Below are 57,671 nucleotides of genomic sequence, written 5' to 3' on the forward strand. Positions count from 1 at the left end.
CCTATGTTCCCGCCGCGCTCGCCGAGGCGGGCACGCCGCTGCGCCTCGTCCAGCGCGGCAAGATCCACGAGGCGACGGTCGCACCGATGCCGTTCGTTCCCCACCGCTATGTCCGCGCAGGAGGCAAGTGATGAGCCGTTATTTCACCGAAGACCATGAGTGGGTCGATGTCGATGGCGACACCGGCACCGTCGGCATCTCCGATTACGCGCAGGGCCAGCTCGGCGATATCGTGTTCGTCGACGTTCCCGAAGCGGGCAAGCAGCTCGGCAAGGGCGACGAGGCCGCGGTGGTGGAATCGGTCAAGGCCGCGTCGGACGTCTATACGCCGGTGTCGGGGACGGTGAGCGAGGGCAATGCCGCGCTCGCCGACGACCCCAGCCTGGTCAATTCGGATCCGGAAGCGGCGGGCTGGTTCTTCAAGATCACGCTCAGCGATCCGGCCGAGCTGGAGACGCTGATGGACGAAGCCGCCTACGCGGACTTCGTCGCCAAGCTTTGAGACTGCTCCCCTCCCTGAAGGGTCCCATCAAAGTATTACTTTGATGGCCGCCCGTGAGGGAGGGGCTGGGGGTGGGTGGCGTGCTCGCGTTACGGCTGCCGAGCCGACGAGCCTCACCGTACCACCAGGCCGCCACCCACCCCCGGCCCCTCCCTCAAAGGGAGGGGAGGAGTAGAGAATGCGCTACCTGCCGCTTACCCAGCCCGACCGTGATGCGATGCTCTCGGTCATCGGTGCGAGCTCGATCGACGATCTGTTCGTCGACGTGCCCGAGGCCGCTCGCCTGTCCGGCCCGATCCACGGCCTGCCCAATCACGCGTCGGAACTTGCCGTCGAGCGGCACATGACCGCGCTCGCCCGCAAGAACACGGTTGCCGGCGAGGTGCCGTTCTTCCTCGGTGCGGGCGCCTATCGCCATCACGTGCCGGCGAGCGTCGATCATCTGATCCAGCGTGGCGAGTTCCTCACCGCCTATACGCCGTACCAGCCCGAGATCGCGCAGGGCACGCTGCAGATGCTGTTCGAGTTCCAGACGCAGGTCGCGCGCCTGCTCGGCACCGACGTCGCCAATGCCTCGATGTACGACGGCTCGACCGCCTGCTGGGAAGCGATCGGCATGGCGCGGCGCATCACCCGCAAGGGCAAGGCGATCCTGTCGGGCGGGCTCCACCCGCATTATGTCAGCGTCGCCAAGACGATGGCGAAATATACCGGCGATCATCTCGAAACCTCCGCGCCGGCGCTGACCGCCGAGACCGATCTCGACGCGCTGATCGCGGCGATCGACGGCGATACGTCGTGCGTCGTCGTGCAATATCCCGATATCCTCGGCCGGATCGCCGACCTGACGCCGCTCGCCGACGCCTGCCACGCCAACAAGGCGCTGCTGATCGCGGTCGTCACCGAGCCGGTAGCGCTGGGCGCGATCACCTCGCCGGGGGAGATGGACGCCGATATCGTCGTCGGCGAGGGCCAGTCGCTCGGCGTCGGCCTGCAGTTCGGCGGTCCGTACGTCGGCCTGATGGGCTGCAAGGAGAAGTACATCCGCCAGATGCCCGGCCGCTTCTGCGGCGAGACGGTGGATGCGGAGGGGCGGCGCGGCTTCGTGCTGACGCTGTCGACGCGCGAACAGCATATCCGCCGCGAAAAGGCGACGAGCAACATCTGCACCAATTCGGGCCTGTGCGCGCTCGCCTTCTCGGTCCACATGACCCTGCTGGGCGAGGCGGGGCTGCGCCGGCTGGCGGGGATCAACCACGCCGCGGCCTGCCGCGCCGCGGATCGCCTGTCGCAGGTGCCGGGCGTCGAACTGGTCACCGAGACCTTCTTCAACGAATTCACGCTCAAGCTGCCGGTCGAGGCGCGTCCCGTGGTGCGCACGCTCGCCGATCGCGGCATCCTGGCGGGCGTGTCGCTCGGCCGGCTCTATCCGGACGAGGCGGGCCTCGCCAACGGGCTGATCGTCGCGGTCACCGAAACGACGACCGCGGAGGACGTCGAAACCCTTGCCGCCGCACTCGAGGAGGTTCTGGCATGAGCATCAATCAGAGCGGCTGGCGCCCCGAGATGACCGCCGGCGGCGGCAATGGCGCCGCACCCACCTTCACCGGCAACAAGGCGCTGATGCTGGAAGAGGCGCTGATCTTCGAGATCGGCGATACGCAGACCACCGGCGTCGATTTCGCCGAGGGCGACGTTGCCGGTTCGCGGCTGGGCAATCTCAGCCGCAAGGCACCGATCGGCCTGCCGGGTCTCGCCGAGCCCGAGGCGGTGCGCCATTACACCCGCCTGTCGCGTCAGAATTACGCGATCGATCTTGGCCTGTTCCCGCTCGGTTCGTGCACGATGAAGCACAATCCGCGGCTCAACGAGAAGATGGCGCGCCTTCCCGGGTTCGCCGACGTGCATCCGTTGCAGCCGGTCGATACCGTGCAGGGCGCGCTGGAGGTGATCCACCAGCTCGCGCACTGGCTGGTGACGCTGACCGGCATGACCAGCGTCGCGATGAGCCCCAAGGCGGGCGCGCATGGCGAATTGTGCGGCATGCTCGCGATCAAGGCGGCGCTCGAGGCGCGCGGCGAGGGGCATCGCAAGGTCGTGCTCGTCCCCGAATCGGCGCACGGCACCAACCCCGCCACCGCCGCCTTCGCAGGCTTCGCGGTCGAGGACATTCCCGCCACCGCCGACGGCCGCGTCGACACCGCCGCGCTGATCGCGCGGCTCGGGCCGGACGTCGCGGGCGTGATGATCACCAACCCCAACACCTGCGGCCTGTTCGAGCGCGATCTCCGCACGATCTCGGACGCGGTCCATGCCGCGGGCGGCTACGTCTATTGCGACGGTGCCAATTTCAACGCGATCGTCGGCCGGGTGCGGCCGGGCGACCTCGGCGTCGATGCGATGCACATCAACCTGCACAAGACCTTCTCGACCCCGCACGGCGGCGGCGGGCCGGGCTCGGGGCCGGTGGTGTTCTCCGAGGCGCTGACTCCGTTCGCGCCGCTGCCGTTCGTCGAGAAGACCGCCGACGGCTTCGCACTGGTCGAGGAAGAGACCGCGGGCGAACATCATGCCGGCAGCTTCGGCCGGATGGTCGCCTTCCACGGCCAGATGGGGATGTTCACCCGCGCGCTGACCTATATCCTCAGCCACGGTGCCGACGGCCTCAAGCAGGTCGCCGAGGATGCGGTGCTCAACGCCAATTACGTGCTGCGTTCGCTGGAAGGGGCGCTCGATGCGCCCTTCGCCAAGGCGGGGCCGTGCATGCACGAGGCGATCTTCTCCGACGCCAATCTCGCCGAGGGCTTCTCGACGCTCGACGTCGCCAAGGGGCTGATCGACGAGGGCTTCCACCCGATGACGGTCTATTTCCCGCTCGTGGTCCACGGCGCGATGCTGGTCGAACCGACCGAGACCGAATCGAAGGCGGCGCTCGACCAGTTCATCGGTGCGCTGCGCAGCGTGGCCGAGCGGGCCAAGGCCGGCGACGCCAGTCTCAAGACCGCGCCGCATTTCGCGCCGCGGGCGCGGCTCGACGAGACGCAGGCGGCGCGCAAGCCGGTGCTGGTGTGGAAGGAACAGCCGCTGGCGCAAGCGGCGGAGTAAGTCGCGGCTCCCCGTCGCCCCGGCCCAGAGCCGGGGTGACGGAAGCTGGAGTGCGTATGCCCCTTCCGTAATGACCCCGGCGTCTCTAGTTTCCCTGCCGTAACGGGTGGGGACACGGACGCATGCAGGGACAGCAACCGGGCGGGTGGATCAGCTATGTGGTGCCGCTCGTCGTCGTCGCGGTGGTGATGGCGATCCGCTGGAAGCGGATGGGGCGGGTGCGGCCGCTCACGCTCGAACATCTGTGGATATTGCCGGCGATCTACGCTGTGGTGATCGGCGTCACCTTCGCGCGCTTCCCGCCGCAGGGCTGGGGCTGGGCGTTCTGCCTCGTCGCGGTGGGGCTCGGCGCGGCGCTCGGCTGGCAGCGCGGCAAGATGATGCGGATCACATTGGATCCCGAGACGCACCGGCTCGGCCAGACGTCGTCGCCGGCGGCGTTGCTGTTCATCGTGCTGCTGATCGTCGTGCGCAGCAGCGCGCGCGGCGCATTGAGCTATGCGGGGCCGGTGGGGCTCGATCCGATGGCGATCACCGACGTGCTGATGGCGCTGGCGCTCGGCCTGTTCTCCGCGCAACGGCTTGAAATGTATCTGCGCGGCAAGCGGATGCTGGCAGGCTAATCTTTGGCGATGCCGGCGCGGCTAACAAAACCTCTATAAGACAGGAGGGAATGTCGGCGGGGGCTGCTTTGTGTTCATCCATTGGGGATCGCACGCGCTCAGCCGGCATCTCGGTCCCGACGGTGAGCGCTATTGCACGACGTGCGGCGTCGAGCGCGAGCATTATCTGCAAGTCGACTATCGCGTTCACTACATCATGATCCTGTGCCGCTGGGCGACGGAGATCCAATACGCAAGTTATTGCACTTATTGTGAACGGCGCATTCCAGTTTATCCGGATTATGTGGCGGCGGAATTGGGCGGCTCGCAGGTCCCTTGGCTGGACCGTTACGGCTGGCTGGCGTGCATCATCTTTAGTATCCTCATCAATATCTGGGACCATATTCTCGCACCGCTCGTCGCCGCGGGCGCGCCGCCATAAGACATGCGGGGCCACCGTGATCTGACGGTTTCGCAGGCCGATGGCATTGCGTTACGCATCCGCCGGTACGCTGAGCGACGCCCTCGCGCAGGGGGTGACGGACGGACGTGCTTTGGCTAGGCGTCCCTCATGAAGCACGCTCTTTTCGTCACCCGCGACGCCGACTTCGCCGCCTGGTATCAATCCGTCATCGCCGAGGCCGATCTCGCCGAGGAATCGGGCGTGCGCGGCTGTATGGTCATCCGGCCGTGGGGCTATGGCATCTGGGAGCGGATCCAGCGTTTGCTCGACGACCGGATCAAGGCGACCGGACACGAGAATTGCTATTTCCCGCTGTTCATCCCGCTCTCCTATTTCGAGAAGGAGGCGGAGCATGTCGAGGGCTTCGCCAAGGAGATGGCGGTGGTCACGCACCATCGGCTGATCCCCGACGGCAAGGGCGGGCTGATGCCCGATCCCGCCGCCAAGCTGGAGGAGCCGCTGGTCGTCCGCCCGACCTCGGAGACGGTGATCGGTACCGCGTTCGCGCGCTGGGTGCAGTCGTGGCGCGACCTGCCGGTGCTGATCAACCAATGGGCCAATGTCGTGCGCTGGGAGATGCGCACCCGCATGTTCCTGCGCACCAGCGAATTCCTGTGGCAGGAAGGCCATACCGCGCACGCCACCGCCGAAGAAGCGCGCGAGGAAACGCGCAAGATGCTCGAAGTCTATCGCAGCTTCGCCGAGGAGTGCCTCGCGCTGCCGGTCGTCGCCGGCGAGAAGCCCGAGAACGAGCGCTTCCCCGGCGCGGTCGCGACCTACAGCATCGAGGCGATGATGCAGGACGGCAAGGCGCTGCAGGCGGGCACCAGCCATTTCCTCGGCACCAATTTCGCGCATGCGCAGAACATCCGCTTCCAGAATGCCAGCGGCGAGCTGGAACTCGCCAATACGACGAGCTGGGGGGTCAGCACGCGGATGATCGGCGGCGTCATCATGGTGCATGGCGACGACGACGGCCTGCGCGTGCCGCCGCGGATCGCGCCGTGGCAGATCGTGATCGTGCCGATGCTGCGCGACCAGCCCGAGGACGAGGCGCTGATCGCTTACGCCAAGGACATCCAGTCGAACCTCGCCGGCCTGTCGGCACTCGGCGAGCCGGTGCGCGCGCTGCTCGACCTCAAGCCGGCCAAGGCGGCGACGAAGCGCTGGGGCTGGGTCAAGAAGGGCGCACCGATCGTCATCGAGATCGGCGGCCGCGACATGGCGGGCGGCAACGTCTCGGTGATCCGCCGCGACCGGCTATATCGCGAAGACGGCAAGCTCGACGCGCAGGTGATGGCGCGCGGCGATTTCGAGGCGGAGGCGCCGGCGCTGCTCGCCGCGATCCAGCAGGCGCTCCACGAGGAGGCGCGGGCGCGCATGCAGGCGGCGATCGTGCCGGCGGCGGACTTCGCCGCGGTCGAGGCGCATTTCGCCGAGGGCGTGAAGACCCCCGGCTGGGTCGAGGTGCAATGGGCGCGGCCGACCGGCGCGGCGCTCGACGCGGTGGTCGAGCGGCTGAAGGCGCTCAAGCTGACGATCCGCAACGCTCCCGGCGACGCGGCGGCGGCGGATGGCGCCTGCGTGTTCACCGGCGAACCGGCGGTCGAGCGGGTGCTGCTCGCGCGGAGTTACTGAGGGGTTTCGGTAGGCTGGTCTTCGCTCCCTCTCGGGGGGCGGGGCTATCGCCTATGACTGATCGGGGTGTGCATCGGCGCCTATATCCCCGTCATGCCGAACTTGATCCGGCATCCCGCTGCTTCGTACCGTCCGAAGAAGCGGGACCCCGGCGCAAGGCCGGGGTGACGGAGTGAGCTTGGCGAGCCGGGGGGCGACATGCGGTGGCGCGGGTGCGCGGGTCCTTGGCCCCTGACTTTTCAAGAAGGGGAGGCGTCCGCGTCGTAGCGCCGCCCGACATGCGCCTCGCCGCGGGCGTCGGCGAGCAAGGCCTGGCGATGCCGCTCGGCGTAGCGGGCGCGGTCTTCCGCGCTGCGGTCGGCCTGGCAGCGCGGGCAGCTCACGCCATCCTCGTACAGCGGCGAGGCGCGGTCGGCTGGCGATACCGGCATCCGGCAGGCGCGGCACAGGCCGTGCGTGCCCGGCGTCAGGCCGTGGCCGACCGCGACGCGCTCGTCGAAGACGAAACACTCGCCCTGCCAGCGGCTTTCCGCCGCCGGCGTGTCTTCGAGATATTTGAGGATGCCGCCCTTGAGGTGGAAGACGTCCCCCACGCCCTCGGCCTTGAGGAAGGCGGTCGCCTTTTCGCAGCGGATGCCGCCGGTGCAGAACATCGCGACCTGCCTGGTGCCGGCGAGCAACTCCTCGCGATGCGCGCGGAACCAGGCCGGAAATTCGCGGAAGGTGCGCGTCTGCGGATCGACCGCGCCGGCGAAGGTGCCGACCGCCACCTCGTAATCGTTGCGCGTGTCGATCACCAATGTCGCAGGATCGGCGATCAGCGCGTTCCATGCGGCCGGATCGACATAATGGCCGGCGTCGAGCGGATCGATCGCGGGTTTGCCCATCGTCACGATCTCGCGCTTGAGCCGCACCTTGGTGCGGTGGAACGGCATCGTCTCGGCGCGCGCCTCCTTGACGTCGAGCGTCGCGCAGCCGGGCAGCGCGCGGATATGCGCCAGCACCGCCTCCATCCCCGCATCCGCCCCGGCGATCGTGCCGTTGATCCCCTCGCGCGCGAGCAGCACCGTGCCGCGCACGCCGGCGGCTTCGCAGGCGGCGAGCAGCGGCGCCTGCAATGCGGCGGGGTCGGGGAAGGGGGTGAAGCGGTAGAGCGCACAAACGCGGATCGGCGGCATGGCGCGCCTGTAGACCCTCCGGCGCGTCCGCGCAAAGTTGGGGCATGACGGCGGCGGGTGCAGTCCCTATCTCTGGTCTGTGAAAAACAAGACCAGACCCGGCCTGCCGACGCAGGCGCAGATCCTCCAGTTCATCGAAACCTCCGACGTTCCCGCCGGCAAGCGCGAGATCGCCAAGGCGTTCGGCCTCACCGCGCAGGAGAAGATCCTGCTGAAGGCGATGCTCAAGGACATGGCCGACGAGGGGCTGATCGACGGCGCCCCCGGCCGCGCCTTCCACAAGATGGGCGGGCTGCCCAAGGTCACGGTGCTGCGCGTCGCCGACGTCGACGACGGCGGCAACGTCTGGGCGGTGCCCGATCGCTGGGAGGCGGAGACGCCGGCGCCGCGGCTGCGCGTCCGCGAGCGCAAGCGCGGCGCGCTGGGCATCGGCGAGCGCATCCTGGCGCGCACCGAAGAGGCGGGCAACGGCTGGATCGCGCACCCGATGAAGGTGCTCGCCAAGGCATCCGAACAGGTGCTCGGCGTGCTCCGCCGCGAGGGTGAGCGCTATTGGCTGACCGGGGTCGAGAAGAAGGACCGGCGCGAATTCCCTGTCTCCGACACCGGCGGCGCCGAGGCGGGCGATCTGGTGATGACGGAGATGACCGGGCGGCCGCCGCGGATCAGCGTGCGCGTCGTCCAGCGGCTGGGCGACCCGTTCGCGCCGCGCAGCTTCTCGCTGATCGCGATCCACAAGCTCGGCATCCCCGACGTGTTCACCGGCGATACGCTCGACGAGGCGGCACGCGTGTCGCAGCAGCCGCTCGGCGACGATCGCGAGGATCTGACGCATCTGCCGATCGTCGCGATCGATCCCGCCGATGCGCGCGATCACGACGATGCGGTGTGGGCGGCGCCCGACGACGATCCCGCCAATGCCGGCGGCTGGCAGGCGGTGGTGGCGATCGCCGACGTCAGTTTCTACGTGCGGCCGGGGTCCGAGATCGACCGCGAGGCGCGGCGGCGCGGCAATTCGGTCTATTTCCCAGACCGCGTCGTGCCGATGCTGCCCGAGATCCTGTCCGCCGAGGTCTGCTCGCTCAAGGAGGGTGAGGATCGCGCGGCGCTGGTCTGCCATTTGCAGGTCGGCAAGTCCGGCGCGCTGAAGAGCTGGCGCTTCACCCGCGCGCGGGTGCGGATCGCGGCGAACCTGGCGTATGAGGATGCGCAGGCGATCGCTGATACATTCCTCCGGGGACGATCCGACCCGATGCTGGGGACCGTTGGCGAAGCCAATGGTGGAGGGGGGCTTCCACAAACGATGTCGCCTGAGGACGCCCCCCTCCACCATCCTGCGGATGGTCCCCCTCCCCGTGCCGGGGAGGAAATGAGAGAGGCCCTTCGTCATCTCTGGGCCTGCTGGCGCGCGCTTGCCAAGGCGCGGGATGCGCGCGAGCCGCTCGACCTCGATTTGCCCGAGCGGCGGGTTGTGCTCGACGAGATGGGACGGATCATGTCGGTCGCACCGCGCGAGCGGCTCGACGCGCATCGGCTGATCGAGGATTATATGATCGCCGCCAACGTCGCCGCCGCCAAGGCGCTGGAGGCTAAGAAGGCGCCGGTGATGTATCGCGTCCACGAGCCGCCGAGCCGCGAGAAACTGGTCGCGCTCAAGGAGTATCTGGAAACGTTCGATGTGCCGCTGGCGCTGGGGCAGGTGATCCGTCCGGCGACGTTCAACCACGTGCTCGACCGCGTCGGCGACGCCGACTTCCGGCCGCAGGTGATGGAACAGGTGCTGCGTACGCAGACGCAGGCCTATTACGCCCCCGCCAACATGGGGCATTTCGGCCTGTCGCTCGGCTCCTATGCGCATTTCACCTCGCCGATCCGGCGCTATGCCGATCTGCTCGTCCATCGATCCCTCGTGTCCGCCTATCGGCTCGGCGAGGGTGGCCTCGGCCAGACCGATGCGGCGGCGATGGACGTGATCGGCGAGACGATCAGCGGGCTCGAACGCCGCGCGATGGAGGCGGAACGCGACACGATCGACCGCTATGTCGCGGCGTTCCTCGCCGAGAAGGTGGGGGAGACGCTGGCGGCGCGGATCACCGGCGTGCAGAATTATGGCTTCTTCGCCACCGCCGAGGGGATCGGCGGCGACGGGTTGATGCCGGTGCGCGACCTCGGCGGCGAATATTTCCGCTTCGACGAGGCGGCGCGCAAATTGGTCGGCGAGCAGACCGGCGAGGAATATACGCTGGGCCAGCGTGTCGAGCTGCGGCTGGCGGAGGCGAATCCGGTGTCGGGCGCGCTGCGCTTCGAACTGCCCGGCGGCAAGGGTGCGGCGCCCGGGCCGCGGCACGTCGGCGCGGGTCGCAAGGACCGCGTCATCAAGCATCGCGGCCGACCGGCGAACGTCCGCCATCAGGGCAAGCGGCGGTGAGCGGCCGGCTGACCCGCGTCGAGACGCGCGGCACGGTGCGCGACCGGTATCTGGTCCACGGCACGATTGCGCCGCGCTTCGTCGAGGCGCGCGCGGTGACCGCGTCGGATGCGATCCCCTTCACCCCCGCCGCGGGGCGCGAGACGAAGGCGTTCGCGGCGATGATCGCCGACGGGTCGATCCGCATGCCGGCGGCGGGGCGGTTCTATTTCGACATGGATGCCTATGAGGCCGCCGCGACTGCGCGCCGGGCGCGGCGGGTGCCGGTGCTGCTGATCGTATCGCTGCTGATCGTCGTAGTGGCGGTGGTGTTCTACCGGGGATAATCGTCCGTCCCGGCAAGTTTCGGTGCCGTTTATCGACGCGCGCTCAAGACGATCGCATAATCGATTTGTCACTTCGTCTTCGACTCCATAGTCTTCGTCGTTCGACACGGGCGGCGGGGAAGGTCGGGGGATGGCGGTCGGGAGGGGATATCGGCTCGCCGGGGCGGCGCTATTGACGGTTTCTCCGGCGGCACGAGCGCAGGAGGCGGCGCCGCGCGCAACCCGAACCGAGACGCCGCAGGATATCGTCATCACCGGCGGACGGCTCCGCGGCTCGGTGATCGGCGACGCCGCGCCGGTCGCGGTGCTCGATGCGCAGGCGCTCAAGGCGCTGGGCGCGACCCGGATCGACGACATCCTCAAATTGCTCAAGCCGCTCACCACCTCGAACAGCGGTGCCGATCCGGTGTTCCTGCTCAACGGCCGGCGGATTTCGGGCTACGGCGAGTTGCGGACGCTGCCGCCGGAGGCGATCGAGCGGACCGAGATCCTGCCCGAGCAGGAATCGGCGCGGTTCGGCTATCCGCCGACGGTGCGGGTGACCAACTTCATCACCAAGAAGCATTTCCGTTCGATCACCGTCGAGGAGGGCGCCGGCACCACCACCGACGGCGGCGCGAGCACCGCCGCGCTCGAGCTCGGCTCGACGCGGCTCGACGATGCGCGCCGCACCTCGGTGACGATCAATTACGACCGACAGGACCCATTGTCCGGGGCGCGGCGGGCGACGGTGCCGGATGCGAGCAATCTGTTCGACCTGACCGGCAACGTCGTCGGCCTCGGCGGCGGCGCGATCGATCCGGCGCTCGATGCGCTGGCCGGCCGGACGGTGGCGGCGGCGGCGGTACCGGGCGATCCCGCCGCACGCGGCACGCTCGCCGGTTATGTTGCGGGGAGCCCGCGGGTGACCGACCTGGCGCCCTATCAGTCAATCGCGAGCCGCGACCAGTTGCGCGTCGATGGCACGCGGTCGGTGCCGATCGGCAAGACGGTGACCGCATCGCTCAACCTGACGATGGAGGCACAGCGCGGGCTGGGGTTGGCGGGGCTGCCGACCGTGGTGCTGCGGGTGCCCGCCGGCAATCCGGCGTCGCCGTTTGCCGGGGACGTGCTGCTCTATCGCTATCTGCCGGAGGCGGGGCTGCTCCGTCAGCGGACGCAGGCGCTGTCGCTGCATGCGGGCAGCACGGTGCAGGGCAGCCTGAAGCGGTGGATCTGGACGGTGACCGGCAGCTACGATCGCGCGCGGACCACCGCCACCGTCGATCGCGGCATCGCCACCGATGCGATCCAGACGGCGATTGATGCCGGCGCCGATCCGTTCCAGCCGTTCGCCGCACAGGCCGTCGCCGACCGGCTGGTCAGCCGCAGCCGCACGGTGGTGCAGACGCTGGTGGGCAAGGCGACCATGGTCGGGCCGCTACTGGCGCTGCCCGCGGGCGACGCGCAGATGACGCTGACCGGCGACTTCGCGCGCTCGACCAGCGGCGGCGTGTCGACGGATGCGGCGGCGGCGCTGCTCGACCTGCGTCGGGTGACCAAGAGCGGCAGCGTCGCGCTCGACCTGCCGATCGCCTCGGCGAGCCGCGGGGTGCTCGATGCGATCGGGTCGCTCTCCGCCAATGCGTCACTCGGCGTGTCGGCGGTGTCCGATTACGGCAGCCTGGCGAGCCGCAACCTCGGCCTGATCTGGACGCCGGTGGCGCCGGTGCAGCTCACCGTCTCGACCAGCGTCAGCCAGACCGCACCCGATATCGCATTGCTGACCAATCCGGTCGTCGTCGTCCCCAATGCGCCCTTCTTCGACTTCGTCACCGGGACCAGCGGCCTCGTCTCGGTGACCGCGGGCGGCAATCCCGCGCTGGGGCCGGAGCGGCGGCAGGTCGATACCGCCGGGGTCGCGTGGAAGCCGATCAAGGGCAAGGAGCTGCGCTTCAACCTCGATTATATCGTCACGCGGATCGACGGCCAGATCGGCTATCTGCAGGCGGTGACGGTGGCGCTGCAATCGGCATTCCCGGACCGCTTCGTCCGCGACGCGGCCGGGCAATTGACCAGCGTCGACGTCCGCCCGGTCAATTTGACGCGGTCGCGCGAGCGCAAGATCCAGGGCAAGGTGTCGCTCTGGACGATGATCGGCCCCGAGCCGAAACCGCCCGCGACGCCGGCCGCCAAGGACGCGCCGCCCCCGCCACCCAAGCCGCGGCCATCGCTCTATTCCTTCGTCACCGTGACGGCGCGGATCGACGATCGGCTGTTGCCGCAACCCGGGCAGCCGACGCTGGATCTGCTCGACGGCGAATCGATCACCGGCAACGGCGGCCGGGCGCGTTACGAGGCGCAGGGCTCGCTCGGCGGTTCCTATGGCCCGGTCCAGGGCGGCATCTTCGGCATGTGGCAGGCATCGACGCGAATCCGCAGCATGATCGCGGCGTCGGACCTGCGTTTCTCGGCGCGGACCTTCCTCGCGCTCTACAGCACGATCGACGCGGAGAAGCTGACCAAGGAAAGATGGGCGAAGAGCCTCAGCTTCCAGCTCCAGGTGAACAATATCCTCAACGACCGCATCGCGGTGCGCGACCGCAACGTCGCGACCCCGTACCGCTTCCAGCCGGCGTTCCTCGATCCCTATGGGCGGATCGTGAAGCTGTCGGTGCGCAAGCTGTTCTGAGCGCGCCCACGAAAAAGGGCGGCCCGTTGCCGGACCGCCCCTTTCGGAACCGAGGTTCGCGAACCGCTTAGCGCTTCGAGAACTGGAAGCTGCGGCGTGCCTTGGCGCGGCCGTACTTCTTGCGCTCGACGGTGCGGCTGTCGCGGGTCAGGAAGCCTGCCGCCTTGACCGGGGCACGCAGCACCGGCTCGAAGCGGGTCAGCGCCTGGCTGATGCCGTGCTTGACCGCGCCGGCCTGGCCCGAGAGGCCGCCGCCCTTGACGGTGCAGACCACGTCATACTGGCCTTCGCGCTCGGTGATGCCGAACACCTGGTTGATGACGAGGCGCAGCGTCGGACGCGCGAAATAGACTTCCTGATCGCGACCGTTGATCGTGATCTTGCCTGAACCCGGCTTCAGCCAGACGCGTGCGACGGCGTCCTTGCGGCGGCCGGTCGCATAGGCGCGGCCGTATTTGTCGAGGATCTGCTCGCGCAGCGGGGTGACCGGGAGCACCTGCGCCGGGGCGGCGGGCGCCTCACCGTCGGTGGTGATCGCGGGCGCGCCGGCGGCGGCCGGGGCGGGCTGCTGCGTCAGCGACGCGAGATCGGAAAGCGACTGGCGATTGTCGGTCATTACGCGCCCACCTTGTTCTTGCGGTTCATGCCGCCAATATCGAGAACGTCCGGGTTCTGAGCCTCGTGCGGATGCTCGCTGCCCTTGAAGATGCGCAGGTTGCGCATCTGCTCGCGACCGAGCGGACCGCGCGGGATCATGCGCTCGACGGCCTTTTCGAGAACGCGCTCCGGGAAGCGGCCGTCGAGGACCTTCGCGGCGGTGATGCCCTTGATGCCGCCGGCATAGCCGGTGTGCTTGTAATAGACCTTCTTCGCGGCCTTGTTGCCGGTGAAGCGGATCTTGTCGGCGTTGATGACGATGACATTGTCACCGCAATCGACATGCGGGGTGAACGACGTCTTGTGCTTGCCGCGCAGGACGTTGGCGATGATCGTCGCCGCGCGACCGACCACCAGGCCGTCGGCATCGACGATATGCCACTTCTTCTCCACCTCGTGCGGCTTGGCCGACTTGGTGGTCTTCATGAGCGCCTTCATGGCGTTGGACCTTCCAGTTTGAAACGATGCACGCCGCCCCGGAGGACGGCGTGATTGATCGCGCTACTGCTGGAAGGCCCCCCGAAAGTCAAGCAAAGCGCGGCTTTGCTGACGGGTAAAATAATACCATGGGCTCGTTCAGGCGGCCTGGCGGCCCACCGCATGCGCCGCGAACACGGTCGCGATCAGCAGCAATGCGGCATTGGCCTGATGCGCGACGGCGAGGTCGATCTGCACGCCGCTGAGCAGCGTGGCGATGCCGAGCACGATCTGCAACGCGACCAGGGCGATCACCCACAGGCCCGCCTTCGAGCCCGTGCGCGTCGTACGGACCGCCAGCCAGACCAGCCCGGCAGCGGCGGCGACCGCCCACCAGCGGTGGATGAACTGCACCACCACCGGATTGTCGACCGCGTTGCGCCAGCCGGGATCGACCATCGGCACGTTGGCGGGGAACAGCGCGTCGCCCATCAGCGGCCAGCTGGCGAAGGCATAACCCGCGTCGAGCCCGGCGGTGAACGCGCCGTAGAGAAGCTGGACGACGAGCAGCGCCAGTGCGGCGATCGCGACGCCGGTCAGCCGCGCCGGATGGGCGAGGGGGCTGCGGTGCAGCGCGAGCAGATCGAGCGCGGTCCAGACGATGCCGGCGAGGATGGTGAGCGCGGTGAGCAGGTGGATCGCGAGCCGCACGTGGCTGACGTCGGTACGCACCGACAGGCCGGAGGCGACCATCCACCAGCCGATCGCACCCTGAAATCCGCCGAGCGCGAGCAAGGCGACCAATCGCCAGCCATAGCCCGCCGGAATCTGTTTGCGGATCGCGAACCACAGCAGCGGCGCGGCGAAGGCGAGGCCGATGATCCGGCCGAGCAGGCGATGCGCATATTCCCAGAAGAAGATGTGCTTGAAGCCGGTCAGCGTCATCCCCTGGTTGAACGCGGCATATTCGGGGATGCGGCGATAGCCGGCGAATTCGGCCTGCCATTGCGCCTCGGTCAGCGGCGGGACGATGCCGCTGATCGGCTTCCACGAGGTGATCGACAGGCCCGATTCGGTCAGCCGGGTGATCCCGCCGACGACGACCATCGCGACGATCAGACCAGCGACGACGAACAGCCACCGCGCGACGCTGCGTGGCCGGGCACGCGAGAGGAAGGCGGCACTGGGCTGGAGCATGCCGCCGCCATACGCGCTTTGCGCGGGCGTCGCCAGCGCGTTGGGGGCGGATCGTCGAACCGTTCGCGCCGACAGGCTTCCTTCAGCAGGCTCAGGGCTGATGGGGATCGATATGGAGGGTTTGAAGGAAGTCCTCCCCCGCCAGGGGGAGGTGGCATGCCGCAGGCATGACGGAGGGGGAGGACACGGAACCGAGGTGATCGCTTACCTCCCCCTCCGTCACGGCTTCGCCGCGCCACCTCCCCCTGGCGGGGGAGGAATTTCACCGAGCGTCGATCAGCTCTAACCGCGTGGGGCAGTCGTCGGCGCGTATCGACCAGCCTCACACCGCCAAGGGTGCGTGGTCGATGCGCGGGAGGACGTGGCGGGCGAAGAGGTCTGCTTCGGCGGCGTGGGGGTAGCCGGACAGGATGAAGGCATCGATCCCCGCGTCGCGATAGGCCGCCAGCTTGGCGAGCACCTGATCGGGGTCGCCGACGATCGCCGCACCGCAGCCCGAACGGGCGCGGCCGATGCCGGTCCACAGATTGGCCTCTGCATAGCCGTCCTGCCGCGTCGCTTCCTCGCGCAACTCGGCTTGGCGGCGAACGCCCGCCGATTGCGAATCGAGCGAGCGGGCGCGGATCGCCGCGCCGGTGTCGTCGTCGAGCTTCGACAGCAGGCGGTCGGCGGCGGCGCGCGCCTCCGCCTCCGTCTCGCGGACGACGACGTGGACGCGATAGCCGAAGCGCAGGGTGCGGCGGTGCCGCTCGGCGCGCGCGCGGAGGTCGGCGACGATCGCGCGCACGCCCTCCATCGTGTCGGGCCACATCAGATAGACGTCGCAGCCCTGCGCCGCCGCCTCGCGCGCCGCCTCCGACAGGCCGCCGAAATAGAGCGGCGGGCAGCGGCCCGAGACCGTGCCGATCCGCGGCGGATCGATCTTGAGCTGCCAGAATTCGCCCTGATGATCGAGCGGCTTGCCGTCGAGCAGGGTGCGCAGGATGGTCATCGCCTCCAGCGTGCGAGCGTAGCGCGGGCCGCTCGCCAGCGTCTCGCCGGGCAGGTCGCTGGAGATGATGTTGATCGCCAGCCGCGCCAGCCCGCCCGCGCCGGCGCCGAGCATCCGGTCGATCGTCGCGATCTGGCGGGCGAGCTGCGGCGGCCAGCTTTCGCCGATCCGCACCGCCATCAGCATCCGCATCCGCCGGAGCAGCGGCGCCATCGCCGCGGCGAAGGCGGTGGTGTCGATGCCGAGCGCATAGCCCGACGGCAGCAGCACGTTGTCGAAGCCGCCGCTCTCCGCCTGCAGCACGATGTCGCGGCAATGGTCGAAGCTCGATTGCAGCCGGGGGTCGGGGACGCCGAGGAACTCGTAATCGTCGTCGCACAATGCCGAGAACCAGCTGATCTCGCAGGGGCCGCGCACGCTCATGGCAGGCGCTCCGCCATGCCGGCCTGCAACACGTCGTACCAGGCGGCGCGCGTCCATTCGACCTTATAGGCGTCGGCGGACGCGAGGATGCGCGCCGGCGTCTGCGATCCGACGATCGGGATGATCCGCGCCGGATGCGCCATCGCCCAGGCGAGTGCGGTCGTCGCGGCGTCGACCCCGAAGTGCGCGCCATGCGCCGCCAGCGCCTGCGCCGCGGGATGGCTGCCGTCGGCGAGCCGGCCGCCGCCGAGCGGCGACCAGGCGAGCACCGCCAGATCGTGCCGCATCGCCTGGTCGAGCGTGCCGTCGAACAGCGGCGCGGCGTGCAGGGGCGAGAATTCCGGCTGGATGCTGACGATCGGCCGGCCGAGGAAGGCTTGCAGCGTATCGACCTCGGCAGGGCTGTGGTTGGAGACGCCGATCGCGCGGACCTTGCCGGCGTCGACCATCCGGTCGAGCGCCGCCGCCACCTCCTGCGGGTGGGTGAGCAGGTCGCGACGGTGGATCTGGTAGAGGTCGACCCGGTCGATCCGCATCCGCGCGAGCGAATCGTCCAATGCCGCGGCCAGAGAGGAAGCGCTGCTGTCGTAGGGGATGCCGGGGCGGATGCCGCTCTTGGTCGCGATCACCATCGTATCGCGCAGCGCCGGCGCCTCGGCGAGCGCGCGGCCGAACAGCGTCTCGGCCGAGCCGAAGCCGGCGGGCTGGTCGGCGCCATAGATGTCGGCGGTGTCGAACAGGGTGATTCCCGCGGCCAGCGCCGCATCGATCCGTGCCCGCACCGCGGCGTCGTCTCCGGCCAGCCGCCACATGCCCCAGGCTATCGGCGAAACGAGGATATCGCTCTTGCCGAGCGGGCGGGGTTGGCTTGAAAGGCGCAGCGTCGTCATGACCGGCGACATGGCATAGGGACGGAAGCGATGGTAGCCGCGATCAGATACGCCGTGGTCGGCACGGGAATGATGGGCGTCGAGCATCTGCGCAACATCGCGCTCGTCCCCGGCGCGGAGGTGGTGGCGATCGTCGATCCGGTGGCGACCTCGCTCGGCTGGGCGCGCGATGCGCTCGGCGAACGGGCCGCCGGCGTCGCCGCCTATGACGATGTCGCCGCCTTCGCGCGGGAGGCGGCGGTCGACGCGATCGTCGTCGCCTCGCCCAATCACACCCACCGCGCGGTGCTGGAACCCCTGTTCGGCATCAATGCGGCGATCCTGTGCGAAAAGCCGCTGGCGACGACGATCGCGGATGCGCGCTGGATCGTCGCGCAGGCGGCGGCGCGCGCGCGGCCGTTCTGGACCGGGATGGAATATCGCTTCATGCCGCCGGCCGCCGCGTTCATCGACCAGATCCACGCCGGCCGCGTCGGCCGGCTGCGCATGCTGTCGATCCGCGAACACCGTTTCCCCTTCCTCCCCAAGGTCGGCGACTGGAACCGCTTCGCGCGCAACACCGGCGGCACGATGGTCGAGAAATGCTGCCATTTCTTCGACCTGATGCGGCTGATCGTCGGTGCGGAGGCGGTGCGCGTCCATTGTTCGGGCGCGATGGACGTCAACCATCGCGACGAACTCTACGCCGGCGAGGCGCCCGACATCATCGACAACAGCTTCACCACGGTCGATTTCGCCAATGGCGTGCGCGCCATGCTGGACCTGTCGATGTTCGCGGACGGTGCCGCACATCAGGAGGAGATGAGCGCGACCGGCGACGCCGCGCGGCTCGACGTGCTGATCCCGCCCGGCGAGCTGGTGTTCTCGCCGCGCGTCGGCTTCGGCAATCCGAAGCGGGTCGAGCGGACGCGGGTCGCGGTCGACCCGACCGCGCGCGCCGCCGGATCGCACGAGGGTGCGACCTATTACCAACATCTCGCCTTCGCCGCGGCGGTGCGCGGGGAGGGCCCGGTGCTGGTCAGCGCCGAGGACGGCCTGCGCGCGGTCGCGATCGGCACCGCGGCGGAGATCAGCGCGCGCGAGCATCGCGTGGTGGAGATGGCCGAGATCGCGTGACGGGAGGCGGGGATGACGTGGTTCGATCGGTTCGGGTGCTCGGTGCCGCTGATCCAGGCGCCGATGGCGGGGGTGTCGACCCCGGCATTGGCCGCGGCGGTGTGCGAGGCGGGGGCGATGGGGTCGATCGGCGTCGGAGCGACCGATGCCGCGGGCGCGCGCTCGATGATCGCGGCGGTGCGGGCGGGTACCGGGCGGGCGTTCAACGTCAATCTGTTCGTCCATCGCTCGCCGCAGGTCGATCCGGCGCGCGAGGCGGCGTGGCTGGCGGCCCTCGCGCCGCTCTTCGCCGAAGTCGGCGCGACGCCGCCGGCGACGCTGCGGACGATCTACCGCAGCTTCGCCGACGATCCCGAGATGCTCGTGATGCTGCTGGAGGTCGCGCCGCCGGTGGTCAGCTTCCACTTCGGCCTGCCCTCGGCGGAGATCATCGCCGCGCTGCGTGCGCGCGGGATCGTGCTGCTCGCGACCGCGACCAGCCTCGCCGAGGCGCGGGCGATCGAGACGGCGGGGATCGACGGCGTCGTCTCGCAGGGGATCGAGGCCGGCGGGCATCGCGGCATCTTCGATCCCGACGGCGCTGACGACGCGCTCGGCACGGTCGCGTTGACGCGGCTGCTGGTGCGCGAGACGCGTTTGCCGGTGATCGCGGCTGGCGGGATCATGGACGGCGCCGGGATCGCCGCGGCGCGCGATCTGGGTGCGGTCGCGGCGCAACTCGGGACCGCGTTCATCGGCTGCCCGGAATCGGCGGCGGACGCGGCCTATCGGGCGGCGCTGGCGGGGCCGGGGGCATATCACACGCGGATGACCGCGGCGGTCTCGGGCCGGCCGGCGCGGGCGCTGGCCAATCGCTTCACCGCGCTGGTCACCGATCGGCGGCCGCCCGATTATCCCATCGCCTACGATGCCGGAAAGGCGCTGCATGCCGCGGCGCGGGCGCGGGACGAGCACGGGTTCGGCGCGCAATGGGCCGGACAGGGCGCGCCGCTGGCCCGCGCGATGCCGGCGGCGGCGCTGGTCGCCACGCTACGGGCGGAATTAGAGGCGTGCCGGGCGGGTTAGGCCGCGACGGCGTGATCCGCGGCAAGGCCCTCCTCGACGATCGCGATGAAATGGCGGCAGGGCAGGGTGGCGGAATGGCGATGGTGGATCAGCCACATGTCGGTGCGCGCCTGCGGGTCGAGCAGCGGCAGATAGGCGAGGCCGGTCGACTGGAGCGCGCATAGCGACGCCGCGACGATCGTCACGCCGACCCCGGCGGCGACGAGGCCGAGCAGGGTCGAGGCCTCGCCGACCCGTTGCGCGATCACCGGCTCGTTGCCGCCCTCACGGATCATCGCGAAGATGCGGTCGCTGAAACAGCCGCTGCGATCGCGGCCGTAGACGACCATCGGCTCGCCGGCGATGTCCGCCAGCCGCAGCGCGGTGCGCGAGGCGAGCGGATGGTCGGCGCGCATCGCGACGAACAGCCCCTCGCTGAGCAGGCGCGTCGCCGCGACCCCCTCGGGCAGCGCCGGCGGGCCGAAGTGGCGGACGAAGCCGATGTCGAGCGCGCGGCTCTCCACCGCATTGATCTGGTCGGGTGCCCCCATCTCGGTCAGCGCCAATTGCACGTCGGGATAGGTGCGGCGGTAGGCGTTGATCGCCAGCGCGACCGGCTGGATGAACGGCGCCGACGGATTGAAGCCGATCGACAGCGCGCCGATGTCGCCGCGCGCGGCGCGGCGGGCGATCTCCACCGCGCGGTCGGCCTGGCGGATCGTCTCGCGTGCGGCATCGAGGAACAACGTGCCCGCGGGGGTCAGCGCGACGCGGCGGCTGGTCCGCTCGAACAACCGCACGCCGATCTCCTCCTCGAGCTGCCGGATCTGCTGGCTGAGCGGCGGCTGCGAGATGCCGAGCCGCGTCGCGGCGCGGGCGAAATGCAGGTCGGAGGCGACCTGGATGAAATATCGGAGATGGCGGAGTTCCATGATCCATATCTACTACGTCTCAATGCGGCGTAAACCGATATTGGACAAGCGCGTGGTTAACCGCGCAATCGCTGCGGTGCAGCAACGGTTGCGCTGCGGTTCGAAGCCGATGGAGCAGGTCGTGTCCCACGCTGCGTTGAGAATGCCCGTCGCCCCGGCGCAGGGGCGGCCATGATCGGTCTCGTCCGCACCGCGCTGGCGCGCCCGCTCACCTTCGTGGTGATGGCGATCGTGATCGGCATCGTCGGCGTGCTCGCCGCGCTGCGCACCCCGGTCGACATCTTTCCGGACATCCGCGTGCCGGTGATCGCCACCGCGTGGCAATATAGCGGCCTGTCGCCGGACGAGATGTCGGGGCGGATCATCACCCCGTTCGAACGCGTGCTGACCACCACGGTCAACGGCATCGATCATATCGAAAGCCAGTCGCTGCCCGGCATCGGCGTGGTGAAGATCTATTTCCAGCCCGGCGCCGACATCCGCACCGCCACCGCGCAGGTGACGTCGGTCTCGCAGACCGTGCTCAAGCAGCTCCCGCCCGGCATCACACCGCCTCTGGTGCTCAACTACAGCGCCTCGACCGTGCCGATCGTCCAGCTCGCGCTGTCGGGCAAGGGCCTGTCGGAGGGGCAGATGTTCGATCTGGCCAGCAACCAGATCCGCCCCGGGCTGGTGACGGTGCCGGGCGCGGCGATCCCCTATCCCTCGGGCGGGCGGCAGCGGCAGATCCAGATCGACCTCGATCCGCAGGCGTTGCAGTCGAAGGGGCTGTCGGCGCAGGACGTCGGCAATGCCATCGCCGCGCAGAACCAGATCAACCCGGCGGGCTTCGCCAAGATCGGCGGCTTCCAATATGCGGTGCGGCTGAACAACGCGCCGGGCAGCGTCGAGGAACTCAACAACCTGCCGATCAAGGTCGTCGGCGGCGCGACGATCTACATGCGCGACGTCGCGCACGTCCGCGACGGCTCCGCGCCGCAGACCAACGTCGTCCACGTCGACGGCGCGCGCTCCGTCATCATGACCGTGCTGAAGAACGGCGCGACCTCGACGCTGGCGATCGTGCAGGGGATCAAGGATGCGCTCCCCAAGCTGGAGGAGACGCTGCCGCCCGGGCTCAAGATCGTGCCGATCGGCGACCAGTCGCTGTTCGTGAAGGCGGCGGTGGAGGGCGTGGTCAAGGAAGGCGCGATCGCCGCGGCGCTGACCAGCCTGATGATCCTGCTGTTCCTCGGCTCGTGGCGCTCGACCGTCATCATCGCGATCTCGATCCCGCTGGCGATCCTCGCCGCGATCATCGGCCTGGCGATCACCGGCAATACGCTCAACACGATGACGCTGGGCGGCCTCAGCCTCGCGGTCGGCATCCTCGTCGACGATGCGACGGTGACGATCGAGAACATCAACTGGCACCTCGAACAGGGCAAGCCGGTGCGGACCGCGATCCTCGACGGCGCCGCGCAGATCGTTACACCCGCCTTCGTCTCCCTGCTGTGCATCTGCATCGTCTTCGTGCCGATGTTCTTCCTGCCGGGGGTCGCCGGCTTCCTGTTCGTGCCGCTGGCGCTGGCGGTGGTGTTCGCGATGATCGCCAGCTTCATCCTGTCGCGCACGCTGGTGCCGACGATGGCGATGTACCTGCTCCGCCCGCACGGCGCCGGCGACGATCACGACCAGCATAGCGCCGGCACGCCGCAGTCGCGCAACCCGCTGGTCCGCTTCCAGCGCGGTTTCGAGACGCGGTTCGAGGCGATCCGCACCCGCTACGGCGGGCTGCTGGAACGCGGACTGGCGACGCCGCGGCCGTTCGTGATCGGCTTCCTCGCCGCGACCTTGCTGTCGTTTCTGCTGGTGCCGTTCCTCGGCCAGAATTTCTTCCCGGCGGTCGACGCCGGCCAGATGGCGCTGCACGTCCGTGCGCCGGTCGGCAGCCGCATCGAGGATACGTCGGCGCAGTTCGACCGGATCGCACGCCGCATCCGCCAGATCATCCCGGCGAACGAGCTCGTCTCGGTGGTCGACAACATCGGCCTGCCGGTCAGCTCGATCAACACCACCTACAACAACTCCGGCACGGTGGGGCCGCAGGACGGCGACATCCTGATCCAGCTCGCCGAGGATCATGCGCCGACCGCCGATTACGTCCGTATGCTGCGCGAAAAACTGCCGCGTGATTTCCCGGGCGCGACCTTCTCGTTCCTGCCCGCCGACATCACCAGCCAGATCCTGAACTTCGGCGCGCCCGCGCCGATCGACATCCAAGTGGCGGGCAAGGATGCCGCGGCCAATGCCGCTTATGCCCGGCTGATCCTGCGCCGCATCCAGGCGATTCCCGGCGTCGCCGACGCGCGCATCCAGCAATCGGCCCGCTATCCGCAGCTCGACGTCGCGGTCGATCGCAGCCGCATCGGCCAATACGGCCTGACCGAGCGCGACGTCACCACCAGCGTCGCCAACTCGCTCGCCGGCACGTCGCAGACCGCGCCGGTGTTCTTCCTCAATCCGGAGAACGGCGTCTCCTATCCGGTCGTCGCGCAGGCGCCCGAATATCGCGTCGGCTCGATCGACGATCTGTCGAACATCCCGGTGTCGGGCGCCACCGGGCCGGCGCAGGTGCTCGGCGGGCTCGGCACGATCCGGCGCAGCACCGCCGCGGCGGTGATCTCGCACTACAATATCGCGCCGGTGGTCGACATCTTCGCGACCCCCAACGGCCGCGACCTCGGCGCGGTGTCGGGCGACATCAAGGCCGTGCTCGCCTCGCTCCAGGGGCAGGCGCCCAAGGGCGCGACGGTCACGCTGCGCGGCCAATATGCGACGATGAACAGCGCCTTCTCCGGCCTCGGCTTCGGTCTGATCGGCGCGGTGCTGCTGATCTACCTGCTGATCGTCGTCAATTTCCAAAGCTGGCTCGATCCCTTCGTCATCATCACCGCATTGCCCGGCGCGCTCGCCGGGATCGTGTGGATGCTGTTCGTCACCGGCACGACGCTGTCGGTGCCGGCGCTGACCGGCGCGATCATGTGCATGGGCGTCGCCACCGCCAATGCGATCCTCGTCGTCAGCTTCGCGCGCGAGCGGCTCGCCGAGCTGGGCGATGCGACCGCGGCGGCGCTGGAGGCGGGGATGACCCGCTTCCGCCCGGTGCTGATGACCGCGCTGGCGATGATCATCGGCATGCTGCCGATGGCGCTGGGGCTGGGCGAGGGCGGCGAGCAGAATGCGCCGCTCGGCCGCGCGGTGATCGGCGGATTGCTCGTCGCGACCTTCGCCACCTTGTTGTTCGTACCCGTCATCTTCAGCCTCGTGCACCGCCGCCGCGCCGCGGCCACCGCACCGGAGGCAAACCGTCTGGAGGAAGTCCATGGCTGAGCAGGAGGCCGCGCCGCGCGGCGGCAAGCCGCTGCGCCCCATCGTGATCGGCGCGGCGTTGCTCGCGGTCGGCGTCGCCGGCGCCGGCATCGCGATCCGCTCGCGCGCCGAGCACCGGCTCGCCAGCTGGACCAATGCGCAATCGACGCCGGCGGTGACGGTGCTGCACCCGGCGGCGGTGACGGCGCAGGGCAATCTGTCGCTGCCGGCGGCGTTGCAGGCGCTCAACAGCGCGCCGATCTTCGCGCGGACCAGCGGCTATGTGCGGCGCTGGTACGTCGATATCGGCGATCCCGTGCGGGCTGGGCAGGTGCTCGCGGTGCTCGACGCGCCCGAGGTCGACCAGCAGCTCGCCGCGGCGCGCGCCAATCTGCAGACCGCGCAGGCCAATCGCCAGCTCGCGGCCTCCACCGCGACGCGCTGGCGGACGATGCTCGCCGAGGATGCGGTGTCGAAACAGGAGACCGACGAGAAGATCGGCGATCTCGCCGCCAAGACCGCGGTCGCCGAGGCGGCGCGTGCCGACGTGTCGCGGTTGCGCTTCACGCAGGGGTTCACGCGGCTGGTCGCGCCCTTCGCCGGCGTGGTGACGAGCCGCGCCACCGATGTCGGCGCCCTGGTCACCGCCGGCACCGCGGGATCGACGCCGTTGTTCACCGTTGCCGACGTCAGCCGCATCCGCGCCTATGTCCGCGTGCCGCAGAGCTATTCGGCGCAGGTCCATCGCGGCCAGCACGTCACGCTGGCGCTGCCCGAATATCCCGGCCGCCGCTTCGAGGCCGAGCTGACGCGCACCGCCGATGCGGTCGATCCCGCCTCGGGCACCGTGCTGGTCGAGGTGCAGGCGGCCAATCCCGATCGCGCACTCAAGCCCGGCGCCTATGCGCAGGCGAGCTTCCCGCTGGCGAGCGGCGGCAATGCGCTGACGCTGCCGGCAAGCGCGCTGATCATCGGCCAGAAGGGCACGCAGGTCGCCGTCGCGGGCCGCGACGGCAAGGCGCATCTGCGCACGATCACGATCGGGCAGGACCGCGGCGCGACGGTCGAGGTGAGCGCCGGGCTGAACCGCGGCGACGACGTGATCGACAACCCGCCCGATTCGCTCGCCGAGGGTGATCCGGTGCGCGTGACGGGCACAGCCAAGGCGCCGGTCGATGCCAAACACTAGGAGCCTGTTCGCCACCGTCGCCGCGCTGGCGATGGCCGCCTGTTCGACCGCGCCCGACTATCGCCAACCGACCGCGGCGACGCCCCCTGCGTTCAAGGAAGCGGCGGGCTGGCAGACGGCGGGCACCGCGGTGCCGCCCGCGGGCAAATGGTGGCAGGCGTTCGGCGACGCGACGCTCGACGGCCTCGAGGAGCAGGTCGCTGGCGGCAATTTCGATCTCGCCGCCGCCACCGCGCGCTACGAACAGGCGCGCGGGCTGGTCCGTCAGGCCCGGTCGGACCTGTATCCCGAGATCGGCCTCGGCGCGTCGGCGGGGCGCCAGCGCGTCTCGGCGGGACGGCCGCTGTCGCCGACCGATTCCGCCGCGACCTATTCGGTGGCGACGGTCGGCCCGTCGCTCGATTACGAGGTCGACCTGTTCGGCCGGGTGCGCAATTCGATCCGCGCCAACACCGCTGCGGCGCAGGCGAGCGAGGCGGACGTCGCCGGCCTGCGGCTCGGCTTGCAGGCGCAGCTCGCCACCGCCTATTTCGACATGCGCGGGCTCGACGCGCGGATCGTGCTGTTGCGCGAGACGGTGACCGCGTTCGAGCGCGCCTTCCGCCTCACCGACACGCGCCATCGCGGCGGCATCGCCTCCGGCATCGACGTCAGCCGCGCGCAGAGCCAATTGTCCAGCGCGCGGGCGGAATTGTCGTCGGTGGCAATCGCCCGCCAGCGCGACGAACATGCCATCGCCGTCCTCACCGGCCGGCCGCCCGCCGAAGTGACGATCGCGGTGGTCGATCGCCAGCTCGCACCACCCGCGATCCCCGCCGGCCTGCCCTCGACGTTGGTCGAGCGCCGCCCCGATATCGCCGCGGCCGAACGCCGCGTCGCCGCCGCCAATGCGCGGATCGGCGTCGCCCGCGCGGCGCTGTTCCCGTCGCTGACGCTGGGCGCCTCGGGCGGTTTCCAGGCGGCGACCGGCGCCTTGTTCAGCGCGTCCAACACCTTCTGGGCGCTCGGCCCGGTCTCGGCGGCGCTGGCGGTGTTCGATGGCGGGCGGCGGCGGGCGGGCGTCCGCATCGCCCGCGCCGACTATGACGAGACCGTCGCGACCTATCGCCAGACCGTGCTCGACGCGTTCCGCGAGGTCGAGGACGATCTGTCCGCGCAGCGCCTGCTCGCCGCGCAGGAGAAGGACCAGCACGTCGCCGCGGACGCCGCGGCGCGCACCCGCGATCTCGCGCTGACCCGCTATCGCGACGGTGCCGCGGATTATCTCGACGTCGTCACCGCGCAGACCGCCGCACTCGACGCGCAGCGTGCGCTGCTCGACCTGCGCAGCCGCCAGCTGCAGACCGCGACCGATACGATCCGGGCGCTGGGTGGGGCGTACTGACCGGTCGAAATGTCAGTGATGGTGTCGCATCTTGGCAACACGATGCAATAATCTGAAACACGAGGGCTTTTACGGGTTCCTCCGGACACCGCAGGACGGCTAGCAGCGCCGCACGCGCAGGACATATTTGCTGTCCTTCCTGTCAGTTCGTTCGAGGGTTCCCGTATGAAGTTAGCGTATCGCCATCGCCTGATGGCCTCCACCCTCTTTGCCGGCGCGCTCGTCGCCGGTCCGGTCCAGGCGCAGGACACGGCGCTGCCCACGCAGGGAACCCCGGCGCAGACCACCAACGATCAGGCGGCCAGCCCCGCGGCGACCGGCGTGACCCCCGCCGCCGACGACAGCGCGCAGGCCCCCGATCAGGGCGATATCGTCATCACCGGCTCGCGCATCGCCTCGCCCGCCGCCGCCTCGGCGTCACCGCTCCAGGTAATCGGTGCCGAGCAGATCCAGCAGCAGGGCGCGATCAACGTCCAGGAAGTGCTGTTGCAGAATCCGTCGTTCGGTACGCCCGGCATCAGCCGCACCAATTCGAGCTTCGCGACCCAGGGCGCGGGCGCCGCGACGGTCAACCTGCGCAACCTCGGCGAGGACCGCACGCTGGTGCTGGTCAACGGCCGCCGCTTCGTCTCGGGGCAGCCGGGCAGCCAGGCGGTCGACCTCAACGTCATCCCGACCCAGTTCATCGACCGGGTCGACGTGCTCACCGGCGGCGCCTCGGCCGTCTATGGGTCGGACGCGGTCGCCGGCGTCGTCAACATCGTCTACAAGAAGAATTTCGAGGGGCTTCAGGCCGACGGCCAGGTCGGCATCTCGCAGCGCGGCGACGGCTTCGACCGTCAGGTCAGCCTGCTCGGCGGCAAGAATTTCGCCGACGGCCGCGGCAACATCATGCTCTTCGGCAGCTATTCGAAGCAGGGCACCGTGCTGAAGCGCGACCGCTCGACCGAAGCCGGTTCGAGCGCGGTGGATTCGACGAGCAACGACGTCTATCCGAACGACCCCTTCCGGCCCTTCCTTTCGACCTACGCACCCGGCGGCCGCGTTCGCGCAGGCGACCAGACGTTCAGCTACAACACCGGCTCGCTGGTCGATTGCACCGATGGGGACTGCGGCGGCTTCAACCGGTCCGACTATCGCTATCTCGCGGTGCCCGTCGAGCGCTACGTCGCCGCCGGTCGCGCCAATTTCGAAGTCTCGCCGGCCGCCAATCTGTGGGTCGAGGGCAATTACGCCAAGACCAAGGTCAACACCGTCATCGAGCCGTTCCCGCTCGATTCGACCTTCGGCGTCGTTGGAGCGACCGACCGCGTGCCGATCCAGACCGTCGTCGGCGGCACGACCTACCGCAATCCCTTCGTGCCGGATGCGATCTTCAACGCCGCGACCGATACGGACGGCGACGGCTTGAAGGACGTCTCGTTCGACCGCCGTCTCGCCGATTTCGGCAATCGCACCAGCTCGGCGGATCGCGACCTGTTCCGCGTCGCGGGCGGGCTCAACGGCAGCTTCGCCGGTGATCGCTGGAGCTACGATGTCTACGGCATCTACGGCCAGAGCAAGGAGCATCAGGAAGGCACGGGCCAGTTCGACACCCGCCGCTTCCAGCAGGCGCTGAACGCTTATACCGATCCCGCCACCGGCCAGGCGGTCTGCGCCGACCCGGCGGCGCGCGCCGCCGGCTGCGTTCCCGCCAACATCTATGGTGTCGGCACGCTGGCACCGGCCGCGGGCTATCTCGCCGTGCCGACGACGCTGGATGCCAAGGTGACGCAGACCGTGTTCGGCGGCAACGTCACCGGCAAGCTGTTCTCGCTGTTCGGCGCCGACCCGGTCGGGGTCAACATCGGCACCGAATATCGTCGCGAGACCAGCAGCAACAGCTTCGATCTGCTCACCCAGCAGGGGCTGAACGGCAACAACGCGCTGCCCGCCACCAGCGGCCGCTTCCACGTCTGGGAAGGCTTCGGCGAGGCGATCGTCCCGCTGATCAAGGACAAGCCGTTCTTCCATTCGCTCAGCCTGCGCGGTGCGGTGCGCGTGTCCGACTATTCGACGGTCGGCACGACGTTCAGCTACAATTACGGCGGCGAATGGGCGCCGGTGGAGGACATCCGCTTCCGCGTGATCAAGGCACGCTCGGTGCGCGCGCCCAACATCAACGAGCTGTTCCAGCCCGCGCAGCAGGATTTCCCGAGCGGCCTGCTCGACCCCTGCGCCGGGGTGACGCTGGCGTCGACGGGCACGCAGGGCACGCAGTGCCTCGCCGCCGCCGGCGTCCGCGCCAACATCGCCGCCAACAACGGCACCTTCACCGTCAGCCAGTCCGACCGGCAGGGCATCACCAGCTTCGGCAGCGGCAATACCGGCCTGCAGGAGGAAAAGGGCGACAGCTTCACCGCCGGCGTGGTGATCAACCCGCGCTCGATCAGCGCGCTGCGCAACTTCGTGCTGACCGTCGATTACTTCAACGTCCAGATCAAGGACGCGATCGTCTTCACGCCGCTGCAGTTCACGCTGGCGCAATGCTACAACCAGGGCAATCAGGACTATTGCAGCCAGGTCGTCCGCCGTGCCGCCGCGCAGGGCGGCAACAGCGCCGGCTCGATCGATCAGGTCAATTCGACCTATCGCAACAGCGGCGGCACCAAGACGTCGGGCGTCGACACCACGGTGACGTGGCGCCAGAACCTCGCCAATTGGGGACTGGACGGTACGCTCGGCCTGCGCGGGTCGTACACGCATCTGATCTCGGGCTATACCGTGCCCGTACCGGGATCGGACCGCGATTACTTCGCCGGCGAGATCGGCGCATCGCGCGACCGCTTCACGATCAACGGCTCGTACGACATCCAGGGCGTCGGCCTGACCGTCACCGGCACCTGGCTCAGCCAGGCGAGCGTCGACGATCAGCTCACCGGCGAGCGGCCGGGTTCGGACCCGGCGGTCCGCGTCCGTCCGCAATTCTACCTCGATTCGCAGCTTCGCTTCCGCACCGCGGACAAGTTCGAATTCTTCGTCGGCGGCGACAATCTGCTCGACAACAAGCCGCCGTATATCGCGGACATCGGCTCGTCGGCGGGGCAGGACACCGATGCGGGCACCTACGATCCGCTCGGCCGCCGCTATTATGCGGGCGTGCGCATCTCCTATTGAGGACGCACGGATCGGACGGGGAAGGCTGGCTTTCCCCGTCCGATCTGCGGGCTTGCGCCGCCGCATGATCGTCGCCTAGCCTTCGGACTTCTCCTGTTTCGAAGGGCTATCGGCATGGATCGTCGTCTGTTTCTCACGTCCGGTGTCGCTGCTGCGGGATTGGGCATCGCACCGCGAATGGTGTTCGCGCAGGGCGTGACGCCGCCGCCGGCCGCGGCGGCGCCGGGCGACGCGCGCCTCACCGCCGCCTTCGATCAGGTGCTCGCCGCGACGGTCCAGGCGGCGCCCGAATTCGCCACCTCGCTGGGCCTCGATACCGGCGCCAATGCCGGCCTGCGCCATACGCTGGGCGACAACAGCTATCGGGCGATCGCCGACGATCTCGCGCGCAGCCGCCGCGCCCGCGCGCTGGTCACCGCGGTCGATCCCGCATCGCTGTCGGCGAAGGCGCGGATCGATCGCGAGGTCGTGCTCTACAACATCGAATCCAACATGATCGGCCCGGAGCGGTTCGGCCTGTCCTCGCCGCAGGGGCCGTATCCGATCTCGCAGCAGGACGGCGTCTATTTCTCGCTGCCCGATTTCCTCGATTCCACCCATCCGGTGAAGACCGCGGACGATGCGCAGGCCTATCTCGACCGGCTCGCGCTGATGGGCCGCCAGCTCGACAACGAAAGCGAGGTGCAGCGTCGCGAAGCCGCCAAGGGCCGGCTGGCACCCGATTTCTCGCTCGATCTGGCGCTTGGGCAGATGGTCAAGCTGCGCGCCCCCGCGGCGGCGGACAGCCAGCTCGTCCAGTCGCTGGTCCGGCGCGCCACCGCCGCCAACATCGCCGGCGACTGGCAGGCGCGCGCGACGCGCATCGTCGAGACGCAGGTCTATCCCGCGCTCGATCGCCAGATCGCGCTGATCCGCCAGCTCCGCGGCTCGGCGCGCGACGCGGCGGGCATCTGGGCGATCCCCGAGGGGGAGGCGATCTACGCCGCCGCGCTGGCGCAGGCGACCACCACGCCGCTGTCGCCGGCCGAGGTACATCGCATGGGGCTGCAACAGGTGGCGGAACTGACCGCGCAGCTCGACACCATCCTGCATGCGCAGGGGCTGACCCAAAACACCGTCGGCGCGCGGCTCGACCAGCTCAACCACCAGCCGGCGCAGCTGTTCGCCGACACCGACGCGGGCCGCGCCGCCCTGATCGGCAGCCTCAACGCCGGCGTCCGTGCGATGCAGGCGAAATTGCCGCAGGCGTTCAGCAATCCGCCGGGTGCGCCGCTGGAGATCCGCCGCGTCGCACCGGAGATCCAGGACGGCGCGCCCAACGGCTATTATTTCCGCGCCCCGCTGGATGGGTCGCGCGCCGCCATCTATTGGATCAACCTCAAGAGCGTGAACGACTGGCCCAAATACACGCTGCCGAGCCTGACCTATCACGAGGGCGTCCCCGGCCACCATCTGCAGATCTCCACCGCCCAGCGTGCGCCGACGCACATCCTGCGCAAGATCGCCTTCTTCAACGCCTATCTCGAAGGCTGGGCCCTGTACGCCGAACAGCTCGCCGACGAGCTGGGCGGCTATGCCTCGCCGGTCGAGCGCGCGGGCTATCTCCAGTCGTTCCTGTTCCGCGCGGCGCGGCTGGTGGTCGACACCGGCATCCATACCAAGCGGTGGACCCACGATCAGGCGACCCGCTACCTCGTCGAGACGGTGGGCTTCGCCCCGGGGCGCTCGCAGCGCGAGGTCGAGCGCTATTGCGTCTCGCCGGCGCAGGCGTGCAGCTACAAGATCGGCCACGCCGCCTGGCTGCGCGCGCGCGACACCGCGCGGCGGATTTCGGGCCATAAATTCGATCTCAAGCACTTCCACGACGTGCTGGAGGCGGGGGCGATGCCGCTGTCGATGCTGGAACGGATCGTCGAGGAGCGCGCACGGGCCGTCTGAGGCTAGCGCTGGAGCGTGACGACGCGACGCGGACCCGGCGGTGTTGGATGTGTGGAAGTGGCTTGAGTCTCAAGGTACTTCGACAGGCTCAGGACAAAATGGGTTGGGGGAGCCTCCCGTTTTAGCGCTCTAGGATGCCAAACTTTTAGGCCCAATCGACATCGAGGGGTTGAACCAATTCCTCCCCCGCAAGGGAGAGGTGTCGCGGCGAAGCCGTGACGGAGGGGGAGGTAAGCGATGTCTTGCGTTGCGTATCCTCCCCCTCCGTCATGCCTGCGGCATGCCACCTCCCTCTGTCGGGGGAGGAATTTGCCTGAATGTCACCTGGCTTATTCCGCCAACATCCCCGTAGCCAGCCGGCCGGGCCATCGACCCCTACCGCCCCGCGCGCTCGGCGGCACTCGTATCGCGGATGGCCTTGAATTCCGAACCGGGCCGCCACACCGGCCAGGCATCGCCGTTGGCGAGGTCGAAGCCGATGCGGCGGAGCAGGTCGACATCCGCCGCCGCGCCGTCGAGCCGCCAGTCGCGCGACCAGGCGTCGCAGGTCTGGTGGTAACAGCGCATATAGCCGTCGAGCCATTGCTGGCCCGCCGCGCGCCCGCCGGTGACGAGGTCGGGCGCGCCGCTGATCGCCATCAGCAGCAACGTCGGCACGCCGCGCCGCGCCAGCGAGAAATGGTCGGCGCGGTAGAACAGGCCGCGCTCCGGCAGCGCCTCCGGCGTGACGGTCCGCCCCTGCGCCGTCGCCGCCGCGGCGAGCTGGTCCTCGAGCGCATTCTGCCCTGCGCCGACCAGCAGCACGTCACGGGCCGGGCCGGCGGTCTGGAGGATGTCGAGCGTCAGATTGGCGACCGTCTTGGCGGCGGGATAGACCGGATGCGCGGCATAGGTCTCCGAGCCGAGCAGCCCGCGCTCTTCGCCGGTCCACAATGCGAAGACCTGCGTCCGCGCGGGGCGGGGGGCCTTTGCCGCGGCGCGGGCGATCGCGAGCACGCCGGCGGTGCCGAGCGCGTCGTCGTTCGCGCCCGGCCGCACCGTCCGGCCGGAGGCATCGGGCGCGCCGATGCCGTAGGCGTCCCAATGTGCGCCGTAGAGGATCGTCTCGTCGGGCCGCGTGCGACCGGTCAGCTTGGCGAGGACGTTGCGGCTTTCCGCGCGCGTCACGGTGACCGGCAGATCGGTGGCAAAGCCCGTGCCCGGCAACGCGACCGGCCGGAAATCCGCCCGTCGCGCCGCCTTGCGCAACTGCGCGAGGTCCAGCCCCGCCGCGGCGAACAGCCGCGTCGCCACGCCCCTCTCGATCCAGCCCTGCAGCCCGATCCGCGGGGCGGCCGGATCGGCGACGTCGTAATTCTCGCCGCCGGGGGCGGTGACCGTAGCCCAGCCATAGCCCGCGCCGGGCGTGTCGTGGACGATCAGCGCGCCGACCGCGCCGCGCCGTGCCGCCTCTTCGAACTTGTAGGTCCAGCGACCGTAATAGGTCATCCGGCGATCGCCGAACCGGCCGGCGGCATCGTCGCCGGCGGTCGCCTCGAAATCGGGATCGTTGATCAGGAAGACCGCGACCTTGCCCTTGAGGTCGACGCCCTTGAAATCGTCCCACTGCCGTTCGGGCGCGGAGACGCCATAGCCGACGAAGACCAGCGGCGCGTCGGCGATCGTCGCGCGTGCCGCCGGGCGGACGGTCGAAAGATAGACGTCGCGCCCCAACGTCCAGGCGGTGCCGTTCGCCGTCACCGCACCGGTGCCCAATTGGGTGCGGATCAGCGGCACCGGCTGCGTCCAGCTCCCCGCGGGGCCGCCCGGTTCGAGCCCGGCGGCCTTGAACTGGTCGATCAGCCAGGCGACGGTCTTGGCTTCGCCCGGCGTTCCCGGCGCACGCCCTTCGAACGCATCCGATGCGAGCACCCTGACGTCGGCGGAGAGGCGCTCCACCGGAATCTGCACAGGGGCGGTGGTCGCGGCGAGCAGCGGCAGCGCGGCGAGGGCGGCGATGAGACGGGTCATGACGGGCCGATCCTGAAATTGGGTGCGAGGGTTATGGCAGCCGGCGTCGGGCCGGGCCAGCGGAGCCATCAGCGCAGCCGATGCACGCGCACCGCACGCCGGCCCGGTGCGTTGGCGATATAGCTGCCGAGCGGTCCCGCCTTGATCGTGACGACATCGCCTTCTCGCAGGCGCACCATCGCCTGCTCGGTGGTCTCCCACACGCCGCCGTCATCCAGCGCGAAGCGCATCAGTCCGCCCGGCAGTCCCGTCGACGATCGCAGCGTTCCCACCAACTGTTTCAACTGCTCGTCGTCCTCGCCATCGCCGAACAATTTGATCGAAGGCAGCGAAAAGCCAAACATCGACCGCTTGGCTTTCTGAACTTCCTTCCGGTCGAGAACGACGATGTCCTTCTTGCGGCGGGCGTCATCCATCGCCTGTGCAGCGCGATCGTAACAGGCGAGGCGCGCACCATTATCGGCGACTGTCCGACATTGGGTGAAAGTCTGCAGCAGGTCCGGCCCGGCAGGTGGCGCCGCCAGCGCGCCGGCGAGCAACAGATAGGTCAGCATGACGTACCTCTATCCTTAACAATTAGGGCAACTTTGTTTCCATTCGTTGCCGAAAAACACGACAATGCCGCTGTCAGATCAATTGTGACGGAAATATCACTATGGTTTTACAATCAGATACGGACACCGATTCCTCATTGTATGCATGCAACCGCACTGCAACAAAAATAGCACGACCGAGCCACAAAAGCCGGTGCGATCGGGCCGCCCGGGGGGGTGGCTCGGACACAAAGGGGATCTCATGACGCTAAGCCTTCGTTCTCATCTTCTGAACACGACCCTCATCGTCGGGGTGGCATTGATCGGGTCGCCCGCCTTGGCGCAGACCTCGCCGCTGACGCAGGAAACCCAGCAGAAGTCGGACGATCCCAATGCTGCACCGCCCGCGGCGGAAGGCCAGGACATCGTCGTCACGGGCACGCTGATCAGCAACCCGAACCTCGTGTCGTCGACCCCGGTCAACACCGTGTCCGAGAACGAACTGACGTTGCGCAACGTCAACAACGTCGAACAGATCCTGCGCGAGCTTCCCGGCCTGACCCCGTCGATCGGTTCGGCCGTCAACAACGGCACCGGCGGCTTCTTCACCGCGAACCTTCGGAACCTCGGGTCGCAGCGCAACCTGGTGCTGCTCGACGGCGACCGGATCGTCCCGGCGGCCGCCGGCGGCGCGGTCGACCTCAACAATATCCCGACCGCGCTGGTCCAGCGCGTCGACGTGCTGACTGGTGGTGCATCGACCACCTACGGCGCCGATGCGGTCGCCGGCGTGGTCAACTTCATCACCAAGAAGAACTTCGCGGGGATGGAGGCTTCGGCCAGCCAGCAGATCACCGAGCGCGGTGATTCCAACTACTTCCGTGCCGACCTGACCGTCGGTGCCAATTTCGACGATGGCCGCGGCAACGCGGTGCTGAGTCTGGGCTATCAGGAAGCCGATCCCCTGTACCAGGGTGCACGCGACATCTCGGTCTATGGCATCGGTTCGGGCAACGGCGTCGCCTCGGGCTCGTCGCGCACCGGCGTGCCGACCACGCTCAGCTTCACCAATGCGCAGGCGTTGCGCGCCGGCCTCTCGACGGGCGTCGTCCAGGTCAATCCCGCCGGCACCGCGCTGGTGCCGTTCTACAGCGGCTTCAACTTCAACCCGTACAACATCTTCGCGACGCCGTTCAAACGCTACAATATCTTCGGCCAGGCGAACTACGAGATCAACGACAATCTCGAAGTCTACACGCGCGGCATGTTCTCGAAGAACACGATCCAGCAGATCATCGCACCGTCGGGTATCTTCGGCGAGGCGCTGACCGTGCCGGGTTACAATCCGTATCTGCCGTCGGGCCTGCGCGATCAGCTCTGCCTGATCAACAACGTCGCGCTCGGTGCCGCCTGCAACACCAACGCCGCGCTGACGCTGCCGGCGGTGTATCGCCGGTCGACCGAACTCGGCCCGCGCGTCTCGACCTACACGACGACGATGTTCGACTATAAGGCGGGGCTGCGCTTGCGCTTCTCCGATCACCTCAAGCTCGACGTGTTCGGTGCGTATGGCGAGAGCGACCTCAACCAAACCCAGTCGGGCTACGTCCTGCGCAGCCGTGTCCAGCAGGCGTTGAACGCGACCAACACGACGACCTGCACCGTCACGACGAACGGCTGCGTGCCGCTCAACCTCTTCGGCGCCCAGGGTTCGATCACCTCCGATCAGGCGAACTTCCTGAACGGTCAGAGCACGATCCAGATTCACACCGCGCTGTCGCAGGCGAAGGCGGTGTTCAACGGCGATTTCGGCACGACCTCGCCGTTCGCCAGCGAGCCGATCGCGTTTGCGGCCGGTGCCGAATATCGCAAGTACAGCTATCGCCGCGATCCCGACGCCTATGCGCTGTCGCCGGGTGAGCTCGGTGGTGCCGGCGGTGCGGTGCTGCCGTTCGCGGGCAGCTACGACGTGCGCGAAGTGTTCGGCGAACTGATCGCGCCGCTCGTCGCCGACAAGCCGTTCTTCCACTCGCTGACGCTGGAAGCGGGCATCCGCTATTCCGACTACAAGGTGCAGGCGGCGAACAACCCGAGCTTCAACGCGACCACCTACAAGGCGGGCGGCAGCTTCGAGCCGGTCAAGGAAATCAAGTTCCGCGGCGTCTACCAGCGTGCGGTCCGTGCGCCCAACATCGCCGAATTGTTCTCGCCGTCCTCGACGGGCCTCGACAATCTGTCGCCGGGTCTCGACCCCTGCGTCGGTGCGCGTCCGCTCGCCAGCGCCAACCTCGCCGCCGCCTGCGTCGCGCAGGGTGCACCGGTATCGGCGATCGGCACCATCCCCGAGCCTTCGGCGGGCCAGCCGAACGTCACCGGTGGCGGCAGCCCCTCCATTCTGCCGGAAAAGGCCGACACCTACACGCTCGGCGTCGTGGTGCAGCCGCGCGGCATCGTGCCGGGCCTGAGCATCGCGGTCGACTATTTCAACATCAAGGTGAAGAACGCGATCACCTCGGCCACGCCGGCGGATATCCTGTCGGAATGCTTCGGTACCAACCCCTCGGCGATCACCGCGGCGCAAGCCACCTCGGCCTCGTGCACGGGAATCCGCCGCAACGCGACCAACGGTGGGCTCAGCGGCTCCAGCGCGACGGTCGCGGGTCTGCCGCAGCCGCTCACCAACCGTGGCCGCCTGCGCACCGACGGCATCGATCTCAACGCCAATTACGCGCGTGATTTCGGCGATATCGGGCTCAACCTCGGCTTCCAGGGCACGTGGACGGCGCACAATTACTTCCGTGCCTCGCCGACCGCCTATGATCGCGACTGCGTCGGCTATTACAGCACGAGCTGTTCGTCGATCCAGCCGGAGTTCCAGTGGAACCAGCGCACCAGCCTGACCTTCGGTCCGGCGACGCTGTCGCTGCTGTGGCGCCACATCGGCAAGGTGCGGTACGAGGCGCTGGCCCCCGACGCGGTGCAACGTCAGGTCACGACGCCGCTGTTCAGCGGTGTGGTCACCGGGCCGACCCCGCTCGCCGGCGGCACCTACAACTTCAACCAGATCAAGGCGTACAACTATCTGGATCTGACCGCGCAGATCGAGGTGAACGATCACCTGACCTTCACCGCGGGCGTGCGCAACCTGCTCGACAAGAAGCCGCCTCTGGTCGGTTCGACGGCCGGTTCGACCGCCTACAACAGCGGCAACACCTATCCGTCGACCTATGACGTGCTGGGTCGCCTGTTCACCGTGTCGGGCAAGCTGCGCTTCTAAGCGCCGCCGTCCGTCGAACGAACTCAAGGGGCGGCCTTCGGGCGGCCCCTTTTTTCCATCTGGACTTACCACCTTGTTGGATCGAGCCTGACGCGATGACCGACCTACCTCAGCGCGCCCATGCGCTCGCCACCGAGGCGATGACCGCCCGCCAGCGCGGCGATGTCGCCGCGGAGCGCATGCTGCTCGACCAGGCGCTCGCCCTCGCGCCGGCGCATCCGCAATTGCTCAATGCGCGTGCCATGCGGGCGATGGCGGACGGCGACCTGCAACGGGCGCTGGCCGGCTTCGCCGCCGCCGCTGCCGCCGATCCCGGCGAACCCGTGCTGCACGTCAACCAGGCGACGGTCTATCGCATGATGGGGCGCGATGAGGACGAGCAACGCGCGCTGGAGGCCGCATTGGCGATTGATCAGCGCAACTTCACCGCGCACTTGCGCATGACCGAATTGCATCAACGCCGCGGCCGTGAGGTGGAGGCGGCGCAGGGATGGTCGGGCATCGTGCAGATGGCGGCGGCGATGCCCGACCGGCCGCCGGCGGTCGACGACGCGCTCGCGCGCGGCCGCGCCTTCCTGGCCGATCATACCGAGCGGCTCGGGCGCGAGATCGATGGCGCGCTCGGCGACGCGGTATCGCGGCGGATGGCGGCTTGCGTCGATCACATGCTGGGCCGCCGGGCGATCTACGCCAACCAATGCTCGGGCGTGCACTTTCCCTTCCTGCCCGCCGACGAGTATTTCGAACGCTCCCTTTTCCCGTGGTTCGCCGCGCTGGAGGCGCGGACCGCGGCGATCCGCGACGAGGCCCTGGCGCTGCTGCGCGACGGCAGCGACGCGATCCGCCCCTATGTGCGTCAGGCGGCGGGGACGCCGACTAACCGTTGGTCGGGCCTCGACGGCAACGCCGATTGGAGCGCCTGCTTCCTATGGGAATATGGCGTGCGCAACGATGCGGTCTGCGCGCGCTGCCCCGAGACCGCCGCAGCGCTCGCCGCGGTGCCGCAGAGCGACATTCCCGGCAAGGCGCCGACCGCCTTCTTCTCGATCCTGCGCCCGCACGCGCATATCCCGGCGCACACCGGCGTCACCAATACGCGGGCGATCGTGCATCTGCCGCTCGTCGTGCCGGACCAATGCCGCTTTCGCGTCGGCGGCGAGACGCGCGCGTGGCGCGAGGCCGAGGCGTTCGCCTTCGACGACACGATCGAGCATGAGGCATGGAACGACAGCGACGCGCCGCGCATCGTGCTGATCTTCGACGTCTGGAACCCGCATCTGACCCCGGCGGAGCAGACGATGCTCCGGCAGGTCTTCCATATCACCGGCCAGGGCGGCGTCGCGCCCTAGACGTCGCCGCCCAGCGTCGCGATCAGCGGTTGCAGGTGGCGCGCATAATGGCGCCAGCGGCCCGACGAGCGCTGATGCAGCCGCTGGCGGACCTGCCAGACGCTGGCGGTCCGCACCGGGCCGTCGGCCTGTTCGGGGTGCAGCACGCCATCGTCCCAGGGCAGATCGCAGAAGGCGAGAACCTCCGCCATCACCGGACCGGGATCGGCGACCAGCCGGTCGTAGGACACGTCCAAGATATCGTGCGGATACAGGCTGCGCCAATGCGCCATTAGCCGTCGATATTGCTCCACCCAATGCGCGATATGGCGCAGGTCGTGGCCGTAGCTGATGCTGTCGTCGAAATAGAGGAAGTAGATCGACAGCGCCATATCCAGTGAATTGCGCGTCGTGTTGATGATCTTTGCGTTTGGAAACAGACGCTTGATCAGGCCGATGTGCAGGAAATTGTCGGGTCGCTTGTCGGTGAGACGATCGACGTCGCCGAATTGTCGGCACACTTCGTCCCGATATTGCGCGCGCATCGTCGCGAGCGCCGCGGCGGGCAGATCCCGCAGCGCTTCGGGTGACCCCAGCGCGGCGGCGAAGGCGGGCACGATCTCCAGTTCGCCGCCCTTGGTTATGCGCGGATGACGCGAGAGCATCTGTTCGATCAGCGTCGAGCCCGATCGGAACATGCCGCAGATGAAGATCGGCGGTTCTGCATCGTCGGTGCCGGCCGGAATGGGGCGGGGCGTCGCCGCGATCGTCGCCTCGATCAACGCTTCCTGTCGCCGCGAATCGTAACGATAGCCGGGATGCGCGGCTTGCAGCGCCGCCCGGTTCGCCGCGGCAAACGCCGCGAAGGCTTCGTCGTACCGGCCTTGCGCATCGAGCGCCGCGCCGAGCGCGAACCCGGCTTCGGCCGCGTCGGCTGGCGAAAGGCCAAGACTTGCGAGCGCCTGCCGTAGTGCCGGAAGTGCGACGTCGGCGTGTCCTTCGAAAATGTCGATCGTCGCGATCCGGGCATGCGCGCGACCATTGCCGGGATCGAGCGCGAGCACCTGCGCATAAGCCTCGCGCGCCGCGGCCGGATCGCCGGCGTCCTCGTGAAGGTTGCCGAGATTCAGCCACGCCGCGACGAACGTGGGCGCCAGCGCCAACGCGGCGTGCAATTCGATCACCGCATCGCCGATCCGCCCGCAATATTCCGAAAGGATCACCGCGCGGTTGAGATGCACCTCCTCGGGCCGATCGATCCCCGCGGCGAGCGCCGCGCCATACGCCGCCAGCGCCTCGCCGAACTGGCGGTCGCAGCGCAGCAGATAGCCGAGATTGTACCAGCTTTCCGCATCTCCCTGGTCCGCTTCGATCACGGCGCGGCAGGCGGTAATGCCGTCTTCGATCCGTCCGTTGCGCAGCGCCGTCGCCGCCCGGGTCCGCCATTCGGCAAGCGTAATCATGGGGTTCGTCATCCTGGCCACGATCATCAGGCGCTGCGGTTCGAAAGTCCATTGCCAGCGCATCCCGGCGCCGCGCGAAACGCGCCGGTGTTTTTCTCCACCGGCGCATTGCCGGATGGTAGCGCTATCGATAACGTGTGGAAAAACAGCGACATAACGATCCGCCGGCACAAGACCGGCTCGACACCTGGAGGGATGCTTGTGGCACGAATGATTTGGAACGCCTTGCTCGGTTCGGCGAGTATCGGCGTCATCGCCGGCGCGGTGCATGCGCAATCGCTGACCGTCACGCCGTCCGAGACGCTGGAGACGCAGGGGCTGACCGTCATCGTCGATCAGAACCACTTCAGCCCGATCTTCTTCGACGAGAAGAACGCCGGCATCCAGATGGTGCTGCATGGCGAGCGGATCGCGACCGACGGCGCGGTGCGGCTGGATCGCACGCCCGAGCAATGGGCGCCGGTCCCCGCCTTCGTCGGCCGGACGCGCGGCAGCGAGCCCAACCAATTGGTGGTACGCTCCGCCTACGCGCAGCAGAAGCTGTCCTATAGCGTCAAGGTCACCGCCGAGCCCGGCGGCTTCCGCATCGCGGTCGATCTCGATCAGCCGCTGCCGGCCAGCCTCGCCGGCAAGGCGGGGTTCAACCTCGATTTCCTGCCGACCGCCTATTTCGGCAAGACCTATCTGGTCGATGCCGCGCCGGGGCTGTTCCCGCGCCACCCGACCGGCCCGATGGCGAAGGACGGTTCGGGTGACCCGCTACCGCTCGGGAGCGCTACCAAGACGATCACGCTCGCGCCCGAGGATCCGCTGACGCGGGTCAGCATCACCTCCGACACCGGGCCGATCGATCTGTACGATGCGCGGGCGCGAGCTCAGAATGGCTGGTTCGTCGTCCGATCGCTGATCGCCACGGGCGCGAAGGAGAATGCGGTCGTCTGGCACGTCCGGCCGAACGTGGTGAAGAACTGGACGCGTCAGCCGGTCGTCTCGTTCAACCAGGCCGGCTATACGCCCGGGCGGCCCAAGGTCGCGCTGATCGAGCTCGATCCCAATTTCAAGGCGCCGGCCGAGGCGGAACTGGTCCGGCTGACCGCCGACGGCGGCAAGCAATCGGTGCTCCGCGCCAAGGTGCAGTCGCGCGGCCACTGGACGCGCTACGATTATGCCGCCTTCGACTTCTCGTCGGTGCGCGAGCCCGGTCTGTATGCGATCAGTTACGCCGGGCAGACGACCAATCCGTTCCGCATCGCCGCCGACACCTATCAGCGGATCTGGCAGACCTCGCTCGACACGTTCATCGCCGAACAGATGGATCACGTCGGCATCCGCGAGCAATATCGCGTCTGGTCGGCGCCCTCGCATCTGGACGACGCGCGACAGGCACCACCCAACATCACCCATTTCGACGGCTACAAGATGGGGCCGAACCTCGATTCGCCGTTCAAGGCGGGTCAGCACATTCCCGGCCTCGCGGTCGGCGGCTGGCAGGATGCCGGCGATTACGACATCCAGACGCCGGAAAATGCGGCGGTGACGCGCGACCTCGTCTGGGCGCGCGAATTGTTCGGTCTCGACTGGGACGAGACGAGCATCGACGAGGCGGCGCGCAAGGTCGAGATCCGCAAGCCCGACGGGGTCGAGGACGCGGTCCAGCAGATCCGTCACGGCACGTTGCAATTGCTCGCGCAATACAAGGTGTTCGGCCACGCGATCGTCGGCATCGTCGATCCGGCGCTGCGCCAATATGCGCATCTCGGCGATGCCGGATCGCAGACCGACAATCGCCTCTACGACGCCAAGCTCGGCGTGGAGGAGATCAAGGGCGGCGCGTCGGGCACGCCCGACGATCGCTGGGCGTTCACCACCGATCTGCCCGCCAACAACCTCGCGGTGGCCGGCGCGCTGTCCGCGGCCAGCCGGGCGCTCGTCGCGAGCGATCCGAAGATGGCGGCGGAGGCGCTCGCCGCCGCCAAGGCGCTGTGGACCAAGCAGCAGGGCGGGGTGGTGAAGGCCGGCGACGGGCGCGACGATTCCTCGTCGCCGCGCTCGGCCGAGGCGGCGAACGTCGTCGCCACCGTCGAGCTGCTGCTGACCAGCCGCGGCGATCGCGTCTATGCCGACCGGCTGCGCCAGTTGCAGCCAGTGATCCGGCAGAACTTCCCCTGGCTCGCCGGCGCGGCGGTCCGCGCCATCCCGTTCATGGGGGCGGACTATCGCGCCGCCCTCGTGCCGCTGGTGCAGGACATGAAGGCGAAGGCGGACGGCGGCATGACCAACAATCCGTTCGGCGTGCCGATCGCCGACGGCACATGGGCGGGCTCCAACCAGGTGGTCAGCTTCGGCACGACCATGTACCTGTTGCACAAGGCCTTCCCGGAGATCGTTGGCACTACCTACACGCTCAACGCGATCGATTACGTGCTCGGGCGGCATCCGGCGAACAATCTGTCGCTGGTCTCGACCGTCGGCACCGCGTCGAAGCTGATCGGCTATGGCCACAATCGCGCCGACTATAGCTTCATCCCCGGCGGGATGGTGCCGGGCGTGCTGATCGTCAAACCCGATTATCCCGAGGCGAAGGTCGACTGGCCGTTCCTGTGGTTCGAGAACGAATATACCGTCAGCACCACCTCCGCCTACATCCTCGCGGCGCGCGCGGCGATGGCGGTGGCGTCGGAGACGCAGTGAGGGCGGGGGCCGGCAACGGATTGGGCAAGGACGGGATGCGGCGGTATCGGGCGCTGACGGTCGCGGTGGTCATCCTCACGGCCATGCCGGCGGGGGCGCAGCTTCCCGCCGGCCCGATACTGCCGCGCGTCGCGCCGCCGGCGAACGCGGCCGGGCCGCACCGGATCGTCATCCCCAACCGGCCAGACCCCGTGCCGATCGTGCTCCACGTCGCGCCGAACGGCACCGACGGGGACGGATCGGCGGCGCGGCCGTTCGCCAGCCTGACGCGTGCGCAGGCCGCGGTGCGGCAGCATAACGGCGATCACGACGTCACCGTGCGGATCGCCGCCGGCACCTATCGGCTGGCGACGCCGCTGCGCTTCACCGCCGACGATGGCGGGCAGAACGGCTTCACCGTCCGCTGGGAGGGGGCGGCGGGCGCCTATCCGATGCTGTCGGGCGGCGTGTTGGTCGGCGGCTGGGGGCTGGCGGATCGCACGCGCGGCATCTGGGTGGCGTCGATCCCACGCGGCAGCGATCCGCTGCAACTCAGCGTCGACGGTCGGCTCGCGCACCGTGCGGCGATCGAAATCCCGCGGGCGGCCGTGACGTTCGCGCCGTGGGGACTGACGATCACCGATCCGGCGTGGCGGACGCTCGCGCAACTGCCCGACCAGCGCCGCATCGCGATCGAGGGGATGAGCTGGTTCACCCACCGCCATGCGATGGTCGAGCGGATCGAGCGCGACCGGATCATCATGCAGCAGCCCGGCTGGCGCAACAATCTGGTCGGCTACGACACGTTCGCGCGGCCGGTGTCGGCGGAGGTGGCGCGCATGTTCCTCGTCAATGCGCTCGCCTTCCTGCGCGAGCCCGGCCAATTCTATGCCGATCCCGCCGCCGGGCGCCTCTATTACAAGCCGCGCGCCGGCGAGGCGATGGACCGGGTCGCGGTCGTGCTGCCGCGGCTCGACCATCTGCTGTCGATCGCCGGCAGCTACGACCGGCCGGTGCGCGACCTGCAGTTCCGCGGGCTGGACTTCCGCGACACGAGCTGGCGGCAACCCGCCGGGCCGGAGGGCTATGCCAGCCAGCAGAGCGGCTCCTATCTTTCCGGCGAGCTGCCCGATTATCCCGCCGATCCCATCCGCGATTGCAGTTGGGGCTGCCGCCCGTTCGAGGCGGTGCGCAACCGCTTCCACCAGCAGCCCGCCGCGGTGCAGGTCGCGGCGGCGAGCCGCATCGTGTTCGACGATGACCGGTTCGCGCAGCTCGGCCAGGTCGCGCTCGGCATCGGCAACAACGCCGACGCCAACGCCGCCGGAATCGGCTTGGGCACGAGCGCGATCGAGGTGACGCGCAGCCGGTTCACCGATCTCGCCGGCGGGGCGATCATGGTCGGCGGCGTCCAGCCCGACGCGCATCATCCCGCCCGGCCCGAGATGGGGCTGCGCGACATTCTGATCCGCAACAACCGGATCAGCGGCGTCTCTCGCGACTATAAGGAGCAGTCGGCGATCCTGGTCACCTATGCGTCGGGCACCGTCATCATGAACAACGACGTGTCCGATGCGCCATATGACGGGATCGACGTCGGCTGGGGCTGGGGGACCAACGATCCCGGCGGCAGCGCCGAATATTGGCGCGGGCAGCGCGGCTATTACGATGCGCCCGGCAACCGCTTCTACGACACGCCGACGACGCTGCGCGACACGGTGATCGTCGGCAACCGCGTGTCGCGGGTGAAGCAATGGTTTCCCGACGGTGGCGCGATCTATCATCTGTCCGCCGATCCCGGCGCGCTGATCGCGGGCAATTACGTGTCCGACATCGCCGGCTCGGGCGGCATCGCCATCTATCTGGACGAGGGGTCGCGCTACGTCACGGTCCGCGGCAACGTCGTCGACCGGGTCGGCGGCGTCTGGCTCAACCTCAATACGCAGGACCATATCGCGCCCAAGCGCACCGCGATGGACAATCGCGCGATCGGCAATTGGTACAATTCCGGCCGGCTGCAAGGCAACTGGACCGACTATCTGAACAACGTCGCCGAGCAGAACGTCGCTGTTGCGGGGGACGCCTGGCCGGAGGCGGCACGCAAGGTGATCGCGGCGAGCGGGGTGCAGCCGGAGCCGTGGGGCCCCTGATCGCCCGGCCGTCGGAGGGATGGTGCGGTGCAACGATCGCAAGGGCGCTTCGTTCGTCCCCGCATCCCCTTTGATCGACTAGAAAGGCCGAAACATGTTCGGACACACCAAGAAGGTGCGCTACGCCGTCGTTGCCGGCGGCCAGATCTCGCAGCAGGCGTTCATGCCGGGCGTTGCGCGCACGAACAATTCCGAGCTGGTGGCGCTGGTCACCGGCGATCCGGTCAAGGCCGACAAGCTCGCCAAACTCTACGGCATCAAGGCATGGACCTACGAGCAATATGCCGAGCTGCTCGCCTCCGGCGAGATCGACGCGGTGTATATCGCGACGCCCAATTTCCTCCACATGCAATATGCCGTGCCGGCGCTGGAGGCGGGTATCCACGTCCTGCTCGAAAAGCCGATGGCGTCGAGCGTCGCGGAGGCCGAGCAGATCCTCGCCGCGCAGAAGACGCGCAATGCCAAGCTGATGATCGCCTATCGCCTGCACCACGAGCCGGGCACGGTCGAGATGATCACCCGCGCGCGCGGCAAGGAATTCGGCGAGCTGCGCAGCTTCGTCTCGGCCTTCGCGCAGAACGTCGCCGAGGCCAATTCGCGCGGCCACAACGGTTATTGGGGCGGGCCGGTGCCGGACATGGGCACCTATCCGCTCAATGCGGTGCGCAACCTGTTCGGGCTCGAGCCGATCGCGGTCTACGCCGTCGGCACCAAGACGCCCGATCGCGGCTTCAACTTCCACGACACGGTCGCGGTGACGCTGCGCTTCCCCGGCGAACGTACCGCGCAATTCACGGTCAGCTACGCCACCGCCTCGTCGGAGTTCTTCGAGCTGATCGGCACCAAGGCGAGCATCTACGCCTCGCCGAGCTTCATGTTCGGCCCGAAGATCGGCATCCGCTACGTCGAGAAGACCAGCGAGGGCAGCAAGACGCACACCTTCGATCCGGTCGAGCAATTCGGCAACGAGACGCAATATTTCTCGGACTGCATCCTCAACGACACGCATCCCGAGGCGGATGGCGAGGAAGGCCTGCTCGACATGCGCGTGCTGGCCGCGGTCGAACGCTCACTCGAAACCGGCGAGACGGTGACGCTTGAGCCGATGACCCGCAGCCGCCATGTCGAGCCAGACCAAGCGCTCACGCTCAAGCCCGCCAAGGAACCCGGCGAGGACGAGATGATCAGCATCATCCCGCAGTCGGCGTAAGCGGGGCGGGGGAGGGCGGGTCGGCAGCGTAGCCTGACCCGCCCGCCGTGCGGACTGGCCTTTCCCCGTCGCGCGACACCTGCTTAACTCGCTGCATGCGCACCGCTTTCCTTCTCGCCCTGCTCGTCTCCGGTCCCGCCTTCGCGCAGCATGCGGGGGCGCCGATCGATGCGGTCGATCCGATGATCGGCACCGCCGGAGAAGGGCATACCTTCCCCGGCGCGACTGCGCCGTTCGGGATGGTGCAGCTCTCGCCCGACACCGATACCGGCTGCGAGATCCGCGCCTGCTACGGCCATGCCGCCGGCTATCGCTACGAGGATCCGACGATCCAGGGCTTCAGCCACACCCATTTCTCGGGCGCAGGCCATTCCGACCTCGGCGACGTGCTGGTCGCGCCGCAGGCGGGGACGGCGCGGCTCGATCCGGGCGATCCCGCGCGGCCCGGCTCGGGCTATCGCTCGCGCTTCGATCATGCCAGCGAGACGGCGCGGCCCGGCTATTATGCGGTGACGCTCGCCGACGGCGGCATCCGCGCCGAACTGACCGCCGGCACCCGCACCGGCGTCCACCGCTACACCTTTCCCGCCGGCACGCCGGCGCATCTGGTCGTCGACCTGCGTTCGTCGCTTTATAATTATCCCGGCAAGATCCTGTGGTCGGGGCTGCATCTGCGTCCCGACGGCACGCTGATCGGCTTTCGCGAGACGCGGGGATGGGCGCCGGGCCGCAAGCTCTATTTCGCGATGCGCTTCTCCGCCCCGCTGACCGGCCATGGCTTCGTCGATCGCGACACCGCGGTGACGTACAAGGGCTTTCAGGGGCCGGGGCGGGGCAGCGAGGCGGTCGCCGAGAAACTCGGCAAGGCACTGGAGGCGCGGCTCGATTTCGGCCCGCTCGCCGCCCCGCTGGAGGTGAAGGTCGCGCTGTCCGGCGTCGACGAAGCCGGCGCGGTCGCCAATCTGGAGGCCGAGGCGGGCGGCTTCGACGCGATCCGCGCACGCACCGCCGCCGCCTGGACGCAGGCGCTCGGCGCGGTCGAGATCGCCGCGCCCGCGCCGATGCGCCGCACCGTCTATACCGCGCTCTACCATGCCCTGCTCGCACCCAGCGTGTGGAGCGATGCCGACGGCCGGTATCGCGGCCCGGACGATCAGGTGCATCGCGCCGACGGCTTCACCTTCCGCTCGACCTTCTCGCTGTGGGATACGTTCCGCGCCGAGCATCCGTTGCTGACCCTGGTGCAGCCGACGCAGACCAGCATCGACGTCGTGCGCTCGCTCGTCGCCAGCCGCCAGTTCAGCCCCGACGGCATCCTGCCGGTATGGCAGTTCGCCGGACGCGAGACCTGGACGATGATCGGCTATCACGCCGCGCCGGTGATCGCGGACGCCTATCTGAAGGGCATCCGCGGTTTCGACGCCGATGCCGCGCTCGACGCGATGGTCGCGAGCGCAGATTATGCGCCCTATGGCGGGCTCGGCGACTATATGGCGCGCGGCTATGTGCCGATCGACAAGGAGCCCGAGGCCGCGTCGAAAACGGTCGAATATGCCTATGACGACTGGACGATCGCGCGGATGGCGCGGGCGATGGGGCGCGACGCGATCGCTGCCCGGTTCGAGAAACGCGCCGCAAACTGGCGCAACAGCTTCGACGCCCGGTCCGGCTGGCTGCGCGCGCGCCTGTCGAGCGGCGCGTTCCGCACCCCCTTCGATCCCACCGCGATCAACTATGGTTCGGATTATACCGAGGGCAATGCCTGGCAATATAGCTGGTTCATGCCGCAGGATCAGGCCGGCCTGTTCCGCGTGCTCGGCGGCGATGCGAAGGCGATTGCCAAGCTCGATGCGATGTTCGACTATGACAATTCGAAGCTCGACTATGGCCATGCCGAGGATATCGCCGGGCTGATCGGACAATATATCCACGGCAACGAACCCAGCCACCACGTCGCCTATCTCTACGATTATGCCGGGGCGCCGTGGCGGACGCAGGAGCGGCTCGCGCAGATCGTCGCGTCGCAATACAAGCCCACGCCCGACGGTCTGGCGGGCAACGACGATCTCGGCCAGATGTCGGCATGGCTCGTCTTCACCGCGCTCGGCTTCTATCCGGTCGCGCCGGGGTCGAACGAATATGTCATCGGCCGGCCGTTCGTCGATCGCGCGACGCTCAACCTGCCCGACGGCAAGCGCTTCGTCGTCGTCGCCGACGGCCTGTCGGCGACCAATCGTTATATCGCCGCGGTGACGCTGAACGGCACGCCGCTGGCGCGCAGCTATCTGCGCGACGCGGAAGTGCGTGCCGGCGGCGAATTGCGCTTCACAATGGCGGCGGTTCCGAACACGCGCTGGGCGACGGCGCGGGCGGCGCGGCCCTTCTCGATGTCCGCGCGATGACCGCAGGGTGCGCCGAACCGCCACTACAGCCTTGTTTGACCGCGGTTATGGCATAGATACTCAAGACGTCGTCCTCCCCGAGTGATGGCTCGGACGCGATAGGAGTAGGCGGTGGCCTGGTACGAGAAGCTGGCCGTGGTTGTCGGCATGGTGCTGTTCATGGAATGCTTCGCCTGGGCGACGCACAAATATGTCATGCACGGCTGGGGCTGGGGCTGGCATCGCTCGCACCATGAGCCGCACGACGGCGCGTTCGAGAAGAACGACCTGTACGCGATCACCTTCGCGGTGATCGTCGTCACGTTGTTCGTCGTCGGCCTGCGCTGGGAGCCTTTGTGGTGGGCGGCGCTGGGCATCACCGTCTATGGCGGCATCTACGCCTTCGTCCACGACATGATGGTCCACCAGCGCTTCGGCATGCGCTGGGTGCCGCGGCGCGGCTATTCCAAGCGGCTGTTGCAGGCGCACCGGCTGCACCATGCGGTGAAGGGCAAGGAGGGCGGCGTCAGCTTCGGTTTCCTGTTGGCACCCAATCCGGCGAAGCTGAAGCGCAAGCTCGCCGATCGCGTCGGGCGATGAGCCCGGATCGGGGCTCGACGCGCTTCAGCCTGCTGCTCGCGGCCGCGATCGGCGCGGCGTGGCTCGCCATCCATATCGGCGGCATCTTCTTCTGGCAGTGGCAGGTCGCGACGGCGCCGGTCGCGTTGCTGCTGATCGTCGTGCAGGCGTGGCTGAGCACCGGCCTGTTCATCGTCGCGCACGATTGCATGCACGGCTCGTTCGCGCCGGGGCGTCGGGCGTGGAACGCGGTGGTCGGGACGCTGTGCCTCGGCGCCTATGCCGGCCTGTCCTATCGCGCGCTTTATCCGATGCATCACGCGCATCACGCCGCGCCCGGCACCGAACACGATCCCGATTTCCATGCCGCCGCGCCGCGCCGCGCGCTGCCATGGTTCGTCCATTTCTTCCGCGGCTATTACACGCACGGCCAGATCCTGCGGATCACGCTGGCGGCGGTCGTCTACATGCTGCTCGGCGCGCCGCTGCTCAACATCGTGCTGTTCTGGGCGGTGCCGGCCGTGCTCGCGCTGGCGCAATTGTTCCTGTTCGGCACCTATCTGCCCCACCGTCACGGCGAGACGCCGTTCGCGGACACGCATAACGCGCGCAGCAACTCGCTGTCGCCGCTCGCCTCGCTGGCGACCTGCTTCCACTTCGGCGCCTATCACCACGAACATCACCTCAGCCCGCAGACCCCGTGGTGGCAGCTCCCGCGCATCAAGCGCGGCTGACCGACGAAGGGCTAACCGGTCGGCAGGCCGACGAGCCGGAAGCCATGATCGACGATGCGGCGGGCGAGCGCCGCGCTGCCGCCATATCGGCCGGCGTCGAGGATCACGCCATGCAGTGCGTTGAACAGGAAGACGGCGGTGAACCGCGGGTCTTCGAGCCGCCACGCCCCCGCCGCGTCGCCGGCGGCGAGTAATTGCGTCAGACCGTCGATCAGCGGATTGTCGGCAAGACCGGCGTGGGTCGGCGGCGGCACGTCGTGGAACACCATGTCATGCAGCGAGGCGAACGTCGCATAGCCCTGCGCGCAAGCGGTCAGCCAGGCGGCGAGCCGGCCACGCCAGTCATCCCCGGCGACGCGATCGACTGCGCTGGTGATGATGCCGCCGACCCGCTCGGCGAACCGCAGGCGCAACGCCGCGACGACATCCTCCTTGGCGGTGAAATGCAGATAGAAGCTGCCCTTCGCGACGCCCGCCCCCGACGTGATCTGCTCGATCGTCGTCGCAGCGACGCCGTGTTCGAGGAACAGGCGCTCGGCAGCGTTCATCAGATCGTCGCGGCGTTCGTCGGCGGGCTTGGTTCGGGGTTTGCTCGGCACGTCGGGTCCCATGATGCTACTGGCTAGCATCCCTGCCGCGAAAACACCGGCAGGAGAAGAGTACCGAGTGTTGACTGACCACCAGTCATAACGGTATGAGCGTGATCGTCGGGCGCGTCGTCGATCGCGCCGGTGATCGAGGGAGCCGCGAATGACCAGCATGCCGATGTGCCGCCAGGTGCGCCTCGCGCGCCATCCGGACACGATGATCCAGCCGTCCGACCTCGTGATCGCCGAAGCGCCTCTGCCAACGCCGGGTCCCGACGATATCGTCGTGCGCAACCGCTGGTTCCGCATTTCGATCTCGACGCGCCTGATGGCCGATCGCGATGCCCAGGCGGTCGAGGGGATACCGTTCCCCGCGCTCGCCCCCGGCGATGCGCTGGCGGACGGCGCGATCGGCCAGGTGCTCGCCTGTCCGCCGGACAGCGGGCTCGCGGTCGGCGACTTCGTCTCGCACCCGTTCGGCTGGCGCGACCATGCCGTCGTGCCGGTCGGGCAATGCGTGGCGCTGGGACGCGGACCGATCGAGCCGGCGGCCTGTCTCGGCCATGGCTGGACGGCCTATGCGGCGCTGACTCGCGGTATTCAGGTCCGCCCCGGCGATACCGTCTTCGTATCGAGCGCCGCCGGTGCGATCGGATCGATGGCCGGCCAGATCGCCCGGCGGCTCGGCGCCGCACGGGTGATCGGCAGCACCGGTAGCCGCGACAAAGCGGACTGGATGCTCGCCGAGCTCGGCTATGATGCGGCGGTGCTGCGGCGCGGCGCGCCGGTCGCCGAGCAATTGGCGGACGCGGCGCCGGACGGCATCGATGTCTTCGTCGACATGGTGGGGGGCGAGCAACTCGTCGCCGCGGTCGGGGCGGCGCGCGAGGGCGCGCGCTTCGTGCTGCTCGGCGCATTGACCGCCGAGTTGGACCGGCAGGGCGCCAGCATCGTCGCCCCCGCGGCGCTCGACTCGTTCCAGCTCATCCTCAAGGACATCACGATGCGCGGCTATAGTGCCGATCGCGACATCGCCGCCTTCGCCGAATGGATCGCGTGGCAGCGCGACGCCGGGCTCCACTTCGCCCGGACGATGGTGGCGGGGTTGGACGATGCGCCGCACGCGCTGCACGATGCCTGCGAGGGGCGGATGCGCAGCGTCGTCATCGTCGCGCTATAGACGGGCCGTCCGGCTTACGGCGCCGTCTTCACCTCGCGGCCGCGTTCGTCGATCGGCGCCTTGGGGGCCTCGGACATCGGGCTCGAACTGCCGGTGCCGCGGCCGCGGAGATGGTCGATCTCCGCCTGTCGACGCTGCAGGTAGAAGGTGCGGGTGTTGGCATAGGGATCGGCGGCATCTTCGTGCAGCGTACGCAACGTATCGTCGAACTCCGAACGGTGATCGAGCACGCCGAGCACCGCGGCGGGGATGACGAATGCCGGCCTGGTCACGCGGCGGCCGGCGGCGATCGGCAGGACGAGCCGGTCGACACCGCCGCCGATCAGGTCGCGTACCGTCGTCGGGCCGACCAGCGGCAGGAACATGAACGGGCCGGGCGGCACGCCGTAGAAACCGAGCGTATCGGCGAAGCCGTTGCCGCGGCGGGGGAGTTTGAAGGGCTTGCGCTTGGCGATGTCGAAGGCGCCGAGAAGTCCGATCGTCGTGTTGATCCCGAAGCGGCCCACCGTCTCGACCGCCTTGCCGATCTTGTGCTGCAGCAGGAAATTGACGAACACCACCGGCTCGCGCAGATTGTAGAGCACGTTGTGGACGCCGTCGCGGAACGGCTTGGGCGCGGTCTTCTTATAGGCGCGCGCGATCGGTGCGACGAGCGCCTTGTCGACCGCCTCCGTCGCCTCGAACGAGCGTTCGTTGAGCGCACGCAGCGGATCGATCTTGGCGGAATTCTCGCGTGCGGTGACGACGATGTCGGCAGAGTCGGTGATCGTCGGTTCGACGCGGCGGGTATCCTGTCCCGGTTCGGCCGGGACCACCGGCATGACGGGATCGGCGGGCAGCGGCGCGATCAACGGCGTCGTGACGGGATCGGCGGGTAATTGCGACTCTTGGATCACCGGTGCGGAAGCAAGCGCCGATACCGTCGTCCACAACACTAGGCTCAGCATACCATCCCATCAGCCGCTTTCGACAATTGTAGGCGGACGAGGACGATCAACCACAGCCGGGCTTAACAAGCCACCAAGAAGCGGCGGCGCGGGCGACGATCCGTGCAAAAAGTGCCGCTCCCGCCGATGATCGACGGGAGCGGCTGGGTCGTCAGAGGCGCGTACCGGTGGTGTAGCGCGCGCGCTCCTCATGGACCTGCTCGGCGGTATAGGCCGGGGCGGTATCGTCGAAGCTGGTCCAGCCGGTTTCGCGATAGCTCGCGCCGCGGCTCTGCGCGTCGACCGAGCGGTTGCGCTCGAGCACGGCTTCGGCCTCGCTCACCAGATCGTCGGGCACCTTGGCGCTGACCAGCGAACCGCCGCGGCGGACGCCTTCGGCATAGACGTGCGCGTCATTCTCGTCATGCCCTGCGTTCTTGAGCGCGCCGACGATGCTGCCCGTCGCCGCGCCGCCGGCCGCGCCGATGCCGGCGCCCGCTGCGGTCGCCGCGAGCCAGCCGGCGGCGACGATCGGGCCGAGGCCGGGAATGGCGAGCAGGCCGAGACCGGCGAGCAGGCCGCCCGCACCGCCGAGCACGGCGCCGGTCGACACGCCGCGGCTGACGTCGCCATGGTCGTTGATGCTGTCGTCGTCCTGATCGACATGGTCGCCGTGGCTCTTGTCGGCGTTGCTGGCGACGATGCTGAGATGATCGTGGGGGACGCCGATCGCTTCGAGCTCGCGGATCGCGGTGGTCGCATCGGCATAGTCGTCGAACAGGCGCGTGATGGTCTGGGTCATGAAATCTCTCCTGAAAACGTCGTTTTCGATCAGCGGCTGGTGACGTTGCCCTTGTAGTCGAGCATGACGGTCGCGCGCTTGCCGGCCTTCATCGCGGTGCCCTGCCACAGGCCGTCGCGCTTGGTCAGCTTGGTGATGCCGGTATAGCCCGCCTTGGCGAGACGGCCGCGCGCCTGATCCTCGGTGAAGGAGTTCGCGCCCTTCGCCGGGGCGGCGATGGTGTGCGGTGCGCCGTTCTTGACGGCGGGGTTGTGCGAGCCGGTCTGGGCGGTCTGCGCGACGGCACCACCGGCGAACAGGGTCATGGCGGTTGCCGCGATCACATAGCGAAACATCGAACGTCTCCTCTTCAGATGCCGGCCAACGCGCGGCATCGGGAAAAGGGGACAAGTCGCTGAAAAGGAACGTTCGCGTTCGATCGCTGGTTGGCGATGGGACGAGGTGGCCGATGGCGCCGCCGCTCCCCAAATCATCGGAGGCACCATGCCCAACAAGATCAAGGCCATCCTTTTCGACATCGACGGGACGCTGGTCGACAGCAACGATCTCCACGTCCTCGCCTGGGAAGAAGCCTTTGCCGGGATCGGCGCGCGCTTCGACCGGCAGACGATCCACGACCAGATCGGCAAGGGCACCGACAAACTGGTGCCGACGCTGCTCCCCGACCTGGACGACGACGCGGTCGAGCAGCTCGGCGACGCCCACGGCAAGGCGTTCAAGACCAAATATCTCGATCAGGCCAAACCCTTCGCCGATGCCCGCGCCCTGCTTGCGCACGCCCATGGCAACGGTCAGCAGGTCGTCCTCGCCTCGTCCGCGTCGGGTGAGGAGCTCGACCATTATCTCGGCCTGCTCGATGCCCGCGATCTGGTCGGCGAGGCGACCAGCGGCGACGATGTCGAGCAGACCAAGCCGGCGCCCGACATCTTCGCCACCGCGCTCGCCAAGCTCGACGGGCTCGACCCCGCCGAGGTGATCGTCGTCGGCGATACGCCCTATGACATCGAAGCGGCGGCGAAATGCGGCATGGCGGCTATCGCGGTCCGCTCCGGCGGCTTCCCCGATGCGGTGCTGGAACGCGCCGGCGCGGTCGCGATCTACGACGATGCCGCCGCGTTGCTCGCCGATTATGCGGCGTCGCCGCTCGGTGGGGAAGGCAAGGCCGCCTGAAATTTGCCGGTCGGATGTAACCCATGTGGGTCAGCGTGCGTTACGTTATATTGCTGATCCGAAGGACATCGATGCCGACACCCCGTTCCGCCGAACGCGGCGCCATCCTCGAAGCCAAGCGCAAGTTGAAGATGGCGCGTTCGACCCATGCCTATGTCCGGGGTAACACGGTCAAATTCTACGAATGGCTGGCGGAATCGCGGGCGTCGCGTCACGTTCCCGAAGGACCGGCGATCTGGATCTGCGGCGATTGCCACCTCGGCAATCTCGGGCCGATCAACGACGGTGACGGACGCATCGCGATCCAGATCCGCGATCTCGACCAGGCGGTGATCGGCAATCCCGCGCACGATCTCATCCGCCTCGGCCTGTCGCTGGCGACCGCGGCGCGCGGCTCCGACCTGCCCGGCGTCACCACCGCGCATATGATCGAGGAGATGGTGACCGGTTATGCGCGCGCGATGCGCGATCCCGGCGGCGACGACAGCGGCCCCGAACCCGAGGTGGTGCGCAGCGTCAAGCGGCGTGCGCTCGGCCGGCGCTGGCGGCACCTCGCCAAGGAACGGCTGCGCACCGAAGAGCCGACGATTCCGCTCGGCGACAAATTCTGGCCGCTCGACGGCAGGGAACGCGATGCGCTCGCCGCGGTGCTCGCCGAGCCCGACGTCACCGCTTTGGTGCTGGCGCTCGACGACAAGGACCGCGACCGGGCGGTGCGGCTGGTCGATGCCGCTTATTGGATGAAGGGGTGCAGCTCGCTCGGCCTGTTGCGCTTCGCGGCGCTGGCCGGGTTGAAGAACGCCAAGGGCCGGTCGGATTATGCGCTGATCGACATCAAGGAAGCGACCGCGCCGATCGCACCGGCCGCGCGCAGCGCGACGATGCCGGCGGATCAGGCGGTGCGGGTGGTGACCGCGGCGCGCGCGCTGTCGCCGCATCTCGGCAGCCGCATGGTCGCGGCGCGGATGCTCGACAGGTCGCTGTTCGTGCGCGAACTCTCACCGCAGGATCTCAAGCTGGAGGTGGAGCAGTTCAGCGCCGGTCAGGCGGTGAAGGCGGCCCGCTACCTCGCTTTCGTCGTCGGCAAGGCGCATGCACGTCAGCTCAGCCGCGACGAGCGTGCGGAGTGGACGCAGGTGCTCGATGCCGACCGCCGCGGGGCGATCGACGCGCCGGGCTGGCTATGGGAGAGCGTCGTCGCGCTCGCCGGGCTGCACGAGGCGGGCTATCTCAACCATTGCCGGCAATATGCGATGGGCGGATGACCGCGCCCGTCGGTTCACCGCAGCAGGCGCTGGAGGCGTGGTCGAACGCGCAGGAAGCGACGATAGGCCCGCTCCATGACGTGCAACGCCAGCGGCTGGCGGGCGAGCAGGCCGAGCGGGCGGAGCAGCGGGATCGCGCGCCACATCGCCGCGAAGGCGGCGGCGCCGGAGAGCAATCGACCGTTCTCGCTGGCGTGGAACCGGTCGAGCAGCGCACCGCGATCGATCGGACAGACGCTGTCGCTATCGGTCGCATCGATGAAGGTGATCGCGCCGCGCCGGTCGAGCCGGCGCATCACCGCGATCTCTCGCCGGCATAACGGGCAATTGCCGTCATGCCAGACGGTGACGCCAGTGGCGGCGGCGGGGGTGGGGGATGCCATCCCGGATCAATGGCTGGCGCGGGCGGGCGTTCCTCCGGCGCCACATTCATCGGCACCGCAACCCCGCGACCGCCCCGCCCGTCACCCCGGCCTTGCGCCGGGGTCCCGCTTCGTCGGACGGCGCAAAGAAGCGGGATGCCGGATCAAGTCCGGCATGACGGCGGACTTAATTGCCGTCGCGACACCCCGATCGTCGATCCGGCCCGGAACGATCCCATAAAAAATCCCCCGCCATGCCGGATCGTGTCCGGCATGGCGGGGGAGGCGGGGGACCTGGTTGGAGCGGACTATCGGATCAGAACCGCGCGCGGACGCCCAGACGGTAGAAGCGGCCCAGCGTGTCATACAGCGCCGGATTGACGTCGAGGCCGGTGTTGGTCTGCGGCGATGCCTCCGGATCGTGGTCGAACAGATTGTCGACCTTGAAGAACATGCTGACCTGCTTGGTGACGTTGAGCGACCCGCCGATGTCGAAGTAGAAGGCACCCTTCATCTTGTTATAGTCGATCGTCGGATTGTTGGCGGTCGAGACCGGGCAGCTCGTCGAGCAGACGACGTATTGATTGCCGAACACGCCGTCGCTGAACCAGCGCTCCTGCAGCAGCAGGCTGAACTGGTCATTGTCGTAGCTCTGGATCGCCAGCCACTTCCAGCTCGGCGTCGCGCCCGAATTGGCGCCGGCGCTGTCGACCGGGATGGTCCCGGGCAGGCCGGGATCGGTGATGAAGTTGATGACGTGGGTGCCGAGGCCGCGCAGCGTGAAGTTGCCGCCGAGGCCCAGCGGATTGCGCCACTGGTAGCTCGCCTCGATGTCGAAGCCCTCGGTCTTGATCGAGGCGAGGTTGAACGACTGGACGTTGACGAACGCGGTCTGGTTGCTGCCGGCGGCGATGTCGAGATTGAAGGCGCCGCAGGTGTCGGGCAGGTTCGAGATGTAGCACAGATTGACGATCTGCTGCGCCGACAGGCTGGAGACGACGTCGCTGACCTTGATCTTGTAGTAGTCGAACGACAGGCTGAGCCCCGGCAGCCAGGACGGGCGCGCGTAGACGATGCCGGCTTCGGTGCTGCGCGCGGTTTCGGGGCGCAGATTGGGATTGCCGATCGTGTTCTGGATGATGAGCAGCTGTCGCCCGGTGGGGTTGGCCGCCGTCGTGCGCGGGTCGGTGAAGTTGGGGACGGTCGTCGTCGTCGGCGCGGCGAACAGTTCGGAAAGGTTCGGCGCACGCACGTCGCGCGACGTCACCGCACGCAGGCGCAAACCGTCGAGCGGCGTTTCCCAGGTGCCGCCGACCTTCCAGGCGTAGATGACGCCCGAGGTCGAATATTTGGTCGCGCGGCCCGCGGCGTTGATGCTGGCCTTGCCCAAAGCCGCCGAGTCGAGGATCGGCAGGTTAAGTTCGAGGAAGCTTTCGTAGACGTGAT

The 57,671-nt window shown here is 68.5% G+C and carries 45 protein-coding genes (2 of these 45 running past the window's edge); 29 read left to right on the forward strand and 16 right to left on the reverse strand.

From position 1 onward, the window contains the following. From gcvT to proS, 7 genes are all read left to right on the forward strand, one after another. Positions 1-131 carry the 3' end of a glycine cleavage system aminomethyltransferase GcvT gene (gene gcvT / locus SFC76_RS01295; protein ID WP_322847686.1) on the forward strand. The gene continues 1,075 nt to the left of window position 1, outside the view, so 131 of the gene's 1,206 nt are visible here — the last part of the coding sequence; its start codon lies off the left edge, out of view; its stop codon occupies positions 129-131. Next, positions 131-502 carry a glycine cleavage system protein GcvH gene (gcvH, locus tag SFC76_RS01300; RefSeq protein ID WP_322847687.1) on the forward strand — a complete coding sequence of 124 codons (372 nt, stop codon included), beginning with the start codon at positions 131-133 and terminating at the stop codon, positions 500-502. The genes gcvT and gcvH overlap by 1 nt, the downstream gene beginning before the upstream one ends. Before the next feature lie 178 nt (positions 503-680). Then, positions 681-2,039 (forward strand): aminomethyl-transferring glycine dehydrogenase subunit GcvPA, encoded by a 1,359-nt coding sequence (gcvPA, locus tag SFC76_RS01305; RefSeq protein WP_322847688.1) that lies wholly within the window; start codon positions 681-683, stop codon positions 2,037-2,039. Further along, positions 2,036-3,607 (forward strand): aminomethyl-transferring glycine dehydrogenase subunit GcvPB, encoded by a 1,572-nt coding sequence (gcvPB, locus tag SFC76_RS01310; RefSeq protein WP_322847689.1) that lies wholly within the window; start codon positions 2,036-2,038, stop codon positions 3,605-3,607. The genes gcvPA and gcvPB overlap by 4 nt, the downstream gene beginning before the upstream one ends. A gap of 122 nt (positions 3,608-3,729) precedes the next feature. Next, positions 3,730-4,230, forward strand: coding sequence for a CcdC protein domain-containing protein (locus SFC76_RS01315; protein WP_322847690.1), 501 nt, complete (start codon positions 3,730-3,732; stop codon positions 4,228-4,230). A 70-nt stretch (positions 4,231-4,300) separates the two neighbouring features. Next, the gene (locus SFC76_RS01320; RefSeq protein ID WP_322847691.1) at positions 4,301-4,651 is read left to right on the forward strand and encodes a hypothetical protein; all 351 of its coding nucleotides are present in this window, start codon (positions 4,301-4,303) and stop codon (positions 4,649-4,651) included. Between the two features lie 129 nt (positions 4,652-4,780). Next, entirely contained in the window at positions 4,781-6,310 is a 1,530-nt protein-coding gene (proS, locus tag SFC76_RS01325; protein ID WP_322847692.1) for a proline--tRNA ligase, read from the forward strand. 239 nt (positions 6,311-6,549) lie between these two features. On the opposite strand, the gene SFC76_RS01330 is transcribed toward proS, so the two are convergent. Beyond that, positions 6,550-7,488, reverse strand: a complete 939-nt coding sequence (locus SFC76_RS01330; protein ID WP_322847693.1) for a rhodanese-related sulfurtransferase — start codon at positions 7,486-7,488, stop codon at positions 6,550-6,552. A 79-nt stretch (positions 7,489-7,567) separates the two neighbouring features. Between SFC76_RS01330 and SFC76_RS01335 the strand changes: the two genes are divergently transcribed. From SFC76_RS01335 to SFC76_RS01345, 3 genes are all read left to right on the forward strand, one after another. Continuing rightward, positions 7,568-9,916: a ribonuclease R family protein gene (locus tag SFC76_RS01335; RefSeq protein WP_322847694.1), complete on the forward strand. Its 2,349-nt coding sequence runs from the start codon at positions 7,568-7,570 to the stop codon at positions 9,914-9,916. After that, positions 9,913-10,242: a hypothetical protein gene (locus tag SFC76_RS01340; protein ID WP_322847695.1), complete on the forward strand. Its 330-nt coding sequence runs from the start codon at positions 9,913-9,915 to the stop codon at positions 10,240-10,242. Before SFC76_RS01335 ends, SFC76_RS01340 begins: the two co-directional genes overlap by 4 nt. A gap of 130 nt (positions 10,243-10,372) precedes the next feature. Beyond that, positions 10,373-12,913, forward strand: coding sequence for a TonB-dependent receptor (locus tag SFC76_RS01345; RefSeq protein ID WP_322847696.1), 2,541 nt, complete (start codon positions 10,373-10,375; stop codon positions 12,911-12,913). Positions 12,914-12,980: 67 nt separating this feature from the next. Here the strand turns inward: SFC76_RS01345 and rpsI are convergent, their stop codons facing one another. The 5 genes from rpsI to SFC76_RS01370 form a co-directional block, all read right to left on the reverse strand. Then, positions 12,981-13,529: a 30S ribosomal protein S9 gene (gene rpsI / locus SFC76_RS01350; RefSeq protein WP_322847697.1), complete on the reverse strand. Its 549-nt coding sequence runs from the start codon at positions 13,527-13,529 to the stop codon at positions 12,981-12,983. Then, entirely contained in the window at positions 13,529-14,008 is a 480-nt protein-coding gene (gene rplM / locus SFC76_RS01355) for a 50S ribosomal protein L13 (protein WP_038660554.1), read from the reverse strand. The genes rpsI and rplM overlap by 1 nt, the downstream gene beginning before the upstream one ends. Positions 14,009-14,146: 138 nt before the next feature. Then, a complete protein-coding gene (locus SFC76_RS01360) occupies positions 14,147-15,184 on the reverse strand; it encodes a COX15/CtaA family protein (RefSeq protein ID WP_322847698.1) in 1,038 nt (345 codons plus the stop codon). 322 nt (positions 15,185-15,506) lie between these two features. Further along, on the reverse strand, positions 15,507-16,598 hold the full coding sequence (locus tag SFC76_RS01365; protein WP_322847699.1) for an LLM class flavin-dependent oxidoreductase: 1,092 nt from the start codon (positions 16,596-16,598) through the stop codon (positions 15,507-15,509). After that, complete coding sequence (locus tag SFC76_RS01370; protein ID WP_322847700.1) at positions 16,595-17,488, reverse strand: aldo/keto reductase; 894 nt, start codon at positions 17,486-17,488, stop codon at positions 16,595-16,597. Before SFC76_RS01370 ends, SFC76_RS01365 begins: the two co-directional genes overlap by 4 nt. Positions 17,489-17,518: 30 nt before the next feature. Between SFC76_RS01370 and SFC76_RS01375 the strand changes: the two genes are divergently transcribed. Next, positions 17,519-18,604: a Gfo/Idh/MocA family oxidoreductase gene (locus SFC76_RS01375; RefSeq protein ID WP_322847701.1), complete on the forward strand. Its 1,086-nt coding sequence runs from the start codon at positions 17,519-17,521 to the stop codon at positions 18,602-18,604. A gap of 12 nt (positions 18,605-18,616) precedes the next feature. Further along, positions 18,617-19,669, forward strand: coding sequence for a nitronate monooxygenase (locus SFC76_RS01380; RefSeq protein ID WP_322847702.1), 1,053 nt, complete (start codon positions 18,617-18,619; stop codon positions 19,667-19,669). Here the strand turns inward: SFC76_RS01380 and SFC76_RS01385 are convergent. Next, positions 19,666-20,580 carry a LysR substrate-binding domain-containing protein gene (locus SFC76_RS01385; protein WP_322847703.1) on the reverse strand — a complete coding sequence of 305 codons (915 nt, stop codon included), beginning with the start codon at positions 20,578-20,580 and terminating at the stop codon, positions 19,666-19,668. The genes SFC76_RS01380 and SFC76_RS01385 overlap by 4 nt on opposite strands. Between SFC76_RS01385 and SFC76_RS01390 the strand changes: the two genes are divergently transcribed. From SFC76_RS01390 to SFC76_RS01415, 6 genes are all read left to right on the forward strand, one after another. After that, complete coding sequence (locus SFC76_RS01390; RefSeq protein ID WP_322847704.1) at positions 20,579-20,755, forward strand: hypothetical protein; 177 nt, start codon at positions 20,579-20,581, stop codon at positions 20,753-20,755. The genes SFC76_RS01385 and SFC76_RS01390 overlap by 2 nt on opposite strands. Further along, positions 20,752-23,952, forward strand: a complete 3,201-nt coding sequence (locus tag SFC76_RS01395; RefSeq protein WP_322847705.1) for an efflux RND transporter permease subunit — start codon at positions 20,752-20,754, stop codon at positions 23,950-23,952. Before SFC76_RS01390 ends, SFC76_RS01395 begins: the two co-directional genes overlap by 4 nt. Continuing rightward, positions 23,945-25,120, forward strand: coding sequence for an efflux RND transporter periplasmic adaptor subunit (locus SFC76_RS01400; protein WP_322847706.1), 1,176 nt, complete (start codon positions 23,945-23,947; stop codon positions 25,118-25,120). The genes SFC76_RS01395 and SFC76_RS01400 overlap by 8 nt, the downstream gene beginning before the upstream one ends. Next, entirely contained in the window at positions 25,107-26,504 is a 1,398-nt protein-coding gene (locus SFC76_RS01405) for an efflux transporter outer membrane subunit (protein ID WP_322847707.1), read from the forward strand. Before SFC76_RS01400 ends, SFC76_RS01405 begins: the two co-directional genes overlap by 14 nt. A gap of 192 nt (positions 26,505-26,696) precedes the next feature. Continuing rightward, positions 26,697-29,660 (forward strand): TonB-dependent receptor plug domain-containing protein, encoded by a 2,964-nt coding sequence (locus tag SFC76_RS01410; RefSeq protein ID WP_322847708.1) that lies wholly within the window; start codon positions 26,697-26,699, stop codon positions 29,658-29,660. A gap of 114 nt (positions 29,661-29,774) precedes the next feature. Beyond that, positions 29,775-31,598 carry a DUF885 domain-containing protein gene (locus tag SFC76_RS01415; RefSeq protein WP_322847709.1) on the forward strand — a complete coding sequence of 608 codons (1,824 nt, stop codon included), beginning with the start codon at positions 29,775-29,777 and terminating at the stop codon, positions 31,596-31,598. A gap of 375 nt (positions 31,599-31,973) precedes the next feature. Here SFC76_RS01415 and SFC76_RS01420 read toward each other — a convergent pair whose 3' ends face one another. After that, entirely contained in the window at positions 31,974-33,608 is a 1,635-nt protein-coding gene (locus SFC76_RS01420; RefSeq protein WP_322847710.1) for a M28 family peptidase, read from the reverse strand. Between the two features lie 68 nt (positions 33,609-33,676). After that, entirely contained in the window at positions 33,677-34,162 is a 486-nt protein-coding gene (locus SFC76_RS01425; protein ID WP_322847711.1) for a hypothetical protein, read from the reverse strand. 292 nt (positions 34,163-34,454) lie between these two features. On the opposite strand from SFC76_RS01425, the gene SFC76_RS01430 reads away from it, so the two are divergent. Further along, on the forward strand, positions 34,455-37,418 hold the full coding sequence (locus tag SFC76_RS01430; RefSeq protein ID WP_322847712.1) for a TonB-dependent receptor domain-containing protein: 2,964 nt from the start codon (positions 34,455-34,457) through the stop codon (positions 37,416-37,418). 95 nt (positions 37,419-37,513) lie between these two features. Next, positions 37,514-38,767 carry an aspartyl/asparaginyl beta-hydroxylase domain-containing protein gene (locus SFC76_RS01435; RefSeq protein WP_322847713.1) on the forward strand — a complete coding sequence of 418 codons (1,254 nt, stop codon included), beginning with the start codon at positions 37,514-37,516 and terminating at the stop codon, positions 38,765-38,767. Here the strand turns inward: SFC76_RS01435 and SFC76_RS01440 are convergent. After that, positions 38,764-40,209: a tetratricopeptide repeat-containing sulfotransferase family protein gene (locus SFC76_RS01440; protein WP_322847714.1), complete on the reverse strand. Its 1,446-nt coding sequence runs from the start codon at positions 40,207-40,209 to the stop codon at positions 38,764-38,766. The two genes, SFC76_RS01435 and SFC76_RS01440, sit on opposite strands and share 4 nt — an antisense overlap. A 210-nt stretch (positions 40,210-40,419) precedes the next feature. Between SFC76_RS01440 and SFC76_RS01445 the strand changes: the two genes are divergently transcribed. The 6 genes from SFC76_RS01445 (at position 40,420) to SFC76_RS01470 (ending at position 49,933) form a co-directional block, all read left to right on the forward strand. Next, entirely contained in the window at positions 40,420-42,900 is a 2,481-nt protein-coding gene (locus SFC76_RS01445; RefSeq protein ID WP_322848050.1) for a glycoside hydrolase family 9 protein, read from the forward strand. Between the two features lie 35 nt (positions 42,901-42,935). Continuing rightward, positions 42,936-45,029 carry a right-handed parallel beta-helix repeat-containing protein gene (locus SFC76_RS01450; RefSeq protein WP_322847715.1) on the forward strand — a complete coding sequence of 698 codons (2,094 nt, stop codon included), beginning with the start codon at positions 42,936-42,938 and terminating at the stop codon, positions 45,027-45,029. A 94-nt stretch (positions 45,030-45,123) separates the two neighbouring features. After that, positions 45,124-46,239 carry a Gfo/Idh/MocA family oxidoreductase gene (locus SFC76_RS01455; RefSeq protein WP_322847716.1) on the forward strand — a complete coding sequence of 372 codons (1,116 nt, stop codon included), beginning with the start codon at positions 45,124-45,126 and terminating at the stop codon, positions 46,237-46,239. 95 nt (positions 46,240-46,334) lie between these two features. Then, a complete protein-coding gene (locus tag SFC76_RS01460) occupies positions 46,335-48,641 on the forward strand; it encodes a GH92 family glycosyl hydrolase (RefSeq protein WP_322847717.1) in 2,307 nt (768 codons plus the stop codon). Between the two features lie 111 nt (positions 48,642-48,752). Beyond that, the gene (locus SFC76_RS01465; RefSeq protein ID WP_322847718.1) at positions 48,753-49,220 is read left to right on the forward strand and encodes a sterol desaturase family protein; all 468 of its coding nucleotides are present in this window, start codon (positions 48,753-48,755) and stop codon (positions 49,218-49,220) included. Continuing rightward, complete coding sequence (locus tag SFC76_RS01470; RefSeq protein WP_322847719.1) at positions 49,217-49,933, forward strand: fatty acid desaturase; 717 nt, start codon at positions 49,217-49,219, stop codon at positions 49,931-49,933. Before SFC76_RS01465 ends, SFC76_RS01470 begins: the two co-directional genes overlap by 4 nt. An 11-nt stretch (positions 49,934-49,944) precedes the next feature. Here SFC76_RS01470 and SFC76_RS01475 read toward each other — a convergent pair whose 3' ends face one another. Beyond that, positions 49,945-50,532 (reverse strand): TetR/AcrR family transcriptional regulator, encoded by a 588-nt coding sequence (locus SFC76_RS01475; protein WP_322847720.1) that lies wholly within the window; start codon positions 50,530-50,532, stop codon positions 49,945-49,947. A gap of 151 nt (positions 50,533-50,683) precedes the next feature. Here SFC76_RS01475 and SFC76_RS01480 point away from each other — a divergent pair, with 151 nt between their 5' ends. Further along, positions 50,684-51,700, forward strand: a complete 1,017-nt coding sequence (locus SFC76_RS01480; protein ID WP_322847721.1) for an NADP-dependent oxidoreductase — start codon at positions 50,684-50,686, stop codon at positions 51,698-51,700. Between the two features lie 14 nt (positions 51,701-51,714). Here the strand turns inward: SFC76_RS01480 and SFC76_RS01485 are convergent, their stop codons facing one another. The 3 genes from SFC76_RS01485 to SFC76_RS01495 form a co-directional block, all read right to left on the reverse strand. Then, entirely contained in the window at positions 51,715-52,596 is an 882-nt protein-coding gene (locus SFC76_RS01485) for a VacJ family lipoprotein (protein ID WP_322847722.1), read from the reverse strand. A gap of 202 nt (positions 52,597-52,798) precedes the next feature. Further along, entirely contained in the window at positions 52,799-53,428 is a 630-nt protein-coding gene (locus SFC76_RS01490; RefSeq protein WP_322847723.1) for a hypothetical protein, read from the reverse strand. A gap of 29 nt (positions 53,429-53,457) precedes the next feature. Next, complete coding sequence (locus SFC76_RS01495; RefSeq protein ID WP_038660502.1) at positions 53,458-53,763, reverse strand: hypothetical protein; 306 nt, start codon at positions 53,761-53,763, stop codon at positions 53,458-53,460. A 148-nt stretch (positions 53,764-53,911) separates the two neighbouring features. On the opposite strand from SFC76_RS01495, the gene SFC76_RS01500 reads away from it, so the two are divergent. Continuing rightward, positions 53,912-54,598 (forward strand): HAD family hydrolase, encoded by a 687-nt coding sequence (locus SFC76_RS01500; RefSeq protein WP_322847724.1) that lies wholly within the window; start codon positions 53,912-53,914, stop codon positions 54,596-54,598. Positions 54,599-54,669: 71 nt separating this feature from the next. After that, complete coding sequence (locus SFC76_RS01505; RefSeq protein ID WP_322847725.1) at positions 54,670-55,863, forward strand: DUF2252 family protein; 1,194 nt, start codon at positions 54,670-54,672, stop codon at positions 55,861-55,863. 14 nt (positions 55,864-55,877) lie between these two features. Here SFC76_RS01505 and SFC76_RS01510 read toward each other — a convergent pair whose 3' ends face one another. After that, positions 55,878-56,246, reverse strand: a complete 369-nt coding sequence (locus SFC76_RS01510; protein ID WP_322847726.1) for a DUF393 domain-containing protein — start codon at positions 56,244-56,246, stop codon at positions 55,878-55,880. A 295-nt stretch (positions 56,247-56,541) separates the two neighbouring features. After that, positions 56,542-57,671, reverse strand: partial view of a TonB-dependent receptor plug domain-containing protein gene (locus SFC76_RS01515; RefSeq protein WP_416222376.1) — the 3' end only. It continues 1,951 nt past the right edge of the window; only the last 1,130 of its 3,081 coding nucleotides appear in the window; the start codon falls outside the window, past its right edge — the gene reads right to left on this strand; the stop codon is at positions 56,542-56,544.

This window comes from Sphingomonas sp. CD22 (genome assembly GCF_034556155.1).
Classification (GTDB): Bacteria; Pseudomonadota; Alphaproteobacteria; order Sphingomonadales; family Sphingomonadaceae; genus Sphingomonas.

What these genes read in the sequence shown, in the direction of transcription:
- gcvH (WP_322847687.1), top strand. Translation starts at nt 131, where the DNA reads ATGAGCCGTTATTTCACCGAAGACCATGAGTGGGTCGATGTCGATGGC.
- gcvPA (WP_322847688.1), top strand. Translation starts at nt 681, where the DNA reads ATGCGCTACCTGCCGCTTACCCAGCCCGACCGTGATGCGATGCTCTCG.
- gcvPB (WP_322847689.1), top strand. Translation starts at nt 2,036, where the DNA reads ATGAGCATCAATCAGAGCGGCTGGCGCCCCGAGATGACCGCCGGCGGC.
- SFC76_RS01315 (WP_322847690.1), top strand. Translation starts at nt 3,730, where the DNA reads ATGCAGGGACAGCAACCGGGCGGGTGGATCAGCTATGTGGTGCCGCTC.
- proS (WP_322847692.1), top strand. Translation starts at nt 4,781, where the DNA reads ATGAAGCACGCTCTTTTCGTCACCCGCGACGCCGACTTCGCCGCCTGG.
- SFC76_RS01330 (WP_322847693.1), bottom strand. Translation starts at nt 7,488, where the DNA reads ATGCCGCCGATCCGCGTTTGTGCGCTCTACCGCTTCACCCCCTTCCCC.
- SFC76_RS01345 (WP_322847696.1), top strand. Translation starts at nt 10,373, where the DNA reads ATGGCGGTCGGGAGGGGATATCGGCTCGCCGGGGCGGCGCTATTGACG.
- rpsI (WP_322847697.1), bottom strand. Translation starts at nt 13,529, where the DNA reads ATGACCGACAATCGCCAGTCGCTTTCCGATCTCGCGTCGCTGACGCAG.
- rplM (WP_038660554.1), bottom strand. Translation starts at nt 14,008, where the DNA reads ATGAAGGCGCTCATGAAGACCACCAAGTCGGCCAAGCCGCACGAGGTG.
- SFC76_RS01360 (WP_322847698.1), bottom strand. Translation starts at nt 15,184, where the DNA reads ATGCTCCAGCCCAGTGCCGCCTTCCTCTCGCGTGCCCGGCCACGCAGC.
- SFC76_RS01365 (WP_322847699.1), bottom strand. Translation starts at nt 16,598, where the DNA reads ATGAGCGTGCGCGGCCCCTGCGAGATCAGCTGGTTCTCGGCATTGTGC.
- SFC76_RS01370 (WP_322847700.1), bottom strand. Translation starts at nt 17,488, where the DNA reads ATGACGACGCTGCGCCTTTCAAGCCAACCCCGCCCGCTCGGCAAGAGC.
- SFC76_RS01375 (WP_322847701.1), top strand. Translation starts at nt 17,519, where the DNA reads ATGGTAGCCGCGATCAGATACGCCGTGGTCGGCACGGGAATGATGGGC.
- SFC76_RS01380 (WP_322847702.1), top strand. Translation starts at nt 18,617, where the DNA reads ATGACGTGGTTCGATCGGTTCGGGTGCTCGGTGCCGCTGATCCAGGCG.
- SFC76_RS01390 (WP_322847704.1), top strand. Translation starts at nt 20,579, where the DNA reads ATGATCCATATCTACTACGTCTCAATGCGGCGTAAACCGATATTGGAC.
- SFC76_RS01385 (WP_322847703.1), bottom strand. Translation starts at nt 20,580, where the DNA reads ATGGAACTCCGCCATCTCCGATATTTCATCCAGGTCGCCTCCGACCTG.
- SFC76_RS01395 (WP_322847705.1), top strand. Translation starts at nt 20,752, where the DNA reads ATGATCGGTCTCGTCCGCACCGCGCTGGCGCGCCCGCTCACCTTCGTG.
- SFC76_RS01400 (WP_322847706.1), top strand. Translation starts at nt 23,945, where the DNA reads ATGGCTGAGCAGGAGGCCGCGCCGCGCGGCGGCAAGCCGCTGCGCCCC.
- SFC76_RS01405 (WP_322847707.1), top strand. Translation starts at nt 25,107, where the DNA reads ATGCCAAACACTAGGAGCCTGTTCGCCACCGTCGCCGCGCTGGCGATG.
- SFC76_RS01410 (WP_322847708.1), top strand. Translation starts at nt 26,697, where the DNA reads ATGGCCTCCACCCTCTTTGCCGGCGCGCTCGTCGCCGGTCCGGTCCAG.
- SFC76_RS01415 (WP_322847709.1), top strand. Translation starts at nt 29,775, where the DNA reads ATGGATCGTCGTCTGTTTCTCACGTCCGGTGTCGCTGCTGCGGGATTG.
- SFC76_RS01420 (WP_322847710.1), bottom strand. Translation starts at nt 33,608, where the DNA reads ATGACCCGTCTCATCGCCGCCCTCGCCGCGCTGCCGCTGCTCGCCGCG.
- SFC76_RS01425 (WP_322847711.1), bottom strand. Translation starts at nt 34,162, where the DNA reads ATGCTGACCTATCTGTTGCTCGCCGGCGCGCTGGCGGCGCCACCTGCC.
- SFC76_RS01435 (WP_322847713.1), top strand. Translation starts at nt 37,514, where the DNA reads ATGACCGACCTACCTCAGCGCGCCCATGCGCTCGCCACCGAGGCGATG.
- SFC76_RS01440 (WP_322847714.1), bottom strand. Translation starts at nt 40,209, where the DNA reads ATGATTACGCTTGCCGAATGGCGGACCCGGGCGGCGACGGCGCTGCGC.
- SFC76_RS01445 (WP_322848050.1), top strand. Translation starts at nt 40,420, where the DNA reads ATGATTTGGAACGCCTTGCTCGGTTCGGCGAGTATCGGCGTCATCGCC.
- SFC76_RS01450 (WP_322847715.1), top strand. Translation starts at nt 42,936, where the DNA reads ATGCGGCGGTATCGGGCGCTGACGGTCGCGGTGGTCATCCTCACGGCC.
- SFC76_RS01455 (WP_322847716.1), top strand. Translation starts at nt 45,124, where the DNA reads ATGTTCGGACACACCAAGAAGGTGCGCTACGCCGTCGTTGCCGGCGGC.
- SFC76_RS01460 (WP_322847717.1), top strand. Translation starts at nt 46,335, where the DNA reads ATGCGCACCGCTTTCCTTCTCGCCCTGCTCGTCTCCGGTCCCGCCTTC.
- SFC76_RS01470 (WP_322847719.1), top strand. Translation starts at nt 49,217, where the DNA reads ATGAGCCCGGATCGGGGCTCGACGCGCTTCAGCCTGCTGCTCGCGGCC.
- SFC76_RS01480 (WP_322847721.1), top strand. Translation starts at nt 50,684, where the DNA reads ATGACCAGCATGCCGATGTGCCGCCAGGTGCGCCTCGCGCGCCATCCG.
- SFC76_RS01490 (WP_322847723.1), bottom strand. Translation starts at nt 53,428, where the DNA reads ATGACCCAGACCATCACGCGCCTGTTCGACGACTATGCCGATGCGACC.
- SFC76_RS01495 (WP_038660502.1), bottom strand. Translation starts at nt 53,763, where the DNA reads ATGTTTCGCTATGTGATCGCGGCAACCGCCATGACCCTGTTCGCCGGT.
- SFC76_RS01500 (WP_322847724.1), top strand. Translation starts at nt 53,912, where the DNA reads ATGCCCAACAAGATCAAGGCCATCCTTTTCGACATCGACGGGACGCTG.
- SFC76_RS01505 (WP_322847725.1), top strand. Translation starts at nt 54,670, where the DNA reads ATGCCGACACCCCGTTCCGCCGAACGCGGCGCCATCCTCGAAGCCAAG.
- SFC76_RS01510 (WP_322847726.1), bottom strand. Translation starts at nt 56,246, where the DNA reads ATGGCATCCCCCACCCCCGCCGCCGCCACTGGCGTCACCGTCTGGCAT.